Annotated in this window: 53 protein-coding genes, 2 tRNA genes and 1 pseudogene (2 of these 56 only partly in view); 18 read left to right on the forward strand and 38 right to left on the reverse strand. The window is 60.0% G+C overall.

What is annotated here, in order from left to right; translation table 11 throughout:
- The 4 genes in view from ACR0EF_RS03555 to ACR0EF_RS03570 are tightly spaced (each overlapping or abutting the next) and all read left to right on the forward strand, a layout consistent with a single transcriptional unit that may run on beyond the window.
- Positions 1-753 carry the 3' portion of an ABC transporter permease gene (locus ACR0EF_RS03555; RefSeq protein WP_170357453.1) on the forward strand. 246 nt of this gene lie to the left of the window's left edge, so only the last 753 of its 999 coding nucleotides appear in the window; its start codon lies beyond the left edge, outside the window; its stop codon occupies positions 751-753.
- Positions 750-1,850 (forward strand): mandelate racemase/muconate lactonizing enzyme family protein, encoded by a 1,101-nt coding sequence (locus tag ACR0EF_RS03560; protein WP_170371358.1) that lies wholly within the window; start codon positions 750-752, stop codon positions 1,848-1,850. Before ACR0EF_RS03555 ends, ACR0EF_RS03560 begins: the two co-directional genes overlap by 4 nt.
- Positions 1,847-2,887 carry a zinc-dependent alcohol dehydrogenase gene (locus ACR0EF_RS03565; protein WP_170371356.1) on the forward strand — a complete coding sequence of 347 codons (1,041 nt, stop codon included), beginning with the start codon at positions 1,847-1,849 and terminating at the stop codon, positions 2,885-2,887. The genes ACR0EF_RS03560 and ACR0EF_RS03565 overlap by 4 nt, the downstream gene beginning before the upstream one ends.
- Entirely contained in the window at positions 2,884-3,654 is a 771-nt protein-coding gene (locus ACR0EF_RS03570) for an SDR family oxidoreductase (RefSeq protein WP_170371354.1), read from the forward strand. The genes ACR0EF_RS03565 and ACR0EF_RS03570 overlap by 4 nt, the downstream gene beginning before the upstream one ends.
- Positions 3,655-3,684: 30 nt before the next feature.
- Here the strand turns inward: ACR0EF_RS03570 and ACR0EF_RS03575 are convergent, their stop codons facing one another.
- The 7 genes from ACR0EF_RS03575 to ACR0EF_RS03605 all read right to left on the reverse strand — a co-directional run bounded on the left by ACR0EF_RS03575 (position 3,685) and on the right by ACR0EF_RS03605 (position 10,447).
- Entirely contained in the window at positions 3,685-4,104 is a 420-nt protein-coding gene (locus ACR0EF_RS03575; RefSeq protein ID WP_170339837.1) for a secondary thiamine-phosphate synthase enzyme YjbQ, read from the reverse strand.
- Between the two features lie 111 nt (positions 4,105-4,215).
- Positions 4,216-5,079 (reverse strand): sugar phosphate isomerase/epimerase family protein, encoded by an 864-nt coding sequence (locus ACR0EF_RS03580; RefSeq protein ID WP_170339835.1) that lies wholly within the window; start codon positions 5,077-5,079, stop codon positions 4,216-4,218.
- Between the two features lie 11 nt (positions 5,080-5,090).
- Positions 5,091-5,981, reverse strand: a complete 891-nt coding sequence (locus ACR0EF_RS03585; RefSeq protein WP_170371352.1) for an NAD(P)-dependent oxidoreductase — start codon at positions 5,979-5,981, stop codon at positions 5,091-5,093.
- A 224-nt stretch (positions 5,982-6,205) separates the two neighbouring features.
- Positions 6,206-7,387: a mannonate dehydratase gene (uxuA, locus tag ACR0EF_RS03590; protein WP_170371350.1), complete on the reverse strand. Its 1,182-nt coding sequence runs from the start codon at positions 7,385-7,387 to the stop codon at positions 6,206-6,208.
- Entirely contained in the window at positions 7,384-8,436 is a 1,053-nt protein-coding gene (locus tag ACR0EF_RS03595) for a Gfo/Idh/MocA family protein (RefSeq protein ID WP_170371348.1), read from the reverse strand. The genes uxuA and ACR0EF_RS03595 overlap by 4 nt, the downstream gene beginning before the upstream one ends.
- Positions 8,433-9,434: a Gfo/Idh/MocA family protein gene (locus ACR0EF_RS03600; protein WP_170371346.1), complete on the reverse strand. Its 1,002-nt coding sequence runs from the start codon at positions 9,432-9,434 to the stop codon at positions 8,433-8,435. Before ACR0EF_RS03600 ends, ACR0EF_RS03595 begins: the two co-directional genes overlap by 4 nt.
- Positions 9,431-10,447, reverse strand: coding sequence for a Gfo/Idh/MocA family protein (locus ACR0EF_RS03605; protein ID WP_170371344.1), 1,017 nt, complete (start codon positions 10,445-10,447; stop codon positions 9,431-9,433). Before ACR0EF_RS03605 ends, ACR0EF_RS03600 begins: the two co-directional genes overlap by 4 nt.
- Before the next feature lie 123 nt (positions 10,448-10,570).
- On the opposite strand from ACR0EF_RS03605, the gene uxaC reads away from it, so the two are divergent.
- Both uxaC and ACR0EF_RS03615 read left to right on the forward strand, forming a co-directional pair.
- Positions 10,571-11,914 (forward strand): glucuronate isomerase, encoded by a 1,344-nt coding sequence (gene uxaC / locus ACR0EF_RS03610; RefSeq protein ID WP_170371342.1) that lies wholly within the window; start codon positions 10,571-10,573, stop codon positions 11,912-11,914.
- On the forward strand, positions 11,915-13,111 hold the full coding sequence (locus ACR0EF_RS03615; protein ID WP_170371341.1) for a mannitol dehydrogenase family protein: 1,197 nt from the start codon (positions 11,915-11,917) through the stop codon (positions 13,109-13,111).
- Here ACR0EF_RS03615 and ACR0EF_RS03620 read toward each other — a convergent pair.
- From ACR0EF_RS03620 to ACR0EF_RS03665, 10 genes and pseudogenes are all read right to left on the reverse strand, one after another.
- Positions 13,098-13,961 (reverse strand): sugar kinase, encoded by an 864-nt coding sequence (locus ACR0EF_RS03620; protein WP_170371339.1) that lies wholly within the window; start codon positions 13,959-13,961, stop codon positions 13,098-13,100. The genes ACR0EF_RS03615 and ACR0EF_RS03620 overlap by 14 nt on opposite strands.
- Entirely contained in the window at positions 13,958-14,839 is an 882-nt protein-coding gene (locus tag ACR0EF_RS03625; RefSeq protein WP_170339814.1) for a DMT family transporter, read from the reverse strand. Before ACR0EF_RS03625 ends, ACR0EF_RS03620 begins: the two co-directional genes overlap by 4 nt.
- A gap of 3 nt (positions 14,840-14,842) precedes the next feature.
- A pseudogene (locus ACR0EF_RS03630) lies at positions 14,843-15,745 on the reverse strand (NAD(P)-dependent oxidoreductase); the annotation flags it as partial.
- A gap of 125 nt (positions 15,746-15,870) precedes the next feature.
- Positions 15,871-16,875, reverse strand: coding sequence for a Gfo/Idh/MocA family protein (locus tag ACR0EF_RS03635; RefSeq protein WP_170339810.1), 1,005 nt, complete (start codon positions 16,873-16,875; stop codon positions 15,871-15,873).
- Positions 16,872-18,374, reverse strand: a complete 1,503-nt coding sequence (locus tag ACR0EF_RS03640) for a UxaA family hydrolase (protein ID WP_170371335.1) — start codon at positions 18,372-18,374, stop codon at positions 16,872-16,874. Before ACR0EF_RS03640 ends, ACR0EF_RS03635 begins: the two co-directional genes overlap by 4 nt.
- A gap of 24 nt (positions 18,375-18,398) precedes the next feature.
- Positions 18,399-19,349, reverse strand: coding sequence for a phytanoyl-CoA dioxygenase family protein (locus tag ACR0EF_RS03645; protein ID WP_170371333.1), 951 nt, complete (start codon positions 19,347-19,349; stop codon positions 18,399-18,401).
- Between the two features lie 10 nt (positions 19,350-19,359).
- Positions 19,360-20,982 carry a TRAP transporter large permease gene (locus ACR0EF_RS03650; protein ID WP_170371331.1) on the reverse strand — a complete coding sequence of 541 codons (1,623 nt, stop codon included), beginning with the start codon at positions 20,980-20,982 and terminating at the stop codon, positions 19,360-19,362.
- Positions 20,982-21,824 carry a TRAP transporter small permease subunit gene (locus ACR0EF_RS03655; RefSeq protein WP_174819626.1) on the reverse strand — a complete coding sequence of 281 codons (843 nt, stop codon included), beginning with the start codon at positions 21,822-21,824 and terminating at the stop codon, positions 20,982-20,984. The genes ACR0EF_RS03650 and ACR0EF_RS03655 overlap by 1 nt, the downstream gene beginning before the upstream one ends.
- 16 nt (positions 21,825-21,840) lie before the next feature.
- Complete coding sequence (locus tag ACR0EF_RS03660) at positions 21,841-23,010, reverse strand: mandelate racemase/muconate lactonizing enzyme family protein (RefSeq protein ID WP_170371329.1); 1,170 nt, start codon at positions 23,008-23,010, stop codon at positions 21,841-21,843.
- A 78-nt stretch (positions 23,011-23,088) separates the two neighbouring features.
- Entirely contained in the window at positions 23,089-24,102 is a 1,014-nt protein-coding gene (locus ACR0EF_RS03665) for a TRAP transporter substrate-binding protein (RefSeq protein ID WP_093961716.1), read from the reverse strand.
- A 198-nt stretch (positions 24,103-24,300) separates the two neighbouring features.
- Between ACR0EF_RS03665 and ACR0EF_RS03670 the strand changes: the two genes are divergently transcribed.
- Entirely contained in the window at positions 24,301-24,951 is a 651-nt protein-coding gene (locus tag ACR0EF_RS03670; RefSeq protein ID WP_170371327.1) for a GntR family transcriptional regulator, read from the forward strand.
- Here ACR0EF_RS03670 and denD read toward each other — a convergent pair.
- The gene (gene denD / locus ACR0EF_RS03675) at positions 24,948-25,916 is read right to left on the reverse strand and encodes a D-erythronate dehydrogenase (RefSeq protein WP_170371326.1); all 969 of its coding nucleotides are present in this window, start codon (positions 25,914-25,916) and stop codon (positions 24,948-24,950) included. The genes ACR0EF_RS03670 and denD overlap by 4 nt on opposite strands.
- Complete coding sequence (locus ACR0EF_RS03680; RefSeq protein WP_170371324.1) at positions 25,913-26,797, reverse strand: NAD(P)-dependent oxidoreductase; 885 nt, start codon at positions 26,795-26,797, stop codon at positions 25,913-25,915. The genes denD and ACR0EF_RS03680 overlap by 4 nt, the downstream gene beginning before the upstream one ends.
- 194 nt (positions 26,798-26,991) lie before the next feature.
- On the opposite strand from ACR0EF_RS03680, the gene ACR0EF_RS03685 reads away from it, so the two are divergent.
- From ACR0EF_RS03685 to ACR0EF_RS03700, 4 genes are read left to right on the forward strand one after another with little or no spacing between them, the layout of a single operon-like run.
- Positions 26,992-27,750, forward strand: coding sequence for an SDR family oxidoreductase (locus ACR0EF_RS03685; protein WP_170371322.1), 759 nt, complete (start codon positions 26,992-26,994; stop codon positions 27,748-27,750).
- On the forward strand, positions 27,747-29,543 hold the full coding sequence (locus ACR0EF_RS03690; RefSeq protein WP_170371320.1) for an IlvD/Edd family dehydratase: 1,797 nt from the start codon (positions 27,747-27,749) through the stop codon (positions 29,541-29,543). The genes ACR0EF_RS03685 and ACR0EF_RS03690 overlap by 4 nt, the downstream gene beginning before the upstream one ends.
- An 11-nt stretch (positions 29,544-29,554) precedes the next feature.
- A complete protein-coding gene (locus ACR0EF_RS03695) occupies positions 29,555-30,403 on the forward strand; it encodes a fumarylacetoacetate hydrolase family protein (protein ID WP_170371318.1) in 849 nt (282 codons plus the stop codon).
- Complete coding sequence (locus ACR0EF_RS03700; RefSeq protein WP_170371317.1) at positions 30,396-31,319, forward strand: 2-hydroxyacid dehydrogenase; 924 nt, start codon at positions 30,396-30,398, stop codon at positions 31,317-31,319. The genes ACR0EF_RS03695 and ACR0EF_RS03700 overlap by 8 nt, the downstream gene beginning before the upstream one ends.
- A 17-nt stretch (positions 31,320-31,336) precedes the next feature.
- On the opposite strand, the gene ACR0EF_RS03705 is transcribed toward ACR0EF_RS03700, so the two are convergent.
- The 4 genes from ACR0EF_RS03705 to ACR0EF_RS03720 form a co-directional block, all read right to left on the reverse strand.
- Positions 31,337-32,338 carry a HupE/UreJ family protein gene (locus tag ACR0EF_RS03705; protein ID WP_260065618.1) on the reverse strand — a complete coding sequence of 334 codons (1,002 nt, stop codon included), beginning with the start codon at positions 32,336-32,338 and terminating at the stop codon, positions 31,337-31,339.
- Positions 32,335-33,165, reverse strand: coding sequence for a peptidyl-prolyl cis-trans isomerase (locus ACR0EF_RS03710; RefSeq protein WP_170371315.1), 831 nt, complete (start codon positions 33,163-33,165; stop codon positions 32,335-32,337). The genes ACR0EF_RS03705 and ACR0EF_RS03710 overlap by 4 nt, the downstream gene beginning before the upstream one ends.
- Positions 33,166-33,315: 150 nt before the next feature.
- Entirely contained in the window at positions 33,316-35,241 is a 1,926-nt protein-coding gene (locus tag ACR0EF_RS03715; RefSeq protein WP_254430015.1) for a DUF3604 domain-containing protein, read from the reverse strand.
- A gap of 195 nt (positions 35,242-35,436) precedes the next feature.
- Complete coding sequence (locus ACR0EF_RS03720) at positions 35,437-37,098, reverse strand: Na/Pi cotransporter family protein (RefSeq protein ID WP_170371313.1); 1,662 nt, start codon at positions 37,096-37,098, stop codon at positions 35,437-35,439.
- A 169-nt stretch (positions 37,099-37,267) separates the two neighbouring features.
- Between ACR0EF_RS03720 and ACR0EF_RS03725 the strand changes: the two genes are divergently transcribed.
- On the forward strand, positions 37,268-38,101 hold the full coding sequence (locus ACR0EF_RS03725) for a DeoR/GlpR family DNA-binding transcription regulator (protein WP_170371311.1): 834 nt from the start codon (positions 37,268-37,270) through the stop codon (positions 38,099-38,101).
- Between the two features lie 137 nt (positions 38,102-38,238).
- Here ACR0EF_RS03725 and ACR0EF_RS03730 read toward each other — a convergent pair whose 3' ends face one another.
- The 3 genes from ACR0EF_RS03730 to ACR0EF_RS03740 form a co-directional block, all read right to left on the reverse strand.
- Positions 38,239-39,216 (reverse strand): oxidoreductase, encoded by a 978-nt coding sequence (locus tag ACR0EF_RS03730; RefSeq protein WP_170371309.1) that lies wholly within the window; start codon positions 39,214-39,216, stop codon positions 38,239-38,241.
- A gap of 139 nt (positions 39,217-39,355) precedes the next feature.
- Positions 39,356-40,237, reverse strand: coding sequence for an AraC family transcriptional regulator (locus ACR0EF_RS03735; protein ID WP_170371307.1), 882 nt, complete (start codon positions 40,235-40,237; stop codon positions 39,356-39,358).
- A gap of 255 nt (positions 40,238-40,492) precedes the next feature.
- Positions 40,493-40,921, reverse strand: coding sequence for an RrF2 family transcriptional regulator (locus tag ACR0EF_RS03740; protein WP_170339775.1), 429 nt, complete (start codon positions 40,919-40,921; stop codon positions 40,493-40,495).
- A gap of 105 nt (positions 40,922-41,026) precedes the next feature.
- Between ACR0EF_RS03740 and ACR0EF_RS03745 the strand changes: the two genes are divergently transcribed.
- Genes ACR0EF_RS03745 through ACR0EF_RS03770 form a run of 6 tightly spaced genes read left to right on the forward strand, consistent with a single transcriptional unit; the run spans position 41,027 to position 45,709 of the window.
- Positions 41,027-41,506, forward strand: coding sequence for a hemerythrin domain-containing protein (locus tag ACR0EF_RS03745; RefSeq protein ID WP_254428897.1), 480 nt, complete (start codon positions 41,027-41,029; stop codon positions 41,504-41,506).
- Positions 41,507-41,518: 12 nt separating this feature from the next.
- Entirely contained in the window at positions 41,519-42,052 is a 534-nt protein-coding gene (locus tag ACR0EF_RS03750) for a DUF2478 domain-containing protein (RefSeq protein WP_170371305.1), read from the forward strand.
- Between the two features lie 48 nt (positions 42,053-42,100).
- Positions 42,101-42,628, forward strand: a complete 528-nt coding sequence (gene ubiT / locus ACR0EF_RS03755) for a ubiquinone anaerobic biosynthesis accessory factor UbiT (RefSeq protein WP_170371605.1) — start codon at positions 42,101-42,103, stop codon at positions 42,626-42,628.
- Complete coding sequence (gene ubiU, locus ACR0EF_RS03760; protein WP_170371303.1) at positions 42,625-43,623, forward strand: ubiquinone anaerobic biosynthesis protein UbiU; 999 nt, start codon at positions 42,625-42,627, stop codon at positions 43,621-43,623. The genes ubiT and ubiU overlap by 4 nt, the downstream gene beginning before the upstream one ends.
- Positions 43,624-43,627: 4 nt before the next feature.
- Complete coding sequence (ubiV, locus tag ACR0EF_RS03765) at positions 43,628-44,539, forward strand: ubiquinone anaerobic biosynthesis protein UbiV (RefSeq protein ID WP_170371301.1); 912 nt, start codon at positions 43,628-43,630, stop codon at positions 44,537-44,539.
- Between the two features lie 9 nt (positions 44,540-44,548).
- Positions 44,549-45,709 (forward strand): NnrS family protein, encoded by a 1,161-nt coding sequence (locus ACR0EF_RS03770; RefSeq protein ID WP_170371299.1) that lies wholly within the window; start codon positions 44,549-44,551, stop codon positions 45,707-45,709.
- Here ACR0EF_RS03770 and ACR0EF_RS03775 read toward each other — a convergent pair.
- The 12 genes from ACR0EF_RS03775 to glpX all read right to left on the reverse strand — a co-directional run.
- Positions 45,697-46,794 (reverse strand): M56 family metallopeptidase, encoded by a 1,098-nt coding sequence (locus ACR0EF_RS03775; RefSeq protein WP_170363725.1) that lies wholly within the window; start codon positions 46,792-46,794, stop codon positions 45,697-45,699. The genes ACR0EF_RS03770 and ACR0EF_RS03775 overlap by 13 nt on opposite strands.
- Complete coding sequence (locus tag ACR0EF_RS03780; RefSeq protein WP_005983946.1) at positions 46,781-47,176, reverse strand: BlaI/MecI/CopY family transcriptional regulator; 396 nt, start codon at positions 47,174-47,176, stop codon at positions 46,781-46,783. Before ACR0EF_RS03780 ends, ACR0EF_RS03775 begins: the two co-directional genes overlap by 14 nt.
- A 68-nt stretch (positions 47,177-47,244) precedes the next feature.
- Positions 47,245-47,514: a DUF2160 domain-containing protein gene (locus ACR0EF_RS03785; RefSeq protein ID WP_370797609.1), complete on the reverse strand. Its 270-nt coding sequence runs from the start codon at positions 47,512-47,514 to the stop codon at positions 47,245-47,247.
- Positions 47,515-47,660: 146 nt separating this feature from the next.
- Positions 47,661-48,458, reverse strand: a complete 798-nt coding sequence (locus ACR0EF_RS03790) for a carbohydrate ABC transporter permease (protein ID WP_170339760.1) — start codon at positions 48,456-48,458, stop codon at positions 47,661-47,663.
- On the reverse strand, positions 48,455-49,318 hold the full coding sequence (locus tag ACR0EF_RS03795; RefSeq protein ID WP_005983941.1) for a carbohydrate ABC transporter permease: 864 nt from the start codon (positions 49,316-49,318) through the stop codon (positions 48,455-48,457). Before ACR0EF_RS03795 ends, ACR0EF_RS03790 begins: the two co-directional genes overlap by 4 nt.
- Positions 49,315-50,391 (reverse strand): ABC transporter ATP-binding protein, encoded by a 1,077-nt coding sequence (locus ACR0EF_RS03800; protein WP_170371297.1) that lies wholly within the window; start codon positions 50,389-50,391, stop codon positions 49,315-49,317. The genes ACR0EF_RS03795 and ACR0EF_RS03800 overlap by 4 nt, the downstream gene beginning before the upstream one ends.
- Position 50,392: 1 nt before the next feature.
- Positions 50,393-51,451, reverse strand: a complete 1,059-nt coding sequence (locus tag ACR0EF_RS03805; protein ID WP_170371295.1) for an ABC transporter ATP-binding protein — start codon at positions 51,449-51,451, stop codon at positions 50,393-50,395.
- A 93-nt stretch (positions 51,452-51,544) separates the two neighbouring features.
- Positions 51,545-53,284, reverse strand: coding sequence for an ABC transporter substrate-binding protein (locus tag ACR0EF_RS03810; protein WP_170339174.1), 1,740 nt, complete (start codon positions 53,282-53,284; stop codon positions 51,545-51,547).
- A gap of 319 nt (positions 53,285-53,603) precedes the next feature.
- A tRNA-Glu gene (locus tag ACR0EF_RS03815) sits at positions 53,604-53,678 on the reverse strand.
- A gap of 24 nt (positions 53,679-53,702) precedes the next feature.
- Positions 53,703-53,777 (reverse strand) — tRNA-Glu (locus ACR0EF_RS03820).
- A gap of 109 nt (positions 53,778-53,886) precedes the next feature.
- Complete coding sequence (gene recJ, locus ACR0EF_RS03825) at positions 53,887-55,629, reverse strand: single-stranded-DNA-specific exonuclease RecJ (protein ID WP_170371293.1); 1,743 nt, start codon at positions 55,627-55,629, stop codon at positions 53,887-53,889.
- A gap of 69 nt (positions 55,630-55,698) precedes the next feature.
- Positions 55,699-56,519 carry the 3' portion of a class II fructose-bisphosphatase gene (gene glpX, locus ACR0EF_RS03830; RefSeq protein ID WP_093961740.1) on the reverse strand. The gene runs 163 nt beyond the window's last position, so 821 of the gene's 984 nt are visible here — the last part of the coding sequence; the start codon falls outside the window, past its right edge; its stop codon occupies positions 55,699-55,701.

Here is a 56,519-nt window from a genome sequence, read left to right on the forward strand (position 1 = left end):
ACGTCGGTCGTTGCGGCTTATCTCAGCCCATACGGGATTCAGGTTGCCCTGCCGGGGGCCGTGCTTGCCGGGATTGGTTTCGGAGCGATCAACGCCTTTTGCATCATCGTCCTTCGCATCCCGCCTTTCATCGCCACGCTGGCCACCATGCTGGCCGCAAAAGGCGGCGCATTGGTGATTTCGGGCGCCCAGACAATTTCGGTCGATTGGGGGTCGAACTTCACCAAGCTTGGTATGGGGCAGGCGTTCGGCCTGTTTCCATGGGCAATCGTCATCGTGGCCGGACTGACGCTGGCACTTTGGCTGGTGCTGGAAAGAACAACCATCGGGCGGACCGTCTTGGCGATCGGTGGCAGCGAGGATGCCTCGAACCTCATGGGTCTGAAGGTGAACCGCGCCAAGGCTTTCGTCTACCTGCTTTCGGGTGGCTGTGCCGGGCTGGCTGGCGTCTTTCTGGCCTCGGGATTTGGAGCAGGACAACCCCTTGAGGGCATCGGATGGGAATTGTCGGCCATCGCGTCCGTCGTTGTGGGCGGCACCTTGTTGACAGGTGGGATGGGGTCGATCCCTGCAACCGTGGCCGGAGCGCTTTTGCTGGGTCTGGTGTTCAACGTTCTGAACTTTGAAAACGGTCAGGGCACCATCAGTTTCAGCGCCTATTGGCAGATGGTCATACGTGGAGGCTTTCTTTTTGCGGTCATCCTTTTACAGTCTCGGGTTATTGCCAGGCAGCAGAAGGTCTTGGGTTCGTGAATCGCATAGAAAGTGTTTCAGCGCGGCTGTTCAACGTCCCGCTCGCCGAAGTCCTGGTCGATGCCAAACACGGGGATCACACGTTCTTTCAATTGATCACCGTCACCATTCAAACGACGGATGGGGTCGAGGGGGTTGGGTATACCTATACGGGCGGCAAGGGCGGTCATGCCATCTTGGCGATGATCCAGCATGATCTGGCACCGTTCCTTGTAGGACAAGACGCGGAACAGATCGAAAGCCTTTACGATGCCATGCAGTGGCACGTGCACTACGTCGCACGGGGTGGGATAGCCTCGTTCGCCATCTCGGCCGTGGATATTGCCCTTTGGGACATTCGTGGCAGAGCGCAGAATGCACCGCTGTGGCAAATGGCGGGCGGAGCGTCCAGACGGTGCAAGGCCTACGCCGGCGGGATCGACCTGAATTTCTCGTTGGAGAAACTGCTGCGCCAGACCGAAGGCTACCTTGCGCGTGGGTTCAACGCGGTCAAGATCAAGGTTGGGCAACCGGATCTTGCCGATGATCTGGCGCGAGCTCGGGCAGTGCGCGAGATGCTGGGGTCGGACCGGTTCTTCATGGTCGACGCGAATTACTCCATGAGCGTCGAGCAGGCCATCGTGGCAGCCCGAGGGTTCGCCGACTGCAATATCCTGTGGTTCGAGGAGCCGACAATTCCAGACGACTACAAAGGCTATGGCCGAATTGCCGAAGCCACGGGCGTTCCCCTTGCCATGGGCGAAAACCTGCACACGATTCACGAATTCGAGTATGCCTTCGATGACGCCAAGCTGAGTTTCATCCAGCCCGATGCCTCAAACTGTGGCGGCATTACCGGCTGGTTGCGCGTGGCCGCGCTAAGCGCCCAGCACGGCATTCCGGTTTGTAGCCATGGTATGCAGGAGCTGCACGTCAGCCTTGTTTCGGCGCAACCCAATTCGGGTTGGCTGGAAGTACACTCATTCCCGATAGACCAGTACACGACCCGTCCGCTTGTCGTGGAAGACTGCCTGGCCGTGGCCCCGGATACGCCGGGGACCGGAGTGGAATTCGACTGGGACAAACTGAAAGCGGAACACAGGGAGATGCATACATGACGACCCAGACGATCTCTGCGGCGTACTACAGGGGCAACAAGAGCTTTGCCGTGGAACAGGCCCAGGCGACGGCTCCGGGCGCTGGCGAGGCCGCCATTCGCGTTGCGTATTGCGGGATATGCGGGACGGATATGCATGTCTACCACGGCAACATGGATGCCCGTGTCGGCCTGAACCGGGTAATCGGGCACGAGATGTCCGGTGTCGTCGAAGCGGTGGGCGCGGGCGTCGATACTGTAAAACCCGGCCAGAAGGTCGTGGTCCGACCGCTTGATCACTGCGGCGAATGCCCGGCCTGCAAACGGGGGCATCAGCATATCTGCCAGAACCTCAAGTTTCTCGGCCTCGATACCGATGGTGCCATGCAAGAGATCTGGACCGTTCCGGCCCACACCTTGCACGTTCTACCGGATGACTTGCGCATGGATCACGCGGCGCTGATCGAGCCGGTCGCCGTTGCTTGCCACGATGTGCGGCTGTCTGGACTGCAGCCTGGCGAGGACGTCGTCGTCATCGGCGGTGGCCCGATCGGCATCCTGGTTGCCATGGTTGCGCGGGACGCGGGCGGAAACGTCGTGATTTCCGAAGTGAATCCGAACCGTCTGGCGATCGCAGAAAAACTTGGCTTTGATACGATCAACCCAACCGAGACTGATCTGGTGTCCACAATCAACGCGCGCACGGGCGACAAAGGGGCGGATGTGGTTTTCGAGGTGTCAGGAACGCAGCCCGGTGTTGATGCGATGACCGCCGTTGCCGCGACGCGGGCCCGGATCGTGATGGTCGCGATCCATGCTCAAAAGCCCCAGATCGACCTGTTCCAATTCTTCTGGCGAGAGCTGCAACTGATCGGTGCTCGGGTCTATGAGCCGGAGGACTACGAGAAGGCGATTGCAGTTGTCGCCTCGGGCGGAGTGGACGCGGATGTCGTGATCACTGATGTCAGCCCTCTGGCAGACATTCAGGCCGCGTTCGAAGCACTGGATCGCAGCCCAACCGCAATGAAAAGCCTGATTGAAGTAGGACCGCGTTCATGAGTGTTTTGCAAAGTTTCGACCTGACGGGAAAAACGGCACTTGTGACCGGGTGCAAACGCGGGATCGGGCGCGGCATGGCCGAGGCATTGGCATCGGCCGGAGCCGATATCATCGGAGTGTCGGCCTCGCTCGAGCTGTCCGGCTCGGAGGTCGAAAAAGCCGTCACGGCGATGGGGCGCAGTTTCCGGGCTTACCAATGCGACTTCTCGGACCGCTCCGCGCTGCACGGGTTCATTGATCAGTTGAGGGCCGACGGACAAACCCCTGATATCCTTGTCAACAATGCCGGTACGATCAAACGCAAGCCAGCCGCCGAACACCCGGACGACTGGTGGGACGAAGTGATTGAGGTCAACCTGTCCTCGCAGTTCGTTCTGTCCCGTGAGATCGGCAAGGACATGCTGGCGCGCGGCTCGGGCAAGATCATCTTCACCGCATCGCTGCTGACGTTTCAGGGCGGCATCACCGTTCCCGGATATTCGGCCTCGAAAGGTGGTATCGGACAGCTGACGAAGGCCCTTTCCAATGAGTGGGCCGGGCAGGGTGTGAACGTGAATGCAATCGCCCCCGGCTACATCGCAACCGACAACACCCAAGCCCTGCAGGACGATCCGGTTCGGTCGAAGTCGATCCTGGAACGAACACCCCAGGGCCGTTGGGGTACGCCAGGTGATTTTGCCGGACCTGTGGTCTTTCTGGCTTCTGCAGCGTCGGACTACGTCAACGGTGAAATCCTTGTTGTCGACGGGGGTTGGATGGGGCGGTAGCGCCGTCAACTCTCCATGTGAGCCAACGCCTCAAGTCCCGATGTAGTGAACCTTCAATCGCCGCGTCTTTGGTGCCTCGCGATGTTCGAACAGGTACAGGCTTTGAACGCGGCCCAGCGGAAGCTGTCCCTGTTCGACCGGTATCGACACCTGCGTTTGCGTCAACAGCGCCCGCAGGTGCGATGGCGCGTTGTCGTCTTCGCTCGGGCGGTGGTGATACTTGCCTGGTGACTTGGGGACCAGTTCTTCGAAGAACCTCTCGATATCCTTAACCACCTCGGGATCGGCATTGGCCTGCACCAACAGCGCGGCACCGGTGTGGACGCACCAAAGGGTAAGCAGGCCCGAGACAAACTCATGTTCGGAAACCGCACGCTGAACAATCCCGCTGATGTCGGTCAGGGATTTGCCGGGCGTTTCAATGGACAACTCAAAAAACTCTTGCTTCATCCATCAGATCCTTTCCTTGATCTTGCGGGAATGCGCCCAGCTTTCCGCACCCCATTCGGCATTCAACTTACAGGCTTAAGTATCTGATTTGTAAAACTCTAGAGCTTTCATTCATGCAAACAGGTTTTTGAACCGGTCTATGCACAGACGAAACCCATCTTCGAAATTTCCGTTGCCGGGATGATAAACGCTTTCGAAGGAAATCACGCCATCATAGCCGTCGGATCTGAGCGCGTCGGCGATGGGTTGGAACAGAGGCGCAAGCTGGCCTTCCCCCATGCGGCGCACTTCCAGCGTTGCCCTCGGCGTGTCGACCTTTACGTCCTTGATGTGAATGTGCCCCAGATAGCCGCCGCGCAGTTCTTCGTAACCGTCCGGGTATGCCAGTTCATGGCACCAGCAGTTGTTTCCGGGGTCCCAAAGAACTTTCAACGTATCCTTTGCATCCAACTCGTTAATCAGCTTGCGGGCGGTATAGTTGGAATTGACCAGCGTGCCGTTTCCGGTTTCCACGACAAGCGTCACGCCCTCAGCCCTGGCCAGTTCAACCGCCGGCGCGATCAGCGGCGGCATCGAGTCCCATACCCCATGCGCCACGTTCCACTTCTCGGCGCCGTTTTTTCCCCAGAGTATCTGCTCTTTTCGTTGGGTCATGATCCGAACCAGCGGAGACCCCACGACATGCGCCATGTCGATCACGCGTTTCAGCGCGTCCATGTGTCGGGTGTGCAGGTCGTCACCGGGCCTGTTGGCAGCTGTCATCCCCGCGAAGATATGGCGCGACAGACAGGACACAGGCTTGCCCCGGTCGCGCAAGAGCGCGTCGATTTCGGCAATTTCCTGCGGGGAATGGTCCCCGACCTCGGTGTCGCCTACGAACTGAAGCTCTGCATAGTCCAGACCGAATTCGTCCATCACGTCCACGGCATGCCGCAAATCGCGGGAAATGCCGTCGCAAATCACACCTAGTTTCATGTCCGGTCCCCTCAGCGATGCAATTCTGCGCCAACGATCTCTTCGATGACGCGGGTACACACCCAGTTGTCGCCGTTTGGGTATTTGGTTTTTCCGGCGTGAAAGATCTGCATTGCGGACGAGGCGGTATGCATTGGAACGCCCAACGCACCGGCCAGTGCCAGCGAGATCGTCAGGTCCTTGTGCATGGTTGCGATATGGCTGCCAGTGGCTTCGAACTTGCGATCAATGATGTTTTCAAGGGCGGTGTTCACGACACCGCACCCAGCACTGGAGGATGAGAACACATCCAGCAATGCCTGACCGCTGACACCGGCTTTGGCCGCGAGGGCCGCAGCCTCGAATGTGGCAGAAAAGACAGATCCGATAAGGGATTGCAGGCAGGCTTTCACGGTTTGCCCGTCGCCAGCGTTTTCGCCAACCCGGTGAATGGTTGCCGACACTGCCTGCATGACTTCGGCGTTTTGGTCCAGCACATCCGCAGCACCGGCAGCCATCATCGTCAATGTGCCGTTCTGCGCGCCGGGAAACCCACCCGAGACCGGAGTGTCGATCAGGTGGATGCCCGAACCCTCCATGTCTTGTCCGATAGCGCGGGCTTCGGCCGGAGTAATGGTCGCCGACAGGATGACCGTTCCGCCTTCGGCCATGTTCGCAACCAGTCCGTCTTCACCCAGAATGACATCGCGGGCCTGATCTCCGTTCATCACCATGACGAACACGCTGGCGGCATGACTGCCGACCTGTCCCACGCTGTCCTTGGCCAGGCCGCCCATGTCGGAAAATGTCGTCATGCGCGTCTCGCTCAGGTCGAAACCGGAGGTTTCAAAGCCATTCTTGATCAGGTTCTTGGCAAGGCCGCTGCCCATGTCGCCAAGACCGATTACGCCTGCGGTTTTCATTTGGAGTCCTCCCGTTCTTTCGTCTTTGCCGTCTGGCAGACTTTTCGAAAATTGATGCCTCAAGGCATCGGTTTTCGCGGGAGTTTCACGCGTCGTGAACAGACGTCGGGCGAGTCCGGAAGACACCCCGCTGCCCGATTACGTACCGTAAGTAAACGAAGAATGCGGCGTTCAGGCAAGCAAAGAAGTGATACGGGTGGAAAGAAACTGCCTGATCCGACGTGTCAGGAAAACGCCGCCATGATGCCGCGCAATTCCGCCAACCCGCGCATTCGTCCGATCAGCGGATAGCCGGGAGTGCTGTGTCCGCCCAGATCGCTCAGCAGCTCTTGTCCGTGGTCGGGTCGCATCGGAATTTGCCAGTCGTCTCGCCCTTGGGATTTGCGGCGGCGTTGTTCGTCCATCAGCTCGCGAATGGTTCCGACCATGTCGGTGTCGCCCTCCAGATGCGCAGCCTCATAGAAATCCGGCTTCTGTCTGTCCGACCCCGCGATGCGTCGGGTATTCCGAAGATGGGCAAAGTGAATCCGGTCGCCATGCCGGCGCACGAACTCCGGCCCATCGAATTCAGGGGAAACACCCAGCGATCCGGTACACAAGGTTGCGCCGTTCGCGGGCATATCAACCGCATCCAGTACGGCGCCGTAGTCCTCGGTACTGGACATGATCCTTGGAAGACCGAGCAACGAGAAGGGCGGATCATCGGGATGACAGCACAAGCGCAGCCCCAATTGTTGGGCGACCGGGGCGACCTCAGACAGGAAGTCGATGAGGTTTGCGCGCAGTCGGTCACGGTCTATCTCGGCATATGTCTGCAGCAAGGCGCGTACGTCCTCTACGCTCCACTGATCGTTGGCGCCGGGCAGCCCCGCGGTGACATTGTGCTGCAACTGGGCCTTGGAGACATCCGACATGCCTATGAAGCGATCCTTGGCCGCTTGCTGAACGGCGTTGGAGTAGTCTTCGGACGCGCCGGGACGTTCAAGAATATGTATGTCGAAAACTGCAAAATCGGTCAGGTCGAACAGCATGGCCGTTCCGCCATGCGGCTGCAGGGCGCGAAGGGCGGTGCGCGTCCAATCCAGGATCGGCATGAAGTTGTAGCAAACAACTTTGATGCCACGGGCGGACAGGGCCCTGAGGCTGGACTTGTACGCCTGCAGATGCTCGGCCATGTCCGCCGACTGGGTCTTGATCGCCTCTGAGACGGGCAGGCTTTCGACAACGTCCCAACTGTACCCGGCAGCAGCCAGAACTGCCTGCCGATCGGCGATGCTCGGTTCGTCCCAGGGCAATCCCGGCGGGATGTGATGCAGCGCGGTGACGATACCCTGAACCCCGACCTGATGGAGATCGGCCAGAGCGATCGGATCCTCGGGTCCGAACCAACGCCAACATTGTTTCATGGCAGCCATCCTTCATACAGCGGGTGATCGGGCCTGATGGGAAGGGCAACGCGCTGCCCGGTGCGCGCCGCGTGATAAATCGCCGTCACAAGGCCGATGGACGCAGCGCCATCCTTCAGGGTAACGGCTGAATTTGCCTCGGACCGTAGCGCCTTGCCGACTTCGGTAAAGAACCCTTCGAACCCCGTTGGCTCGGCGGCGGAGGCTGCAAGAGCCTCCTCGATATCGGCTTGATCCGCCGGGTCCCGCGCGACGAATGCCCAGGGGGTTTGACCAGGGGCATAAGGTTCCGTGCCGGAGGTGGCGGTCAGTTTTTCAAAGATGAACCGCAGGCGGGTTTCGTCCGTGGCTGCGCCCAAGGTGATATTGCTTGTGCACAAGGCTCCGGACGTCATGCCAAAGCAGATCGCGGCGCAGTCTTCGGTCTCGATCGGGTTGACCCGCGTTGTGGCCATTGCAGACACCCAGGCGATATCACCCGCAATATGAGTCAGCAGATCATGGTTGTGGATGGCATGGCCCAGCACTGCGCCGCCGCGTTCACCGGCCCATGTTCCCCGCCACGGTACTGCGTAATAGTCAGCCCCGCGGGACCAATGGGTCTCAAGCGCGGCAGTTTGGACCGCTCCGGTCAGGCCTGCGCGTTGCAGGTGGCGCAGTTGGGCCAGTGACGGCCCCCACCGGTATTGAAACACCGGAAACACCTGCTTGCCCGCGCTGCGTGTGGCTGCCGTGATCCGATCCACATCTTGCATCGAGGTCGCAAGAGGCTTTTCGCAGACAACGTGTTTTCCTGCGGCCAGTGCCGCAAGCGCGGTTGGTACATGCAGATGCGGCGGCAGGCAGATGTCGATGACATCAATCGCCGGGTCATCCAGAGCGTCCTGAATGTTGGTCAGTGCTCTAAAATCCGAGTTCTGCCGTATCTGTTCGATCCGGTCCGTATTCTGGTCGACCACGGCGGCTACGCGGAAGGTGCGGTCAAGCCGTTCCAGAGCGTCCAGATGTTGCGCACCGATACCAGCGCCAAGGATCGCAACGTTGATCATCTGCGTTCCGCCATTTCCTGCGCGCGCAGTGCCAGTTCCATGACTGTAAAGCAGTGCGTCTGCGTCATTGCGGTTTCAGTCCGGTTGTGAATGTCATCGGCAAGGCGCGCAAAGTAGGGAAGGCCGGCGTCGGATGCGTCGATCTTTTGGCAGGTTTCACCATTGACGAGGATCAGATGATCTGTTCCCGGGGCTCCCCCCACGTCGACGTATTTCCGCAACTCGATGTATCCTTCGGTGCCCAGGATCGTCAGACGACCATCCCCCCAGTTTGGCAGGGCATCCGGGGTGAACCAGTCAACCCTGATGTACCCGGTTCCATTCTCGCTGCGCAGATTGATCTCGCCGAAATCCTGCAATCCGGGATCGCTCGGGTTTGCGTAGTTTGTCACATAAGCGTTTGTGATTTCAGCGGTTTCCGAACCTGTGTAATGCAGGAACTGATCAATCTGATGCGAGGCTATGTCGGTCAGAATGCCGCCATAGCGGTCGCGCTGAAAAAACCATTCCGGCCGGGTCACCCGGTTCAATCGGTGCGGGCCAAGTCCGACCGTCTGGACCACGCGCCCGATGGCACCGGCCTCGACCAACTCGGTGGCCCGGGTGCTGACGGGCGTTTCGAACCGCTCCGAAAAATTCACCGACCAGATCCGACCGGTGTCCGCAACCGTTCGCTTGATCTGGTCGAGTTGCTCGAACGTCGTGCAGCCCGGCTTGTCGCTCATGACATCCATGCCGTTCTGCATCGCGCAGACCGCCAACGCGGCCCTATCTGCCGGTATCGCTGAAATCAGCGCCAGATCCGCCCCGCAGGTCAGGGCGTCTTCCAGTCGGGCCAGCCGCGGAATATCGGGAAACCTTTTGACGTAGCCCGCCAGCGTCTCCGGATCGCCCTGTGTCCAATAGCCAACGCAGTCTACGCCGATTTTGCGCATGTTTTCTGTCATGCCATAGATATGGCGGTGGTCCAGGCCAAGGGCGACGCAGGTCAGGCTCATGAGATGACTCGTGTTTTCTGGCCGGTTCGATTGGCGATCTGCATCGCGTCGATGACGGCGTGGGTCAAAAGGGCACTGCGTCCTGTGGCCATAGGTTGCGTTCCACTGGAAACTGCCTTGGCGAAGTCCTCGATGACCGCTTGGTGCCACGCATGCGTGAACGCCATGGGATCGGCCCCTCCGCCTGTGGCGGCGGTTTCGCCGACCGTGGATTCCCGGCCGTCGAAAGTGGTCACGGTCAGGACACCTGACTCCAGATGCGCTTTGGCTAGGGTGCCTTGGATCGTGATGGACTCAGCAGACCCGGGATATTCGGCGGTAGTTGCCATCAACGTTCCCACCGCTCCGTTGTCCATTTCAAAGACTGCACCCGCCCAATCCTCAGCCTCGAGATCGTGTAGAGGAGTTTTTCTCATCACGGCCTGAATGTTCGAGATCGGCCCCAGCAGCCACATCGCAAGGTCAAGCGTGTGGATCGCCTGCGAGATCATGGCGCCGCCTCCGTCACGTGCGTAAGTGCCGCGCCCTGGCTCGTCATAGTAACTCTGATCACGCCACCAGGGGACACGGATCTCGACCGTGGCGATCGCGCCCAGCTCACCCTGTTCAATGGCGGATTTCAGCGCCTGCGAGGCGGCGCGTGCGCGGTGCTGAAAAACGATGCCCAGCGGTACGCCCGACACCTCGCACTGCTCGACAATGGCTTTCGCGGCGCCCAGCGTTCTTTCGATAGGCTTTTCCATCAGGATCGGTTTCGACGCGCTCGAAAGAGTCCGAACCAACTCTGTGCGCTGATCGGGTGGGGTTGCGATGATCGCAAAGTCGACCTGCGGGTCGTTTGCGATTTCCTCGACCGAGACGAATGCGCGGGTCTCGTTTCGCCGCGCGAACGCAGCTGCCTTGTCGGGATTGCGCCCAAGGACTCCGGCAAGACCGAGGCCTTGATCCGATGCCCGAATGGCGGCGACATGCGTGCCGGAAACCATCCCCAAACCAATCAGCGCAATATTCATTCAATCCCCCGGGTCACCCGGTCAGTCTGCGGGTTCGAACGGGAAAGATGCAACCATTAAAAACTGTGTTAACAATTGCGGGCAGCAGTATCGGAGGCAGAATTGACTGGCAATTTGAATGGGATGGCAGAAGACCTGTACCTGGGCATCAAGGACCTGCCGATCGTATCTCCGCATGGACACTGCGATCCGGGGTGGTTTGCAACCGATGCGCCGTTTCCCAACCCGGCAGAGCTGTTGGTGGTTCCCGACCATTACGTGTTCCGTATGCTCTATTCGCAGGGCGTTCCCTTGTCGGAACTCGGCGTTGGGGAAGAGGGGCGAAAGAAGGATCCTCGCGCCGTTTTCCGCACATTTGCCGAACATTGGCATCTGTTTCTGGGAACGCCTTCCCGGATCTGGATGAACTACGTGCTGCATGAAACGCTGGGCGTGTCTGAAGAGTTGTCTTCGCGCACCGCAGATCTGATCTACGACAAGATCGCGGAAAAGCTGGCGCAACCCGATTTTCGCCCGAGGGCTTTGTTCGACAGGTTCGGGATCGAGGTGCTGGCCACCACGGATTCGGCTCTCGACACTCTCACACAGCATCAGGAGATCCGTGCAAGCGGTTGGGGCGGGCGGGTTGTTCCGACGTTCCGCCCGGACGGGGTCTTGGATGGGGCGGACCCGGAGTTCGTGCAGAACCTGAACAAGTTGGCCGAGCTGACAGGCTGCGATCTGGACAGCTATGATGGCTATCTCAACGCACTGCGGATGCGGCGAGCTTATTTCATCCAACTGGGCTGTACCGCCACCGACCACGGTATCGAACGCGTACAGACCGAGTGGCTGGAGGACCCGGATGCGCTGTACCAGCGGCTGAGACGGCGGGAAGGGACCGAACAGGACGCCCGCCGTTTCTACGGGCATATGCTGATCGAAATGGCGCAGATGTCTGTCGATGATGGTCTGACCATGCAGATACATGCAGGCAGCAAGCGCAACACGAACCACGCGTTATTGCGGGATTTCGGAAGGGACAAGGGGGCCGACATTCCAATCGCGATGGATTGGGTCACGGGCCTTGAGGCGCTGTTGAACCGGGTCGGAAACTCGCACGAACTGCGCATCATTCTGTTTACATTGGACGAAGGCACCTATGCCCGTGAACTGGCCCCTATGGCGGGACATTGGCCGTGCCTTCGGATCGGGCCGCCCTGGTGGTTCCATGACAGTCCAGCCGGGATTGCGCGGTATTTTGATCAGGTCGTTGAAACGGCCGGATATTACAATCTGGCCGGATTCAATGACGACACGCGGGCTTTCCTGTCCATTCCTGCACGACACGACCTCTGGAGGCGGGGCGTGGCGATTCATTTGGCCGAGCAGGTTGCGCGCGGTTACTTCGGTCGGGACAGTGCCGAGCATCTTGCACGGTTGCTGGCGGTCGATCTGGCGAAACAGGTTTATGGATTGCAAAGCTAGATGGGTACAATTCTTCACTTCGGCCTCGGAAACTTTGCCCGGGCGCATTTGCTGAACTACACCGATCAAGCGGGCGGATGGGACGTTGTCGGCGTCAGCCTGCGTTCATCCTCGGTTCGGGATGGATTGGCCCGGCAGGGTTTCGAGTACGATCTGTGCGTGCAGGGGCAGGGCGTCCGGCGCATTAAAGCTCTTCGCGACGTTCTGGTCGCGCCCGAGGGTCGTGCAGCGATTTTCGATGCGATGACGGATGCCGAGATCATCTCGGCGACCGTGACCGAGAAAGGTTATCATCTTGATGCCGCGGGCAAGCTGAACCTCCAGGACCCGGCGATTGCCGCCGATCTGGCAGGGCAGGGGCCCGCGACTCTGATCGGGTTTTTGGCTTTTGGCCTTGCGGAACGGCGCAAACCTGTGACGGTGCTAAGCTGCGACAATCGTATGGAAAATGGCAAAACGCTCGAGACGGCCGTTTCCGATTTCGCGAAAGCAGCCGGTCTGGACGTCAATTGGGACGCCGTTCGCTTTCCCAACGCGATGGTCGACCGGATCACCCCGGCCACAACGGACGCTGTACGCGCAATCTGCGGCGATCCCATGGCCGTTCCGACCGAGGCGTTCTCTGAGTGGGTGATCGAAGACAATTTTGCCGGACCGCATCCGGATTGGCCGGGCGTGCAATTGGTCGATGACGTGGCCCCGCACGAGATTCGAAAGCTGCGCATGTTGAACGGGGCCCATTCCCTGTTGGCTTATGCCGGGTTGGAGCGGGACCTGACCTACGTCCACGAAGCGGTCCGAGACCCGGTTCTGCGCCCGCTGGTTTCCGAGTTGATGAAGGATGCGGGCGCAACGCTGCCCGCTGCGGTGCAAGCACAGGTTCCGGACTATGCCGAGGCTCTGTTGCGCCGCTTTGAAAACCCCGAGTTGGCGCACCGTCTGGACCAAATCGCGATGGATGGAAGCCAGAAGCTGCCTTATCGATTTGTTTCCACACTTCGTGAGACCGGCTCTCAGGCGGTGATCGCGGGGATGCGGGCCTGGGTCTCCTATTGCATGTCCGAGACCGCCAAAGGTCGGGCGCTGAACGATCCTTGCGCGTCGGAAATCGCTTTGGCTGCCAAGCAGCCAGATCCGCTAAAGCCGCTTTTGCGTCTTGTCGGAGCCGAGGATCTCGCGCCGCTTATCCGGGAATGATCGCGCCGCGGAACTGAACAACGGTGGATGCCAGATTGTGTCCAGCCATCAGGGCTTCGGCCTGTGATTTCCCAGTCAGCAACGCCGCGAGGTACCCACCGTTGAAACTGTCGCCTGCCGCGGTCGTATCCAGCACGTTTTTGGCAGGCTCATAGGTTTGGTCAATGCTCTGACCAATGGACAGGGGGCCATTCTCTCCGCGCTTCAACGCGCCGATTCCGTGATGACCCGCAAAGCGCGCCGCCACCTGTTCGGCGCTTTCCCCGAACAGTGCCATCTCGTCGTCGATGGATGGCAGGGCGATGTCCGCACGCCGCCAAAGGCGTTGGTTGATCTGCCGGGCGTGTTCAACGCTATCCCAAAGACGTGGACGAAAGTTGCTGTCATAGACCAACCGGACTGAAGCGCCGTCGAGCCAGTCCAGAAGCGCAAGCCTTACCGAATGCGGAAGAATGGCCACGGAAATCCCCGACAAGTACAGCACGTCATAGCCGTTCAACGAGCTGAAATCGCGATTGGCAAAAAGCTGGCGGGCGGCCGCTTCACTGCGCCAATAGGTAAAGCTGCGTTCCCCATCCGCAGAGGTCGTGATCGCGTACAGGCCCGGAGAGGTGTTCGGAATGATGCGGATGCCGGATGTCCCGATGCCATGACTGGCGATGAAGTCCGCGATGCGCCCCGAGAACGGGTCGTCGCCCAAACATGTCACATACTCCACCTGCAGATCAGGCGCTGCGCGGTGCATGTAGATGGCCGTGTTCAGCGTATCCCCCGCGACGCCCACCTTTGCGCCGGTTTCCAGCATGGACAATTCAATCATTGCTTCGCCGATGCAGGCAATTCGCGTCATTTCTTTTCTCTTTTCCAGATGATTAGACCGGCAGCCATGATCAGCGCAGCCCCTGCCAACGTGAATGCGTCCGGTACCGTGTCAAAGAACAGATAACCCCAGATCGCAACATAGATCAGGAACGAATAGGTAAATGGCATCAGCTGGTTCGCCGTTCCGAACCGATGCGCGTTCGTCAGCAGTTGATGCCCGCACCACCCAAAGACGCCAAGACTGATCAGGACGATCATGCTCCACGTGTTTTCCGGTTGGATCCAAAACCAGATGGCGAACGGCAGCAGGACCACCGTACCGGTAAGCCCGAGGTAGAATTGCATGGTGTCTACGGCAACAACCCCCGACAGCCTGCGCGTCATGATCGAGTACAAGGCCAACGCGGTGGCATTGTAGACGATCAACAGCATGGTCGGATGAAAGGCCGAACCAAACGGCCGCACGACAACCAACACCCCCAGAAAACCGAGGATGATGGCCGCCCAACGCCATGGGCCCACGCTTTCTTTCAACACAAAGACGGACAGAAAACACACAATGACCGGGCTGGAAAACATGATTGCCGACACGACGGTCAGGGGCAAAAACCGCAGGGCATAAAAGTTGAAAACAGTCGCCGAGATCAGCAGCAAGGCCCGGCTAATGACCTGCCATGGATGGTCGGTCTTGAACCGGTTGGCCTCAATCCCGCCCTTGGCGATCACGCCCACAGAGATCACGAAGTGCCCTGCATAACGCATGAACGCCAACTGAAATGCCGGCACGCCGGCCAACGCCAACCATTTGGCCCCTAGGTCCACCAGCGAAAAGAACAGCCACGCCGTCAGCATCAGCACGATGCCAAGGCGCGGCAGGTCCGCGTTGGGGTTGGCGGTGACGGCCATAGATCAGGTGTTGAAACGTTTGACGTAGTAGTCAACCATCTGGCTGACCATGTCATCCGCCTGACCGTGGTCGCGCGCGTCGTTCAGCGCGGAAAGTGCGCCCTGTGACATCACGCTGGCAACGCCGGCCTCGCGTGCCATTCGATCATAATACCCAAGGTCTTTCGCGGCGTTCTTGATGGCAAAGGCCAGCTGGTTTGGATCATTCTCGACACCGTAGGCTTTGACGAAATCCATCATTCCGGAATGCAGCGGCCCTGCGGCCATAACGTCGTACAGCTGCTTGCGGTCAACGCCGGTGATGTCAGCCATGGCAAAGGCTTCGGCCATCGCGTTCGCGACCGTCATGCCGAAGAAATTGTTGATCAGCTTGATCGTATGTCCCGATCCGACAGGGCCCAGGTAAAAGACGTTTTCACCCAGATCCTTCAGTGTCGGCTCGGCCTTGTTGAAGGCAGCCTTGTCGCCGGACGTCATGATGTTGAGCTTGCCTTCCAGCGCATGCGACGGCGTCCGGCCAAGTGGCGCGTCAATGTAGCTTCCGCCGGCTGCGGCAACCTCCTCGGCCAGGGCGCGTGTACTGCCCGGAAGCGAGGTGCCAAAGTCGATGACGATCGCCCCGGGCTTCAGTCCCGCGATCACTCCATCAGCACCGCGCATACGGCCCTCGACCTGCTCGGACGTTCCCATGCACAGCATCACGATGTCGCTGGCCTGAGCCAACTCCCGCGCGTTTTGCGCCTCGCGGGCGCCCCGGTCAATCGCGGCGTCCAGATGTGTGCGGTCGCGGTTTCCCAACACTGTGACCGAGTATCCCTGGTCCAACAGCCGGCTCACCATGGCTCCGCCCATGAGTCCCAGGCCGATAAACCCGATTGATGGTTTGCTCATTGGTTTCCCTTTCCGTGAATATGTCTGGTTTTCATTCTTGTGTCTGTCGCGGGCGAATTTGCAGTCTGATTGCTCATATTGCCCGGGGAATAGTCATTGGCCTTTTGAATGGTCCGAAATTTTGCCCTGCCGCGTCTCAGTCAGGCCGGGGCCCGCGCTCGGGCCGTTCGCGCCTTCAGCTCCTGTTCGATGCGTGATGTGACTTCGAGCGTCCGGGCTGCATCCTCGACGTCGATCAAAGGTGGGGCGCCATCGATAACGTCCAGGAAGTGATCCAGTTGCGCCTCCAGCGGTGTGCGTGTCTGGTCCGGCCTTGGAAGTTGGTCTTTTTGGGCCGCAGTGCCCCAATCCTGTCCGCGCCACTGGGTCATGGATGGAAAACTGACGGCGCCCCTGGTTCCTGTGATCCACATCATGTCCTGATGGGTCGTGCCGATGTTCGGGTTTTCGCCGGTTCCGGCTTCAAACCCCCAAGGGCTGGGCGCGGTGTCGGCAAAGCTGATGGTACCTGTTGCGCCGTTTTCGAATGCGATCGCGACAGCGCCGCTTTCGATCCGATCCGATCCGCGGATCGACGCGCCGGGCAGGGCGACAACCTCCGAGATTTCTCCGATCACAAAGCGCAAGACATCGATATCATGCACGAGATTGATCATCACCGGGCTGCCATCGGAAGTCCGCCAGTTCTGTTCAAAATAGCTCTCGGGTTTACGCACGGCCCACAGCAACGAGACGTTGATGACTTGTCCGATCGTACCTTGCGCGATCACCTCCTTCAGGTGCTGCAAGGTTGTGTGGTACCGCCGATGGTGGCCGACCAGGCTGCGGACATTGGCCTCGCTAACGGCCGTCTTAAGGCGCAGGGCATCATCGACCGACGCGGCAACCGGCTTTTCGATCAGCATGTGCCAACCGCGTGATGCGGCCAGAATGCCATGTTCGGCATGCAGGCGGGTCGGCGTCGCGATGATGACACCATCCACTGTGTCCTGCACCTCGTCCATACTGGCAAAACGCGGCGCGTCGATCTGGATTGAGCCATCCGGATCGGCCAACCCGACCAACGTGCAGCCGGGATGCTCAATGACGGCGCGGACGTGGCGGATACCGATCAATCCGCCGCCGGCTACGAGGATCCGTTTCACATCACCGCTCCGATTTGCCAGGGAACGAATTCGTAATCACCCAAGCCATGCGCCTCGGACTTGGTTCGCGCGCCCGAGGCGACTTGGAGCAGCCGTCGGTATATCTCCTTTCCTTTTTCTTCGACGCTGACGCCTTTGGTCAGAATGTCGCCCGTGTCCACGTCCATGTCTTCGGGCATGCGCGCCGCCAATTCGGAATTGGTGGCGATTTTCAGCGTCGGCGCCGGTTTGGATCCAAAGGCCGACCCGCGCCCCGTTGTGAAACACACAAGGTTGCACCCGGCCGCGATCTGCCCGGTCACCGAGGCCGGGTCATATCCGGGGCTGTCCATGAAGGTGAAGCCTTTGGCGGTGATGGGTTCTGCGTATTTAAATACGCCGGTCAAAGGGGTGGTTCCGCCCTTCGCCGCAGCCCCCAGCGATTTCTCGAGGATGGTCGTCAGACCCCCTTGCTTGTTGCCGGGGCTAGGGTTGTTGTCCATCGAACCGTGATTGCGGGCGGTGTAGTCCTGCCACCAATCGATCAGTCCGATCAGTTTTTCCCCAGTTGCGCGGTCAAGGGCACGGCGGGTCAAAAGATGTTCGGCTCCGTAGATTTCGGGCGTCTCCGCGAGGACACCCGTGCCATCTTGAGCGACCAACAGGTCGCAGGCATGTCCGAGCGCCGGGTTCGCCGTCACACCGGACCAAGCGTCCGATCCACCACATTGCAGCGCGACCATCAGTTCAGACGCCGGGGCTTCTCTGCGCTTTGCCTCATTGGCAACGGGCAGCATCTGGTTGATTTTGCTGATGCCCATTTCCACGGTCCGGCGCAATCCCGCGACGTTCTGGATGTTCATCGTCTGGAAGGTTGGACTCTGCTTCAGCCCATAAGCGTCCAACAGCCAGTCGATCTGGTTCATCTCGCAGCCCAGACCGACCATCAGAACGGCAGCGTGGTTGGGATGTTTTGCAAACCCCCACATGACCCGCTGAAGAGCTTCGAAACCGTCGCCGGAATCTGCCATTCCGCAGCCCGTTCCGTGGACAAAGGCCACCACGCCGTCGACGTTCGGATACGCGGCCAGCTTGTCCGGCGTAAAGTGGTTGGCGATCATGCGGGCCGCCGTAGCAGAACAGTTCACGGTGGTCAGAACCGCGATGTAATTGCGCGTGCCGACCCGACCGCTGTCCCGATGGTAGCCCATGAATGTATCGACCGAGGTGGCGGGTCTCATAGGCCTGTGATCCGTCGCAAACTCGTAGTCCACGCTGGTGTTTCGGAACTCGACATTGTGGGTGTGTACATGATCGCCGGGTTCGATCGGTTGGGTGGCGTAACCAATGATCTGGGCGTATTTTCTGACCGGATCGCCGGGTGCAAGGGTCGCCGTGGCGACCTTGTGGCCCGATGGGATGCGCGCATTGGTCGTGACGCCTTCAACCACGCTGCCGGCCTCCAGCAGCCGAGTTGCAACCACCACACTATCCGTTCGATCTAAACGTACAAAAGTCATAATCAGCTTTCCTGGCGGCTGCAGCTAGGCGCAGAACGGCGAGTCCGATGTCCACCGGTGAATATCTATATGCGGCTGTCCGGACAGCCTTGCTCGCGCCGCCTCCCAATTGGATTTGCAGACACGCCAATCCCGCAGCTCGGTTTCGGGGCGCGATCTGGATCTTGCGATGAAGCTGGGGAAATGGTCTCGACCGGTGGGTTGGCCTGCCGCACTGAAGCGGATGTCGAACGACCAGCGGAACCGGTCCGTTTCGTTGACCAGCGACGCATGTGGCGTCAGCGGGTGAAACAGGATGACCCCGCCCGCCTTGACGGGCAAGGGCACGGCTCGGTCTTCGTCAATAAACCCGTCGGCAATGCCTGTCTGCGTGCGCGCGCAATGCGGCAGGATGGATTGGTCCTGTGCCTTTGGCAGCACTTGCAGGCAGCCGTTCTCGATCGTTGCATCGTTGACGGCAATCCAGACCGTGACCATGTCGGTCTGGTCCGCATCCTCCAACGCAACTGCCCGGTCCTGATGCCAGTCCGTTGCGGTTATATGCGCCCGCACCTCGTCCTTGGACAGCTTGAGGGCAGGGGGCTTCAGCCGAACGTGCTGGATCGGATTGCTGACCAACTCTGGCCCGATCAACTGCTCGACGATGTCAAGCATGGGCTGGGCCGTCAGCAAGTCGAACACTGCGGGTCCTATATGGAACGGTGTGTCAGCCATGATCCGGTCGCCGGGCAAAGAGATGTCCAGCGGCTGGAAATAGTCGCAACCGGCCTGATAAGCGGACAGAAGTTTGTCCCAGAATGACATCCCGGATGGTTCGTCCTTGACCAGCCCTTTTTCGTACCAACCGTCAAAGAGCCGGTTCAGGACATCCGAGTATTCGGCTTGCACCCGATCAAGGACGTCACCGGGAATTACATCCTCGACCACGAGGTATCCGTCCGTCTGGAACTTGCCAATCTGATCTTGTGTCAGCATGGGTGCAACCTCACAAAAGCAGCGCGATGATGCCCGGCCAGATCAGAAGAACGGAAAGCGCCAGCAGCTGGATCCCGATGAATGGCAGGAAGCCGCGGAAGATATCCGTCAGGCTGATATGCGGCGGGGCCACCGATTTCAGGTAGAACGCCGCCGGGCCGAACGGGGGCGACAGGAAGCTGACCTGCATGTTCATACAGAACACGACGCCGAACCAGATCGCGACATGGCTGGGCTGCAACTGGCCGATGAGTCCGATTTCCTCGATGGGAAGGCGCAGAACGATCGGTAGAAAGACCGGAATGATCAAAAGCACGATGCCGACCCAATCCATAAACGCGCCCATGAACAGCAGGATCAGCATCATAACCAGAATGACCAGCATCGTCGGCAGGTCCTGCCCAACGATCAGATCGGCCACGTATTGGGGCCCGCCGGCAATGGTGTAGGCACCCGCCAGCGCGGCGGCGCCGATGGTGACCCAGATGATGGTGCCTGTGGATTTGAGCGTTCGCATCAAGCTGTCCCAAACCAGCTCGAACGATCCTTCGCCCCGCAGGATGGCGATGATCAGAACGGCGAAGGCGCCCATGCCTGCTGCCTCGGTGATGCCTGTGATCCCGCCATAGATCGAGCCGAGAACGACGCCGATGACGACCAGCGGCGCGACGAGGCCTTTGCCCATTTCCCACCCGATTTTGGCGCGCTCTCTGCCAAAGACGAAGAAGATCAGCAGAAGGGCGACGATCGTAATACCGGCAAACCAGGGCAGGTAGTCAGCTGTCCCCAATCGCGCGGGCTCGCCTTGGCTGGCAGCGTTCGAGCCGGAAAGCTCGAAAAACGCGGCCCGGATAAACAGAACGGTGGAAAATCCGGCGACGACGATGCTCATGAAGGCGGCAAACAGTTTGCGCTTTTCAGCCGGTTCGGGGTCGCTCGGGTCCGGTTCCGGAAGCGGCGCGTGGTGAGGATTCAGCCGCGTGCGAATGATGATGTACAGGATGATCATCGAGGCCAGCATGAAGCCCGGAATAAAAGACGCGGTGAACAGCGACTTGATCGAGGTTTCGGTGATCAGCCCATAGATGATCAGAACGATCGAGGGCGGGATCATGGTCCCCAGCGACCCCGAGGCGCAGATGACGCCGATCGCGAGGTTCTGATCGTAGCCGAGGCGCAGCATCTGGGGCAGGGCGATCAGGCCCAGCAGGACCACCTCACCGCCGATGATGCCGGACATGGCTGCCATGATCACCGCCATGATCGAGGTCACGATCGCGATGCCGCCACGTGTTCTGGACAGCCAGACATTCAGCGACGAATACATGTCGCGCGCGATCCCGGATCGCTCCAGCAGCGATGCCATGAAGATGAACAATGGCACGGATATGAGCACGTAGTCCGTTAAGAGCCCATATATCTTCTGCGCCAGAATATAGAGTGGCCCAGTCCCGGGGCGTCCGGTCAGAATGCCATCGCCGAATGAAAACGGGTTCAAAAAAAGTGTCGGCTCGAACTTCAGAACAAGAACCAGAACCGCAAGCGAGGCCGAGGCCAGACCCAGGGGCATCCCGATCGCCAGAAGCACGATCAGGGCGACCATCAGGATGAGTGAGATCGTTCCAATATCCATCAGTCTTGTCCCACCGCTCGTTTGATCATTTCAATTTCGTCTTCGTCCGGTTCATCCGTGTGGATTTCCGGTTCTTTGTTCCAATCTGCGATCAGGTTCAGAACGGCCTGCATGGCGACCAGGGTGATCACGATCAGGACCATGGGCTGCAACGTCGCCGGGATCGGCGGGTTGAAGGCCGAGCCATAAAGCTCCCATTTGTAGAGTTTGTTGACGAAAACCTGCTGATAGCTGCCGTAGACCAGAAAGAACGCGAACATCACGATCAGGATGGTCGAGATCGTGTCGAACACCCGCTGCAACCAGCGAGGAACCGCATCATACAGCAGAAAGATCCGGATATGGCTGCGTTGCTGCATGGCATAGTAGCCGGACATCAGGAACACGAAGCTGGCGAACCACAGGGTCATCTCGTTGGCCCATTCGGTCGGCTTTTCGAGGATGTAGCGCATGAAGACTTCGTACAGCATCACCACCGTCATGATGGCGATCATCATCATCGTGACCCGGCCGATGAAAAGGGCGAAGCGGTCCATCGCAGTCGTGCCCTCGTATTCCATCGCGGCCGGCTGGACGGTCTTGGTTCCGATCACCGCAAGGATCGGCAGCAGTATCAGCGCGCCGATATCGACAATGTCGACAAATCCGCCGAAAACCCCGGTCATTTCGGGCGTCACGTCGCTGCGCAGATAGATTTCCGTTACCTGGCTTTTCAGAGATTCGGACGTGTAGGGCAGCCAGTCCAACAGGAAGGCCGGCAGATGCCAGACGAGCCAACTGGCCGTTGCGACGAAGGCGAGCGGGATGAGCCACTCCAGTATTCCGCCTGAGTTTTTTTGCATCACGTAGCCCTCGTCCTTATCCGTCGATCCGGTGGTGATCGATAAATTCCAGGTCCGGCTCGACACCCAGTCCGGGGCCGGTCGGGATCGTCACGCGGCCTTTGTTGGCCTTGACTTGTTTCTGTATCTCCAGCGGAACGGTCAGCAGATCGTCGCGAAACTTGTTGTCCGTGGTGTCGAATTCCAACATCGGTTCCCAAGGGTGCAGACCGCCCGGAATTGCCGGCATTGCCGCGAGCAGATGCAGGTTGGTGGCCACAGCAACCGCACTTCCCCAGACGTGATTGACGACCGGGGTGAAGTGTGCGTGGCACAGCGCAAGTACCCGCAGATACTCAGAGATTCCGCCCAACGCGCATACTTCGGGCTGAGCGATATCGACACTGCGGTTTTCGAGAAGCGCGCGCCATGCCCAGCGATTGAACACAGCCTCGCCGCCGGAGATATTGACCTTCAGCCCCGCGCGCAGTTCGCGATAGCCATCAAGATCCTCAGGGGCCACCGGTTCTTCAAACCAATAGGCGTCAAGCTCTTCCAAGGCACGGCCCACATGAAACGCGTCCGAGGTCGTGTAGGCATGATTTGCGTCGACCATGAAGGGGAAGTCTTCGCCAACCCCGCGACGCACCGCCTCGCAGAGCTGTACGTCCGGTTTGGGTCCGAACCCGGTCTTCATCTTGGTGGCGACAAACCCCATGTCCTTGATCGTTGCGGCTTCGTCCTTGAACCGGGCGGCAAGGTCGGCGATCGGCTCATCCCGCAGCATCATCCCGTAGCCGTAGCAGGGAACGCTTGTCCGATGCGCGCCGCCGATGAGTTTGTGCAGCGGCAAACCGGCCACCTTGCCGACGATGTCCCACAGGGCGATGTCCACGCCGGACAGCGCCTGTATCGGCATTCCGCCTTGCCCATGATCTCGCAGAAGGTTGTACACCTTGTGCCAGATCACGTCCTTGTCCAAAGGGTCCAGCCCCAGCACCATCGGCTGGATAACCTGTTCAACGATGGATTTGTTGGCTCTTGCTACATTGCCGGGGCCAAAACACTCTCCCCAGCCGGTCACGCCTTCGTCGGTTTGAACCTCGACCAGATGGGTTGTGCGCTTGTCATAATACTGCTGCGAATACCCCAGGACTTCGGGCATCTCGTACTGCAGTACATGGCTGGTGATCTTGGTGATTTTCATGAAATGCAGGGTCCCGGGCACATTCGGAGAGGCCGTCAGCACGGCCTTTCCGATTGTCGTTGAATGGCCGAAGCCCGATTATTGCATTGCGCCCAGATCGCGCAGGAAGTTGATGTGGCTTTCCAACAGCGCCTTGGCCTCTGGGGTCGTGGCGAACTCGGTCCACCCGACCTGAACGGCTGCGCGGTAGGCGGCCAGATCTTCCGGCGACCATTCATACAGCTGAACGCCTTTGGCCTTCAGGTCCTTGGCGGTCTGAGCGTTCTGCACTTCGTTGATCGTCGCATTGTGCAGCGCCAGGCTGTCCATCGCGACTTCCATGATCTTTTTGTGATGTGCAGGCATCGCGTCCCAAACGTCCTTGCGGCAGGCCAGGTGGTCTGCGGGCATCGAGTGGAAGCCGGGATAGTTCGTGTGACCGGCGATTTCGTACAGACCCAGACCCACGTTGTTGGTCAGGTTCGCAGCATCCGCGCCGTCGATGATGCCGGTTTCCAGAGCGGTGAAGATTTCGTTGAAGTCCATCACGATCGGCGATGCGCCCAACTCGGCAAAGACCTTGGTGGCCAGGCCCGGGGGCGAACGGAATTTCCAGTCTTTGAAGTCATCGACCTTGGCGATCGGCTTGGTCGAAGCCAGAGATTCCGGTCCCGGGATCCACCAGCCGATGAATTCCATGTCGTAGCCGTTGTACAGGTCATTGACGGCATCTCTGCCGCCACCGTGCAGCAGCCATGCCATTTGCTGATAGGGGTTCTGGTAACCGCCCAGCAGATCGCCCGCGAACTGGAAGGCCGGGTTCTTACCGGTCTGATAGCCGCCGCCGGTCATGTCGCAGTCGAGGATACCTGTCGCCGCGGCATCGAATGTTTCGACCGATTTGACCACCGAGGACGAGTAGAACATCTCGACTTCGATCTCGCCGTTCGACATTTCCTGGATGTCTTCGACGTATTTTGCCGCCATCTGCCCGGACAGCGTCTCGGGCGAGAAATGGGTTTGAATTCTCAGCTTGGTCGTTTCAGCCACCGCGAAACCGGCCGCCATCGTCGTTGCTACGGCCGCAACAGCCGCTGTCTTGACTATTTTCATATTGTCCTCCCAGACGTTGAGCAGTGCGCCGGGTAGGAGATCTTGCCGCCTCCCTTGTCGACACGCTGCTAGACGTTAAGCGGTCGAATCGAATGCAACAAGTAAAATATGAAATTTTCCAGAAATTCGAGATTCTTGCAATAAATCGAAAATATGATTAGGACACTAAGTGGCCAGAACTGAAAGGTGCAAACCGGAATGAATGAAGAAGTAGATATTTATCAGCACCTTAAAATGCGTCTGATCTCGAACGGATTCGAGCATGGTGCCAAGGTTCGGGCCGAAGAGTTGCGCAAGGACTATGGGTGCTCGGCCAGCACGGTTCGCGAAGTTCTTTTTCGTTTGTCATCGGTGGGTTTGGTGGACTTTCAGGAGCAGAAGGGCTTTCGCGTCCCGAAGCGTTCGCCGAAAAAACTGATCGAGCTGACCCACATCCGCGTTTTGCTGGAGGGAGAAGGCACCGCAATGTCGATCCGCAACGGCGGGGTGGATTGGGAAGCCAGGCTGACCGCGGCGCATCACAAGCTGAGCCATATCGAAAAGCGCATTCATGCCACCGACGACCCCAGCGAGCTGATCGATATCTGGTTTGCCTCGGAAAAGGAATTCCATCAAACGCTGATCTCGGCCTGCGGATCGGAAACGTTGAAGCAGATGCACGGCCGAATTTACGCGCAATTCCGGCAGCAGCTGATGGTGGCGGACCGGCGGTTCGAGTTCATCTCAGAGAACATCCGGCATCACGCCGACATCCTCGAGGCCGCATTGTCCGGCGATGAGCAACTGACCAAGCAGAAGATTCATGACCACCTCAAGCGCCACCTTACAGGCAAGACGATGGGCGACTAAGCGCGGAAGTCATCCTCAAGATAAACGCGGATGATGTCTTCAAAGCTCGACTCTGCGCGGAAGCCCAGCTCATGCGCGCGGTCGGTTTGAAAGTCGCGTGGCCAGCCTTTGACAATGCGCTCTATGTCGGGGTCGGGAACATGCTTGATCAGGTTGACCGCGTCTTGACCGGCGACAGTGCGCAGAGCTTCGATCTGTTCAGCGACCTTACAACTGATGCCGGGCATGTTCAGGGCGCGCCGGTCGTTTAGCAGCTTCGTATCGAGATCGGCCGCGTGGGTCAGAAATCTTGCCGCTGCCCGAGGGCTGGCGTGCCAGTGGCGAACGGTGTCGTCGACCGGCAGAACCGCCTCAAGCCCGTTCAGGGGCTCTCGAATGATACCCGAAAAGAAGGAGGAAGCGGCGGCATTTGCCTTGCCGGGCCGCACGCACAGCGTCGGCAGCCGCAGGGAGATGCCGTCGATGTATCCTTTTCGACTGAAGTCGGAAATCATCAACTCGGACGCAGCCTTCTGCGCCCCGTAGCTGGTCAGAGGGGCGCACAGGAATTCATCGTCGATCCTTGCGGGGAAAGGGGCGCCAAAGACGGCTATGGACGAAGCGAAGACCAGCCGCGGGCGGTAGGCGCCGCTGGTGGCGTCATGCTCGTCCTTCAATGCGTTCAACAGTGCCCAGGTCGTCATCAGGTTGACGTCCCAACCAAGGCCAAAATCAGCTTCTGCCTGACCCGAGACAATCGCGGCCAGATGAAAGATCACGTCAGGGCGCTGAGCGGCCAGAAGCTTGGCCGAGTTTGGGACCGCGATGTCGCCAACGGTTTTTTCTCCCGGTGCACCCTCGGCCGAAAATGAAAGGTCGAACAATGATACACGGGCGTCCGGGCCAAAGGTCTGTTCGGCCGAAATGTGATGCGCCAGTTTCTGCCCCAGCATTCCACCGCCGCCGATGATGAGGATATGCGTCACGACATGCCATTCCGTTTTCTGAGTTCGAGGTAGAGCGCAGAATGATCCAGCTCGGCCCCATCCATTTCGTTTATCAGGTATTCGAACCGGTCGCGTACGGCTTGCGTATTGGGCAGTTCCAGGCCCAGACCGCGCGCCTCAGCCAAGGTGTTGTCCAGATCCTTCAGCTGAAACTTCGAGAGTCCGCCGGGAACGAAGTCCCGGTTGGACATGCGTTCCCCGTGCTGCTGCAGGATCACGCTGTCGGCAAACCCACCGCGAAGCGCGGCGCGCAAAGCAGCCGGGTCTGCGCCACCTTGTTCGGCCAGCAGGGTTGCCTCGGCAACGGCGGAAATCGTGACGGCCACGATTGTCTGATTGGCCAGTTTGCACAACTGTCCGGCGCCGCTGGGGCCGACATGCACGGGGCGCCCCATGGCGGAGAGGATTGGCAGGACCTCCCGCATGACCTTCTCATCGCCGCCCACCATGATCGCCAGCGAGCCCGCCTCGGCCCCCTTGGTGCCACCGGAGACTGGGGCATCCAGATGCCGCAGGCCGAGGGTTTCGAGTTGGGCCGACTGCGCGCGGGCATGTTCAGGCTTGGCGCTGGACATGTCGATCCAGACGGCACCAGGTTTCAAATGGTCGCAAAAGGAAGGGTCTTCAAGCAGCGCGCCGGTTGCGTATCCGTCGGCCAGCATGGTCACGATCACATCGGCTTGGGCAACGGCATGGGCCGGGGTGTCCGCAACCGTGGCACCTTGGTCCGCCAATGGCCGTGCCTTTTCGGCGCTACGGTTCCAAACGGTCAGGGGGAAGCCTGCCGCAAGCAGGTTTCGTGCCATCGGCGCCCCCATTAGGCCGGTGCCCAAAAGGGTCACTTTGCGCTGTTCGCTCATGTTTGCTTGTCCTCCTTCGGGCCGCACCACGCATGGTTATAGCCAAACCAAAATCTCTGTCATACGCTAACGGCATCAAGTTCCTGCGCCAAAGCCTGTCGCGTTTCCATGCAGAATTTTTTGGTGCTGCCCGGTCGCACTCGGGCCCGGGGTCCTGGTGTTTGATCGCAAGTAGTGAAAGGTAAATTTTACATATGTCAGAAAGACTTGTGGGGAAGCGCGTCCTTGTAACGGCCGCCGGACAGGGTATCGGTCGTGCCAGCGCAATTGCAATGGCGCGCGAAGGGGCGCAGGTGTTTGCGACGGATATCAACCTCGAAAACCTTTCTTCGATTCGGTCCGAGAATCTCGAAAATATCGAAATTTTCGAGATGGACGTCACCGATGACGCCAGCGTCGCTCAGGGGGCTGAGCGGGCAAATCCGGACGTGTTGTTCAACTGTGCGGGCTTCGTGCATCACGGGACCATCCTGGACGCCACCGATGAAGAGTGGGATTTTGCGATGGACCTCAATGTGCGGTCCATGATGCGCACAACGAAGGCTGTGCTGCCGAGGATGGTCGAACGGGGCGGCGGCTCGATCATCAACATGTCTTCCGCTCTGGGGTCGATCATCGGCGCGCCCAACCGCTTTGTCTATGGCGTGACCAAAGCTGCGGTTGTGGGGCTGACGAAATCGGTTGCGGTTGATTTCATCACGAAGGGCATCCGCTGCAACTGCATCTGCCCCGGAACGGTCGACAGCCCCAGTTGGCGCGATCGGGTCGAGGCTTTGGCCCAAGAACTGGGCAGCAGGGAAGAAGCCATGGCGCAGTTCGTGGCCCGCCAGCCCATGGGCCGCGTCGCCAAGGCGGAAGAAATAGCGGCACTGGTCGTCTACCTGGCAAGCGATGAGAGTGCTTTCACCACAGGACATACACACATAATCGATGGGGGGTGGTCAGGCCAATGACGAAGATAACAAAGGACGATCTGCGGTCGCGGAAATGGTTCATGAACTCGGACAACCTCGAGATGACCGCGCTGTATCTGGAACGGTATCTCAATTACGGCCTGACCCGCGCCGAGCTTCAATCCGGCAAGCCAATCATCGGCATTGCGCAAACGGGTAGCGATCTCAGCCCGTGCAACCGCCACCACCTGGAATTGTCCAAACGTGTGCGCGACGGGATCATCGCGGCTGGTGGCACGTGCATCGAAATTCCGGTGCACCCGATTCAGGAAACGGGTAAGCGGCCCACTGCCTCGCTGGATCGCAATCTGGCCTATCTTTCGCTGGTCGAGAGCTTGTTTGGTTACCCGATCGACGGCGTGGTGCTAAACATCGGTTGCGACAAGACCACGCCGGCGCTGTTGATGGCGGCCGCCACCGTCAATATCCCCGCAATCGCTCTGTCGGTCGGCCCGATGCTGAACGGCTGGTGGAAGGGTGAACGCGCGGGGTCGGGAACCGTGATCTGGAAGGCTCGGGAAGACCTTGCTGCCGGTGAGATCGACACTGATGAGTTCATGGAAATCGCGGCGGCTTCGGCGCCTTCGGTTGGCTATTGCAACACGATGGGAACGGCGACCACGATGAATTCCCTGGCCGAAGCCTTGGGAATGCAACTGCCCGGGTCCGCCGCGATACCAGCCCCGTACCGGGAACGCGGACAGATCAGCTATGAAACCGGAAAGCGCATCGTCGAGATGGTGTGGGAGGATCTGCGCCCAAGCGATGTCATGACGCGGGCGGCATTTGAAAATGCGATCGTCATCAACTCGGCGATCGGTGGATCGACGAACGCGCCGATCCATTTGAATGCGATCGCCCGGCATCTTGGCGTTCCTCTCAACAACGATGACTGGCAAAGCCTGGGTCACGACGTACCGCTGCTGGTCAACATGCAGCCGGCCGGAAAATACCTTGGAGAAGATTACCAGCGCGCCGGCGGTGTCCCTGCCGTGGTCGGTGAGTTGATTGATGCCGGATTGCTGCCCAACCCCGATGCGCTGACGGTCAACGGCCGGTCGATGGGCGAGAACTGCCGGACACGCCGGTCGCTGAACGACGACGTGATTAAGCCGGTGAGAAATCCGGTCAAGCATCAGGCCGGGTTCATCAACCTCTCGGGCAACCTGTTCGAAAGCGCGATCATGAAGACATCGGTGATCTCGTCCGCTTTCCGCGAGGCCTACCTGTCGAACCCGGATGACCCCAATGCATTCGAGGGCCGGGCGGTCGTTTTTGACGGGCCTGAGGACTTTCATCACCGCATCGATGATCCGGCAGAAAACATCGATGCAGACTGTATCCTGATCATGCGCGGGGCCGGACCCAAAGGTTACCCGGGCGCGGCCGAGGTGGTGAACATGCGGCCGCCCTCATACCTGTTGAAACAAGGGGTCGAGGCGCTGCCCTGCATCGGTGATGGGCGCCAGTCCGGCACGTCCGGAAGCCCGTCGATCCTGAACGCCTCGCCCGAGGCGGCCGAAGGCGGCGGGCTGGCGCTGGTGCGAAATGGCGACCGGTTGCGCATCGATCTGGGCAAAGGGACGGCGGATATGCTTGTTCCGCTGGAGGAGCTGCATGAACGCGCCCGCGAACTGGAAGCTGCAGGTGGCTATTCGGTCCCGTCCGACCAGTCACCCTGGCAGGAGATCTTCCGCGAGAAGGTCGATCGTCTGGATCGCGGCATGACGCTGAAGGGCGCCGACAAATTCAGGGACATCGCGCGGCAATTCCTGCCGCGGGACAATCACTAAAAGGAACCGAAATGAAACTTGTTCGCTACGGAGCCGCAGGGTCGGAAAAGCCTGCGTTGGTCGACTCTGCGGGTCAATTGCGGGATTTGTCCGCCCATGTCACCGATATCACCGGTGAAACGCTGGGCGACGCCGTGCTGGACAGGCTGCGCGCAATTGATCCCGAAAGCCTGCCGATTGTTGAAGGGGATCCGCGGATCGGAGCTTGCGTGGGCAAGATCGGCAAGTTTCTGTGCATCGGACTGAACTACTCGGACCATGCTGCCGAAACGGGCGCGGATATTCCCAAGCATCCGATCCTGTTCTTCAAGGCAAATTCCGCCATCGTGGGGCCTTATGATGACGTTGTGATGCCGCGCGGGTCCACCCATACCGATTGGGAATGCGAGTTGGGTGTGGTGATTGGGAAAACGGCGAAATACGTCTTCAAGGCCGATGCTTTGGACTATGTCGCCGGTTATTGCATCGTCAATGACGTGTCCGAGCGGCATTTCCAGACGCAACTGACCGGACAATGGACCAAGGGCAAGTCCTGCGACACGTTCGGTCCGACCGGTCCGTGGCTGGTCACCCGCGATGAGGTTCCCGATCCTCAGGCGCTGGGCATGTCCCTGGACGTGAACGGTCAGCGGATGCAGACCGGAAACACGGCCACCATGATCTTTACCGTTGCCGAGATCATCGAGCATCTGAGCCAGTTGTTCACCCTTCATCCCGGTGACGTGATTTCGACCGGCACACCGCCCGGGGTCGGCATGGGGATCAAGCCCGATCCGGTCTATTTGAAGAAGGGCGACGTGATGGACCTGAGGATCGACGGGCTGGGTTTGCAGCGGCAGAAGGTCAGTCAGGATGACTGAGCTGTTGCAGATTGGCGGGATTACCGACCGGATGAAAGATCGGCTGTCCGCCGCATTTGATATTCGCCGGCTGGACGATTTTGATGCCGCGCGCATCACGCATGTGGTCACGAACGGACATGACGGCGTGCCGCCCGACCTGATGGCCCAACTGACAAACCTGAAGATGATCAGCGTCTATGGGGTTGGATATGATGCGGTCGATGCAACGGCTGCTGCAGCCCGCGGAGTTGTCGTCACGCACACCCCGAATGTGCTTAACAACGAGGTCGCAACCACCGCCGTTCTGCTGATGCTGGCCTGCTACCGAGAGCTTGTTCGCGACCATGAATACGTCCGATCGGGACGGTGGGAGACAGAAGGCAATGCCCCTTTGACCCGATCAGCCGACAATCAAAAGGTTGGAATTCTGGGGCTTGGCCGTATCGGCCAGGCGATTGCCGACAAACTGGCGCCGTGGTCGCCCGAAATCTCTTATCACACCCGCAGTCCCAAGGATGTGCCATACCGATATTTCGACAATCTGGTCGATATGGCAAACCACGTGGATGTGCTGATTTGCATAACACCGGGCGGGCCGTCGACCAACAAGCTGGTCAACGCCGAGGTGATGCGGGCGTTGGGGGGCAGGGGCACGCTGATCAATGTCAGCCGCGGGTCCGTCGTTGACGAGGCGGCTTTGATTGAAGCGCTGCAAAGCGGTGTGCTTGGCTGGGCAGGGCTGGATGTTTTTGAGGATGAACCTCGCGTTCCACAAGCGTTGCGCGAGTTGCCAAACGTGGTTCTGTTGCCGCATGCGGGCAGTGCTACTGTCGAAACGCGTGCCGCGATGGGTGATCTGACGGTCGACAATCTGTTGCAACATCTCAAGGACGGATCGGTTCTGACCGCCGTGCCAGAATGCAAAGATCTGTGAATTGACCGCTTGGGCGCTCAGAACCCGTTGACCCGCTCGATCAGCCAATAGAGCGATATGCAGCCGATGGCATAGCCTGTTACGGGGGTGGCCAAGTGGGTCACCCAACCGGCGTTCCGTGGCGCGATAAGGCGCCACATCGCAATCAGAAGCGCGAGCACTGCGATAAAGGCAAGCTGACCGGCCTCGACGCCGATGTTGAAAGCCAGCAGCGCTGCAGGGATCTCTTGCGAAGGCAGGCCGATTTCAGCCAGAGCACCGGCAAAGCCAAGCCCATGCAGCAGGCCGAAACTGAAGCAGACGATCCACGGGTATTGCTCGGATAACCGCAGTTCGCCCTCTTTGTGCCTCAGGATTTCCAGAGCAAGGAATACGATGGACAAGGCAATAACGGCTTCGACGGGGCCGGCGGGCACGTTGAGAAACCCAAGCGTCGCCATCGCCAGCGTCAGCGAATGCGCGACTGTGAACGCGGTTATCGCACCGACCAACCGCCATGGGTTCCGCACCAGAACAAAAAGCGCAAAAACGAACAACAGGTGGTCCCAGCCGCCCAAAATGTGTTCGAACCCAAGCAGAAAGTAGCTGCTGAAAACCGACCAGATCGTAGGCTCCGCCGGAACCATCAATTCGGCCTCATCAGGCGTAAATCTGAGCGTCACGGGTTCAGTGTTCAGCGGTCGAACGCGCAGCAAGACATCGTTCTGCTGGCGCTCCAACCCGTCTATGGCCACAACATGGCCCGCGATTTCGGCATCACATTCTGCAATCCAAGAAGACACCCAAGCCTGGTTTTCCGCTGTTGGCTCCGGGCCATTTGCCGGCGCGCAATGGTCGGGCAGAACCGCATCGATCTCCATGGGTTGTCCGTTCACGTCGGGAATACGCCAAAGGATTCTCCAGGTGCCCGGCGCCAGTTCGTTCAGGTCCAGATAGCCGGGGTCAAGCGCGTGTGCTCGGCCGAATTGCGGAACCATGCCCAGCCAGAAACTCAGCAGAACAAAGAAGACCGTCTTCACGAGCCGCCCTCTGCGGATTCGGGTGTCTCGACACGGTACTGGGCGGCGAGGCTTTCGTATTGAGCCTGCGCCAGGTCCTGAGCCGTCGCCCTGCGCCAATCGTTCAGAACGGAGTCGTAGATCTCGGCGAGCGGCGGAAGATAACCGGGCTTTGCTTCGGTCACGCGGACAAGATGTTGCCCGTATCCCGAGTTGATCGGACCGATCCAAATCATCGGCTCGCTCCCGTCAAGCTGTGACGCAAACCCGCGACCAAAGGTTGTGTCGATTGCACCCGCGGCTGTCAGTGGCATCGACCGCGCCAGCAAGGACGAAACGCCAAGGCTGGACCAATCCGCGCCACCGTTCAGCGCCTGCAGAGTATCGTCGACGACGTCCGGGTCTGGGGCATCACCCAGATAGATCTGATCAAACGCGATCAGGGTAGGGGTCGTGAAGCGGTCTGCGTTCTGGGCCAGATGCTCTTCTAAAACAGCCTCCTCGGGGGCGACCGAGGACGCAATTGCGGTAGTCAGAAACTCCATTTTTCGGGCAAGGCGGGCCCGGATCACCTGATCACCACGGTCCAAGCCCAGCTTTCGGGCCTCGCGCACAAGAATTTCTTCGCGGGTCCAGGAATCGATCAGCGCCTGCAACTCGGCGTCGGTGGGTTGGCGTTTCCAGCTGGCCTCGAACCGTGTTCTCAAAAGCGCGATGTCGTCGCTGTCAATTGTGATCGTTTCGGCCTCTACCGGGGGCTCGGCCTCGTCGGATACAAGATAGAACCAGCCGAAAATGGCCAGCCCGATCAGAATGAAGTGGAACAGCGGTTCTTTGTAAAAGCGCATGAAAAATCTGACCTGCTGGCAATTCGATACCCGATCGTTGATCCCAACGGCCCGTCATGTCAAATCGCCGATTTCAACTTGGGGTGAAGATGTTGCTGCAACGACCCCGGCCCAAGGGCGCGATCCCGCGCCCCCGGTTTCGGTCTTGGTTCATTCGCTGGCAGGCGTGTACCAGATCGGTGAAGAATACGCCCGTTCCTGATGGACCAGCTGGGCCTCGGCCGGCAGATCGATTCCAAAACGAAGCTTGTCGTACAGCACCCAGCGCGGGGTCGGGATTTCGAGAACCCGCACGTAGTAGAATGCCCGCGCGTCGGGATCGAAGTCGGGATCCGTCCAAACGGTCACCAATTCCGATGCGCCGATCGAGTTGCTCCAGCTGGCGGTATCCAGATCGACGGTATTGCCGACTTCGGGAAGGTTGCCATTGGCATCCAGCGCACGATCGTCGGACCAGGCCACGTTGTAGACCTTTTCCTGAAGCGCGCCGTCTGCATCCAACCAGCCCTTGACGACCTGAACTCGATCAAGGTTCGCACCGACGGGGTCACGCAGCGCGCCGATCAGGAAAGTCGGTGCGCCTTCACCCTCGGGCGGACGCAGGTCACCGCCCATCGGCACGCCTTTGGTATATCCCACATCAGCCACAAGACGCGTCAGCAGGTCGGACTCATCGAAATCCCATCCGCCGAAGAAACGAAGCCCGATGCGAGGCCCGGTCGTGGCGTATGTCTCGCGTCGCTTGAACGCGTCGAAAATGGCCGAGCGCGTATTCTCGGACGCCCAGACGGCGGTATAGCCCGATGCGACCAGCGTATGCCCCTCAAAGGCGCCCAGATCGCTTTCGACAAACGGGTGCAGAACGCGTGTGGCCGACGGCTCGGCGCTTACGGATTTGCCGAAATAGTTGTCTTCCTCGGCCGTTGCCAGCGACGTATGGCTGTCCGTCGCGCCGCCCATCCCGAACTTGTAGGGGTTCACGCCGAATTTCTCTTCAAGCATCAGCCCGCGCTTCAGCGCCTCACGCGCATATTCGCCGGCCAGCATGTCATCGGTTTTCAGCTCGGAGATATCGAGGTTCCCGACATCCCAGTTTTCATAGTCGGCAAATGGGTCGTCAGGGCTGAGATAGGGATGGGCTTCGCCGTCACCCTTGATCTGGGTGACCTCGTAATGCGGTTCCCACTTGGCGCGGTTCTGTACGTATTCCTCATCCACCTTGCCGCCGTGATAGGTGTCTTCCGTCGGGAACATCCAGCCGTTCGACAGATTGCCGTTATGCGCGAAGGCAACGGCACGGCCCCCGGTCTTGGCCTGGTACTCCTCGAGCCACTCATAAAGTGCCTTCGGATCCGTATTCCCATAGGGCGGCTGCGTGACCGGCGGCACCATCTGCAGCGCACGGATCGGGCCATCGCGCAGCATGACGTTTCGATGCAGGTTGAATCCCTTGGGCACCGAGGTCCATTCGAAACCGATGAACGCTGTGAAATTGCCCGGGTCGTTGTGCCGTTCCGCGGCCATCACGATATGTTCCCAGGTAAACGCAAAGGCGTCCGCTCCGGGGCTGTATGATTCAAGCAGGTCTTCCGGCAGGGTCATCTGCGAGAAATTGGAAATGATGTCGAACGCCGCTTTGGCAGCTTCGTCCCCGCCCGCAGAGTATCCTTCGTACCATTCCAGACCCTTGGGATGTGCCAAGACCCCCGGCTTTCCGGCCTGCAGGTCCGGGGCAAACCCCATCAGGTCGGTGTGATCCGTGAGAACCATCCAATCCAGTGGGCGCGCAAGCCGAACCGGTTGTCCGGTCGACGAGATGACCTGTTGGCCTTTCGCAAATCGCCAGGCGTCATCCGGCAGCAGCGTGTTCCCGAACGTTCCGGCGTCCAGTGACAACCCGGTGTGCAGGTGCGTGTCCCCCCAAAGAGGGCGCTCCGGGAATGTCCGGTTGGCATAGGGCGAGAACGGACGCTCGGCAAAGGTTCCCTCTGCAGCTTCCTTGGTCGGCACAGCGTCGGCGAGAACGCCTGCCGGGCCGAGTGTCAGCAGCATTGAACAGACGTAGAGTCGCAGCATGAGAACCTCCCAATTCAACAGCCTCGAATTCAAAGAAACAGTTTTATGTCATAACATTCTGATATGACGATAGCATGTGAGTGGGGCCAACTGTCAATTCTGCCGGGTTCAGGAAGCCAGAAAAGCCTTTTAATCACGGAAGGGCGGGAGCCTTAGCTGCCGGTCTAAAAAAGTACAACCCGAAGAATGCTGTGACTAAGGTGCGTCCGAGATTATCCGCGGTTTGGCCAGGCGGCTTTCCAATAGATCGCCCGTCTCCTCGGCGATCGGGTAGGCCACAAAGGCCAGCGCCGCGTTGATTTGCTTCAATAGGCGCAGCGTCTCCTGGTGGATATTGGTTGTTTCGATGCTGGCTGGACCCCGACTTTGCAGGCGCTTCAGGTGTCGCTCCTGCAGGTATTGTTCTTCGATCCGGATCCGATCCTTTTCGGCCACCAATTGACGGGCCGCCTCAGCATCGCCGGTGGTCAGAATGCTCAGAGCCAACTGGCCGTTCGTTGTGATCTGATCGTGGAATTGTTCAATGTCGGTCAGACCTTCCTTTGAAAAGGTGATGCCCTCGTCAGCCATTTTCTTCGCCAACGCCACAAGGTTGACCGCGATCCGGTCGGCGGCCTCTTCAAGGTTGTTGGCCATCGACACCAGCTCAAGTGTCTTTTTCTCCTGCTGAGGTGTCAGATCGCCTTCCCGCAGACGCGAGACGTAGATTTTGATGTCAAAATGCATGCGGTCAACATCGTTCTCCCGCAGTTCGATGGTGCGGGCCAGTTCGGGGTCCCAGTTCCGGAACAGGTGAATGGTCGGCACCAGCATCGCCTGAACCGTTTCAGCCATGCGCAGCAGTTCGCGCTGTGCGCAGGCCAGCGCCAGAGGCACGTGGTCCAGTGCGCTGGGGTCCAATGCGGTCACGTTGTCGGCGGTGATGCTGGAATGGCGGGGAACGAACGTGTCGGCCAACCGGATCAGCAGGTTGGTAAATGGCAGCGCAACGACCAGAAGGGCGACATTAATTGCAATGTGCAGCATCACCACCTGTTGACCGGCCGCTGTGCCAAACACGGAAATGTTCAGTACGCCGGTCAGCAGCAGGGCCAGCGCTACCAAAGTGACACAGGTCCGGGCCACCAGGTTGGCCAGGACGACCAACTTGGCCGGGCGCTCCTGCGACCAGAGCAGGGCGAATGAGATCACGGCGCCACCGAGATTGGCACCGATGACAAGCGCGGCGGCCACCGTGCCGCCAACCAGTGCTGACGCCGCGAATGTGGCAAAGGTCAGCACCGCGGCAAGGCTGGAATGCATGAGCCACGCCAGAATTGCGCCGACCACATAGGCGCTGATCAAGTCGCTTTGAAAATATGCGGCAATGCTTTGAACGATTGGGCTGGCCCCGATTGGCACTGTGGCTTCGCGGATCATTCCAAGCGACAACAGCACCAGGGCAAAACCGATGGTGATGCGCCCGATTTGTTTCGTCCGCCGTCGACCGGCTTTCAAAAACACCACGACGCCGACCAGCAATGCGAATGGCATCACCGCCTGGACGGGCAGGGTCAGCACCTTTGCCATCAGGGCGGATCCCACCTCTGCCCCCAGCAGCAGCGCAAGGGCCGAGGGTGGGGCCAGCATGCCCGATACCGCGAATCCGGCTCCGATCAATGCAACTGCAGTCGAGCTTTGCATCAGCATCGCTGCCATACCGCCACCCAATGCAGCGGAGATTCGGTTTTCAGACAGGATTTTCAGGCCGCGTTTCAACTCGGGCAGGAACGCTCGTTCCACTCCGGTCCGGATCAACCGGACAGACCACAAAAGCAGGGCGACGCCGGCCGCCAGATGGGTGGCCAGCACGATCATGCGTTCAATACCTTGTTTGCGCTGCGCCGTTGCATGGCCAACATTTTGCCTTCCACAATGGGGTGAGTCCGACGATTTTCATCACCAGTTTGAGGGTAATGCAACAAAATATTTGCAAATATGAGGTAAACGCCACAGAAATTGAATGTCGTCTAGCCGGGGCAATAGGATGTCAAAGGCCAAAACACGTCAGAAACACAGCAAGAAAGGGCGGGATCGGCTGAAAAAGTCCGATCGTCGCCAACGTATCCTGCTTGAGCTCAAGCTGCGCCCGCACGTGCGCATCAGTGATCTGGCCCGCAGTTTCGACGTATCCACCGAGACCGTCCGCAGGGATTTTGACGCGCTGGCCGAAGACGGCCTGATTGCGCGTGCGCACGGTGGCGCGTCGGCGCCGGTGCAAGGGCATTATCTCAGCCTGGACGAGCGCAATGCGGCCCGGGTTGCCGAACGCGAGCGGATAGGAAACGCCGCCGCTGGCCTTGTGCGTGAAGGTGAGACGGTCATGATCGACTCGGGCTCGACAACCGCTCAACTGGCGCGCTCATTGGCATATCGCGACATACGTTGCACTGTCATCACGAATTCTATTCCGGTGGCCGTGACACTGGGCGGCAGCGCGGCCGAGGTGATTGTTTGCCCCGGTGCTTACCTTGCCGCCGAGGCTGCCGTCGTTGGTTACGAAACGCTGGAGTTTCTGGGCCGGTTCAACGTCGATCGCTGCATGATCGGCGCGTCGGGATTGTCCGATGATGGCCCCAGCGAGCCGATCGGTGATATCGCCGCCGTCAAACGCGCGATGCTGGGCCGTTCTGCGGAACGTCATCTTCTGCTGGATGCCCAGAAGTTCAATCAGAAGCAGTTGCACAAAGTGTGCGAACTGTCGGATTTGGACACGTTGATCGTCGACACGGTCCCGCCAAGCCAGTTGGCTGTGGCGCTGAGCGTGGCAGATGTCGAACTGTTGATCGCCGTTCCTGCGCCCGAGCAGGCTTTGGCCTGAACCGTTGAGGTCCAGCCCGGGCCGGGATCGGCAGCGCAGAGGGCCAGGGGGCGAAATTGCGGTCCAAAACCTTGGCGCTGCCTTATCCCTAAGAAGCGTAGTCCGGCCGGGATCATCCCGACCGGATTGCGTGGGTATCAGGCCTCTTGCAGTAGCCGTTCGCTTATGTCCCACAGCTTTTCGGCTGATGCGTCATCGCAGGCATGTGCGTTGACCCCAAAATATCGGGCCGTCGGGCTGTTGGGGTCGGTCGGGGCAGCAATGTCAGCGTCCTCGCAATAAACCCCGGGTTTGCCAACCAGCTTTGGCGACGTCGCCGCCCAAACCGTTGTTGACGCGCCCTGTTCGGGCGTCTTGAAACCCTCCTTGGCCAATTCGGACGGCTCGCCATCCTCGTTCAGCCAACCCAGTGCGATCATCTCTTCCTCCGGCAGGTGCCGTTGCAGAGGGGTGAAGATCCCACCGGGATGTACCGAAAACGCCAACCCTTCGGTCTCTGCCAAACGGCGGGACAGGGCGTTGGCAAACAACGCATTTGCGGTCTTTGCTTGCCCATAGGCCTGCCATTTGTCGTAGTCCGTCTTTTCGAACTGGATATCATCCCAATGCACGTCACAAATCTTGTGCGCGGTTGAGGAGAGAGCCACGACCCGCGCGCCCGGTGTTTGCTCCAAAAGCGGCAGCAGTAACTTGGTCAGGGCAAAGTGGCCCATGTGGCAGATACCGAATTGGGATTCCCAACCGGGTCCAACACGGGCCTCGGGGCACGCCATGATCCCGGCGTTGTTGATCAGCAGATCCAGGTTTTGCAAGTCGCTGGATACCGTCTTGGCAAACCGTCGGACTGATCCCAGATCCGCCAGGTCCATCGGTGCAGTCCTGACATGACCTTCCACGCTTGCCAGGCTCTCCCGAGCTTTGATTTCCGAGCGTACGGGAACGATCACCGCGGCCCCCTTGTCGGCAAGGGCGCGGACGGTTTCGAGGCCAATACCGCTGTAGCCACCGGTTACGATTGCGGTCTTTCCGGTCAGGTCGATATCGGCCAGCACTTCGGCCGCCGTGCTTTTTGCGTGAAATCCTGAATTTGTAGGAACTTGGTCGGGAACTGCCATCAGGTATCCTTGCGATTTCGGGGGCAACATCGCCCGGTTGCATCATGGATGAACCTAACCTGTCCGCCTCGGGTGGGACACAGAGCTTCCTCCTCAACTCTTGCTCGATTCTCCGAAACCCAAGAGCAAAGCGTGCAGCTCAGGTCACGTGATCCCGGGTCAGTTCTCGGGGCGGAAAGCCAAATTTCTTGGCGAACTCACGGCTGAATTGGGCCGGGCTTTCATACCCAACTGCATGCGCAACACTCGATACAGGCGTTCCCGTCTGCTGAAGCAGTTGGAAGGCCTCGGTCAGGCGTAGGTCTTTCTGGAACTGCAGCGGACTGTTGGCCGTCACCCGTTTGAAAGCGTCATAGAATACCGACGCGCTCATGCCCGAGATCGCGGCCAAGTCCGAGGCTTTGATCGTCGAGCGGTACTCTTTGCGGATATGCGCGATTGCCTTGGCGACCTGGTTGGCCTTGCTGTCCGCGCGGATGATACGGCGCAGCGCGCGCCCTTTGTCGCTGCGCAGAACCCGGAAATATACCTCGCGGACGGCGGCGGCCCCCAGCGTTTGATCTGCGATCGGATCTCGGCGCAGACGGAAAAGACGTGTAAATGAATCAATAACTTCCGCGTCGGCCTGACCGCTTTCCAAGGCCGGACCCGCATCGTCCAGCGAGGTGCCGCCCATGTCGGTGTAGACGCCCCGCAATACGCGCATGTCGATGCCGATATACAGGGCGATGTAGGGGTTTTCGGGCGAGGCATCCACAAGGCCCGAGACCATTGGCAGGGCGCTTCCCACGACAATGACGTCCCCTGCGTCATAACGGACATGCTCGGTTCCGTACTGCACCGACTTGCTGCCCTGAAGCACCAGCCCGATCATGGGCTCAACGACCGAGCATGACGGGCGTTTGGATTGGCGCGTCTGGGCCAATACCATGTCCCGCACACCACAGGGCCAAAAGCCGTCATCCAGCTGGGCCTCGGTAATCAGCGCCTTGGCGTCGTCAAGGAGTCTCTGCAGTTCCAATGGGGTCTCTCCGGCCAGTCTGCCAAGACTACAACCTGCATTTTTCCGCACAAGAGTTTTGGTCTGACATTCGGAGGATCAGGCAAGTCCGCCGGAGAAACAGCTGACTGAATTTCCAGAGGCGTGCGGTTGACCGTCGCTGCCGAGATTGGGGGGCATCTGATCTGACCGGTCTAAGCACAAAGGTAACAGTGTTCGCAGCCTGATTGGTTCTGAGAGAACCCAGGCGAATTGTCCGAAGGGGCAGACCGGCTGCTATTCCGCCGCCGAAATCTCCCACGGTGGACGATAGATGCAATCAGCCAGTGTTGCCCGGTTCAGGTCGTCAAAAAACGCTTGCTCGGCTTGCTTCAGTCGATCCTTCAAAAGGCAGCTTGGAGTCAGAGTGCACGCACTGCCATCGGCCGAGAAACACTCAACGATTGGTTGCCCAGTCTCCAGAGTGCGCACTACGTCGCCCAAGCGGATGTCCGACGCCGGGCGAGACAGGACAGCCCCGCCGCCACCGCCCCGCCGCGTTTTGAGGTATCCGGCATTGGCCAGCGCCGAAATGACCTTGGCGAGATGGGCGCGTGACACCTTGAATTCATCCGCCAGTTCGCCGGTTGAAAACGGGCGGTCCGGGCTGCCAGCCAGCCGCATCAGAATGCGGAGACCATAGTCAGTGAATGAGGTGAGGCGCATGGTCGCGTTTTCCAATCGGTATTTTCTATGCGTATTAGCAGAACAGAATGCGCAAATCAAATTCCGATTCGAGATGCTCGGGTCGTGAACCTGAAAGCACGGACCATGACGAACTTCGATATGCACGAAGCTGATCTTGAGACAGGCGCCCTGATCGATCACATCCTCACACGGTATCACGAAACACACCGGACCGAGCTTGAACAGCTTCAACATCTTGCTGAACGCGTGGCCTTGGTTCACCGAGACGATCCCCAAGCCCCCCGAGGGTTGGTCCGCGCGCTGGCCGAACTGGCGGCCGAAATGGAAACGCACATGGCAAAAGAGGAGATCGTCCTGTTCCCCGCCATGCGCATGGGCGGCATGGAAGGGATCGAAAACCCGATCCGGGTTATGCGCGCCGATCACGATGGCCACGCCGAGAGTATCGCTCTGATCCGGCATATCACCCATGACCTGACACCGCCCGCACATGCCTGCGGGTCTTGGCGACGGCTTTACGATGGGCTGCGGAACCTTTTGGCGGATCTTGACCGGCACATGATGCTTGAAAACCAGGTCCTGTTTCCACGGTTCGAACGGTAGAGGGGATCAATCATGCTTCTTGCAGGTGTCGACGCCAGTGAGGCAGGCGGAACGGATCATTTGCTGGCGACAGTGGCCGCGCGATTGCAGGAAGAAGGTCTGCGCTTGCTCGGAGCGTTGCGTGTGAACATTCCGGGTATTGGCGCCCAGTTTTGTGAGACAACGCTTGGACTGCTGCCGCATGGTCCCGACATCCGGATCACGCAGGATCTGGGTTCGGGCTCAGGCGCGTGCCGCATGGACGCGGGTGCGATCGAAGACGTGGTCGGCATCGCGACCGCTCGGTTGCGAGATGACGGTTGCGATATTGTTCTGCTGAACAAGTTCGGACTCAGCGAGGCCGAGGGTCGCGGATTTCGCACCCTCATTGCCGAGGCCTTGGCGCGGGATATTCCGGTCCTGATCGGCGTGAGCAAAACCCATCGCGCCGCTTTCGATCAGTTTGCCGGTGGAACCGCCAAACTCCTGCCGCCCATTGAGGACGTTGTGGGCGAATGGTGCCGATCGTCCATCGCGCAAGGCCGAAACACGGCGGCACCGGGTTGAACCCGCACAAATACAACAGCCAAACGGATGAGGCAGTACATGCAGCATATGGTGAGCCCAACACAGACATCGAACAGGCCAAGGCCGCCGGGACAGGCAGTCGTCTCGCGTTTGGCCTGCTTGGCGGTTCAGCCCATTCTCGCGCGTGTGGTCCGTAGGGTCGCGCAGGAACATCCTGCGCTGTTTGCCCGACTTGGCCCGTATCAAAGCGCCGATTTCCTGATCGACCCGATCGAGCTGCCGTTCGCGCTGCATCTGCGTCCAGATCCTCAGAACCTGAGCTTTCGTGCCGTACCGCGGTCGATGCTGCCTGACGCAACAGCAATTATCCGAGGGCGGTTCCTGCTGCTGTTGGAGCTGGTTGATGCGGAACAGGACGGCGACGCGGCCTTTTTCTCACGCGATCTGGAGATCACTGGAGATACCGAGGCCGTCGTCCGTTTGCGCAATGCATTGGACGACATGGATGGATCCATCGCTCAGGAGGCTGCGGACATGTTCGGCCCGCCTGGCCGCGCGATCCTGTCCCGGTTGCGCCGAAATTACCAAGAAGTAGAAGGAGCGACTGCTTCATGAGCCTCGCCGAATTGATATGCCCCGCCGGAACTCCCGCTGCCCTGCGCACAGCGGTCGATGCCGGGGCCGACGCCGTCTATTGCGGCTTTCAGGACGCCACCAACGCCCGGAATTTTCCGGGGCTGAATTTCACGCCGCAGGAATTGGAGGAGGCGGTCGCTTATGCCCATGCCAAGGGTGCCAAGGTCCTTCTGGCACTCAACACTTATCCCCCGGCGGGCAAGGTCGACCTTTGGCGGCACGCTGCCGACACCGGTGCGCGGATCGGCGTTGATGCCTTCATCGTGGCTGATATGGGCGTGGCCGACTACATCGCCCGAACCCATCCACAGATGCGCTTGCACCTGTCGGTACAGGCTGCAGCGTCGTCACCCGAGGCGATCCGCTACTATTGCGAGAATTTCGGTGTCAAACGCGTGGTCCTGCCCCGTATTTTGACCATTCCCGAGATCCGGCAGATCCGAAAAGAAATCCCCTGTGAGATCGAAACCTTCATCTTCGGAAATCACGGTCTGATGGTCGAAGGGCGCTGCAGCCTGACGAACTATCTGACCGGGCAGTCCACGAACCTCGATGGCGTCTGTTCGCCGGCGTCCGACGTGGAGTATGTGCGCGATGCCGATGGTTCGATGTCATCGAAGTTGGCTGGATTTACCATCGACCGGTTCGGGCCAGATGAGAAGGCCGGTTATCCGACGATTTGCAAGGGCCGCTATCAGGTCGCTCATCGCCCGGACGGGTACTATGCGTTCGAGGAACCGATCAGCCTGAACCTGGCCCGACTTCTGCCCGAGTTGATCGATGCCGGTGTCCATGCGTTCAAGATCGAAGGGCGGCAAAGGTCCAAGAGTTATGTCCGGTCCGTGGTGTCTGCATTTCGGAACGCTGTCGACGATATCCGGGCGGGTCGCGATGCGGATATCGGGAACCTCGTCGCACTGACCGAGGGTCAGAAACAGACGCAAGGCGCTTTTGCCACGAAGAAATGGCGGTGAAACGATGACGAAACTTACATTGGGTCCGATCGCCTATCACTGGTCGGCCGACCAACGCCGGGATTTCTATGCGCGTGTCGCCGACGAAGCTTCGGTGGATGAGGTCTATCTGGGCGAGGTCATCTGTTCAAAACGCGCCCCGTTTCAAGAGGCTGACCTGCCGTCCATGATCGAAAGGCTCGAACGGGCGGGTAAAAAGGTGATTTTGTCCTCCTTGGCCGAAGTGATGCTGAAACGAGAACGCCAGGCCACCGAAGATCTGGCCGAAATGGAGTCGCCCGAGATCGAAATCAACAACGCTGCGGGACTGTATGCACGCGGTACGCGACCGCATCGCATCGGCCCGTTCATGAATGCCTATAACGAGGCCACAATCCGCTGGATGGCGTCCAAGGGGGCGACGCATGTCTGCCTGCCAACCGAGTTGCCAGCGCCCTCGATCGCCGTCGCGGCGCGAATGGCGCGCGACATGGGCCTTGGGGTTGAAGTGCAGGTCTTTGGCCGGGCGTCGCTGGCCGTTTCGGCGCGGTGCTATCATGCGCGCTCGCACGGGCGGACAAAGGACAATTGCCAATTCGTCTGCGAAGAAGACCCCGACGGGATGCCACTGCGTACGAGGGATGAGCAGCCGATCCTGCGCATCAACGGGATCCAGACCCAATCCGAAGGGTATCTGATCCTGCTGCAGGAGCTGCCGCAACTGGTTGCCGATGGTGTGAGCCATTTGCGGTTGATGCCGCAGGCCGTCGACATGGTCACCGTCGCCGAGGTTTACCGGGCGGTGCTGGATCAAAGCATGCCGACCGAGGCGGCCGAGGCCCGGTTGCGGCAGGTTTGTGCGGATACGCCGTTCAGCAACGGGTTCTACCACGGTCAGGCCGGCTACCGCAGGATAGCCCAGGCGTCCCTTGCATGATCGGAAAGCATGCTGTCCTCGCCTCATCGGATCATGTTTCCTGCGGCGGGGGCGGCTGCCCTTTTGGGGGTTAGCGGCCTGTTTCTGGGGCAGGATTTCATCACCCATTGGTCGCCGTTGCCGGGGCTGTACGCCTGGCATGCGCATGAGATGCTGTTTGGCTTCGTCGGCGCGGCATTTGCGGGCTATTCGCTGACAGCGATGCGCAGCTGGTCGGGGGGCGGTTCTGTCTCGCCGCCCGGCAGTTTGTTGCTGTTCGCGCTTTGGGCGATGTCCCGATTGGCCGCGATCGGTGCGCTTGGGGGCAAACCCATGTTCATCGTCCCAATGGGCACGGCGTTCTTGCTCATTCTCGCCGGTCGTCTCGCTTGGGCTGCACTGCGCGCGCAGGCGGTTGCCGGAGGGCTGCAGGCGCTTTTTGCCCTTTTCCTGGCCATCTGCCAGCTTGCCTTTCTAACTGGGTCTGCGCCGTCCTTCTTCACAGTTTTGCTTGTGGCACTTTTGGTGTCGGTTGTCGGCGGGCGCATGATCGCTGCATTTACATGGAATTGGACGCACCAAAGCCCAACCGCCGCGCATCGGTTTCGGTGCGCGAGGGCATTGGGGGACGCTTCGGCGGCAGCTCTGGCTTTGACTGCAGCGCTTCTTGGGCTTGTTTCCGTCGCTGATGGTCCGCTTATCGGCGTCCTTCTTGTGATCTGCGCGGGGTGCGAGGGCGGGCGTCTGTGGCTCTGGCATTCAGCGGCAGTTCTTCAGGATGGATTGCTGGCGATGCTTCATATGGCCTTTGCGTGGGTGCCCGCTGGTCTGTCCCTGTTGGCGGCTTCGCTGTACTTCCCCGATTTGCTGGCGGCGCATGATGCGTTGCACGTTCTGACGGTCGGAGCGGTCAGCTGCGCGATCTATGCCGTAGCTGCCCGTGCGGTCGCGCGACGTCGCGACCGACTGAGCCCAAGCGCGATCGATGGTATCGGATTTGCCTTTTTGTGCCTTGCCGCTGTTTTGCGGACAGCCTCTGCAGACGTGCCCGCGGCCCTGGCTTGGGGAGCATGTTGGGCCGTGTTCCTCTGCCGGCACGTCCAAGCGTTGGGCCGCCCGCTCGAGCGACCCGTTTTCAGCGGTCGGGCCAGCAACAGGATGGATCCGAGCGTCGCCGATCAGTTGCCCTGATTGCGTGCTTCGAGCCGTTCAAGGTTCACGACGGTCGACAGCATCAGCCGGTCATGGCTCCAATCCTGAGTCTGGCGGATCGTGGCGGCACCCAAGGCCAGCAGAACAGCGAACAGCAGGGCCGAACCCATGAAGATTGCCGGCAACGGTGCCGAGAACGAGGGCGCATCGGCCAGCGCGATCACACGCTGTTTCAGAACCCGTTTGGCCTTGCCACCCGAGACCAGCGCCACGTTCAAAACCAGTGGCCGGCCTTGTGCGACGGTGCGGGCGCAATAGTCCAGCAGGCAGTCGGTATAGTCGCGCGCGTCGATCCCACGCCGGGTGACGACGGACTGGTCGCAGGCCAGTTCGCGCAATCGGCTGAACTGGTATTTCAAAACCCAGTAGGCAGGGTTCCAGAACAGCAGCGGTCGCACGGCCTCAAACGCAATCTCCCATTCGACATCCCGGGCGCGAACGTGCTGCAATTCATGCGCCAGGGCAAATCGAAGCTCACGGGGGGTGTCCAACAGATGGCTGGGCAGAACAACGTGGCGACGACGCGCCCCGCGCACGGCAAATGGAACCGTGATCCGATCGGACAAGCGAATGTCCACGTTGGCCGAACGCCGCCACAGGAAGCTTGAAACCACCGTGTCGCGGATTGCCAGCGCATCCCGGACGGTGCGGACCAGCATCCGGAGGGCGGCCAAGGCCAGCAGCACGAGCACGGCCGTCACAAGGGCGCTTTGTCCGGACAGAACCGTGTCGACCCAACGTTCGCGCGTGTTTAGCAGAGCTTCGAATTGTGTAGCCGGCATCGCGATTTCACCGCGCAAATAGGCCGCTACTGCAATATCTCCGATGGAAACGGCCTGACCCGGCCAGAAAAAACCGGCGGCTGCCGTGACCCCAAGGGCCAGAACAGGGCTGAGCATGACGCAGACGCAAAGAACCTTCAGCACGCGCAGCTGTGTCATGTAGTCGTGCCGCAGGCGCGTTCGGGCTACGGCCATGCGGGCGCCCAACCAGATGAGTGCCGAAAGAACCAGCACCACGTTCAGGTCGAGAAATACATCGAGAACCGGTTTAACCGCTGTCATTTTGCAGTCTCCTCTCTACCAGTGCTCGAATTTCCTCCAGATCAGCTTCGGTCAGGCCGGCGTCATCGACAAGACGTGCCACCAGCGAGGCCGGGGTGTCATCGAACAACGTGCGGGACAGGTTCTGCAGCGACCGCGCCTGATAGGTGTCCTTTTCAAGCAGCGGGCGGTAGATCAGGGTTTTGCCGTCCTTGCGGCTTTGGACAAATCCCTTTTCATCCAGGATACGCAGGATCGTCGCGCCCGAGGTGTAGGCCAGGTTCCGCTCGGGCGGCAGCCGGTCCAGCACGTCGCGTACCGAGCCTTCGCCAAGTGCCCAGAGCTCGTTCATGAACTCCAGTTCAACCTCGGTCAGCAGATTTCCTGTCTTTCTCTTTCGCATCGGTCTCGGTGTCACCATTTTGCCTGTTATGCTTGCCAGACAAGCATCCTTTCGCGGTTACGCAAAGCCTAAACTTTCCAGAAAACGAAAATGCCCCAGCCGATCGACAGGAAAAGCGGGGTCCAGACCGGTTGGCCGACCAGCCCCAGCCAGGCCAGAAAGATGTAGGCTGAGCCCAGCAGGGTGATGAACAGCCGGTCGCCCAACGTGGTGGTCAGGCCCAGAACGCCCCGGCGTTCGATCCCGTCACGGAACTTGACCACCTCGAGCACGCCGATCAGGGCGATGGCCGAGAAGATGCCCACGAAAACCGCCAGCGTTGCCGGGGTCCAGGCCATCCAGAAGTCGGGCCACAGCGGGTCGGTCCAGGAAAAGCCCTTGGGTTCTTCCTGACCGACATTGCCCCAGCCGGCCTTGGCTTGCGCCAGCGCCGATGACGGGGCGAGCAGGGAGAGGGAGAGAAGGAGTTTGCGCATGTCGAACCTCATACACGTCCCATCGCGAAGCCGCGCGCGATGTAGTTGCGGACAAACCAGATGACGATGGCGCCGGGGATGATGGTCAGGGTGCCGGCGGCGGCCAGCAGGCCCAGCTCGTAGCCGGCGCTGGACGCGGTGCGGGTCATCACGGCGGCGATGGGTTTGGCCTCGACCGCTGTCAGGGTCTTGGCCAGCAGCATTTCCACCCACGAGAACATGAAGCAGAAGAACGCCGCCACGCCCACGCCCGCCTTGATGTTGGGCAGGAAGATCGTGACGAAGAACCGCGGGAAGGAATAGCCGTCGACATAGGCGGTTTCATCCAGCTCTTTCGGGATGCCGCGCATGAAACCTTCCAGGATCCACACCGCCAGCGGCACGTTGAACAGCGTGTGCGCAAGTGCCACCGCCAGGTAGGTGTCGAACAGATGGATCGACGAATACAGCTGGAAGAAGGGCAGGGCGAACACCGCAGCCGGGGCCATGCGGTTGGTCAGCAGCCAGAAGAACAGCTGCTTGTCGCCCAGGAACCGATAGCGCGAGAACGCGTAGGCCGCAGGCAAGGCTACGCAGACCGAAAGCACCGTGTTGATCGTCACATAGGTGATCGAGTTGATATAGCCCCAATACCACGTCGGATCTGTGAAGATGGTGATGTAATTCTCCAGCGTAAAGGTCTGGGGAAACAGGGAAAAGCCTGAAAGGATCTCGTTCGTGGTCTTGAAGGACATCGCCACCAGCCAATAGATCGGCAGCATCAGGAACGCGATATACAGGATCGGGATGAGGGACCGCTTCTTCATTGCGCGTCATCCTTTGTCATGAGGGTGTAGAAGACCCAAGAAACCAGCAGCGTGATGGCGAAATAGATCAGGCTCATCGCGGCCGCGGGGCCAAGGTCGAACTGTCCCAGCGCGATCTTCACCAGGTCGATCGACAGCAGGGTGGTCGAGTTGCCGGGGCCGCCCCCGGTCAGAACGAAGGGTTCGGTGTAGATGTTGAAACTGTCCATGAACCGCAGCAGCACCGCGATGGTCAGAACCGTCTTCATCTTGGGCAGCTGGATATAGCGGAACACCGACCAGGGGCTTGCCCCGTCGATCTTGGCTGCCTGGTAATAGGCGTCGGGGATCGACACCAGACCGGCATAACACAGCAGCACCACCAACGAAGTCCAGTGCCAGACATCCATCACCACGATGGTGATCCAGGCTGATAGCGGCTGTTGGGTCATGTCATAGTTGATGCCCAGCACGTCGTTCAGGAAATACCCCAGCAGGCCGATCTTGGGCAGGGTGAAGATGTTCCACATCGAGCCGACCACGTTCCACGGGATCAGCATCGGCAGGGCCATCAGCACCAGGCAGACCGGCACCCAAAAGCCCTTGCGCGGCATCGACAGAGCCACGATGATACCCAGCGGCACCTCGATCATCAGGATCAGCGCGGTGAACAGGAACTGCCGCCCCAGCGCCGCCTGGAACCGGTCAGACCGCAGGATCTGTTCGAACCAACCCAGTCCTTCCCAGAAGAACTGGTTGTTGCCAAAGGTTTCCTGCACCGAATAGTTGACCACCGTCATCATCGGCACCAGCGCGTTGAATGCCACCAGCGCCAGCACCGGCAGGACAAAGAACCACGCTTTCTGGTTTTCCGTTCTCATCGGGCGCGCTCCTCGGTTGCGATCCAGCCGTCGCGGTAGACGCGCGTCTGTTCAGGTTTGAATTGCAGAAAGACTTGCGATCCGGGCTCGGGGGCCGGGTGTTCGGTCACCGCCTTCAACGCGGTGTTGCCGACCATGGCACTGACCACAAAATGCCGGCCGATATCGGCCACCTTGGTGACATGGGCCGGAATGCCCTCGGGGCCGAAACCCACATATTCGGGCCGGATGCCCAGATCGGTGCGGCCGCCGCTGCCCGCGACCGGACCTTCCAGCGCCACCTCGTGCCCTTCGAACAGGGCGCGGTCGCCGCGGGCCTCGCAGGGCAGTACGTTCATGCCGGGCGAGCCGATGAAATGGCCCACGAACGTGTGCTGCGGGCGTTCGAACAGCTCGACCGGGGTGCCGATCTGGACCACTTCGCCTTCCTGCATCACCACGACCTCGTCGGCGAAGGTCAGCGCTTCGGTCTGGTCGTGGGTGACATAGATCATCGTCGCCTTGACGCGCTGGTGCAGCTCTTTCAGCTTGGACCGCAGCTTCCATTTCAGATGCGGGTCGATCACGGTCAATGGCTCGTCGAACATCACCGCGTTCACGTCGTCGCGGACCAGACCGCGCCCCATCGAGATCTTCTGCTTGTTGTCCGGGCTGAGGCCGCTCGCGCGGGTGTTCAGCATGTCGGTGACATCCAGCATCTCGGCGATCTCGTCGACGCGGCGCTTGATCGTCGCGGGATCGACGCCGCGGTTCTTGAGCGGAAAGGCCAGGTTTTCGCCCACGGTCATCGTGTCGTAGATCACCGGGAACTGGAACACCTGCGCGATGTTGCGCTGATCGGGGGGCAGGGCGGTCACGTCGCGGTCGTCGAACAGGATCTGCCCCTCGGATGGGGTCAGCAGCCCCGAGATGATGTTCAGCAGCGTGGACTTGCCGCAGCCCGATGGCCCCAGCAGAGCATAGGCCCCGCCATCACGCCAGGTCACGTCGATCTCCTTCAGCGCATAGTCCTGCGGGCCTTGCGGCGACGGCATGTAGCTGTGTTTGAGGTTTGCAAGCTTGATCTGTGCCATGTCAGGCCACCCTTTTGCCGTCTTGGCCGAAATACCGGCAATGGGCCGGGTTCATGTAGAATGTGTGGTCCTCGCCCACCTGATAGGGGTGGACCCCTGCGGCCAGAGACACCCAGGCGTCCTCGCCATGCTGGAAATGCGCGCTGGAGTCGGACCCGGACAGCTCGGTCACGATCACGCGCCCGGTCAGTTCGACATCATCGGCCGATGCGCGCACGGGGGTGACGCGGTGCGGGCGCACGGCGACCTTGTATTCCCCGTCGGACAGGCTGATGCCTTCGCTCAGCCGCCATGTGCCGCCACCGGCCAACTGAACCTGGCCACCGGTGATCGTGACGCGGGCCACGTTGATGGGCGGGTCGGAGAACACCCGCGCGGCCGCGAGGTTTTCCGGGTTGCGATAGATGTCCGCGGTCGGGCCGAACTGGGTCACGCGGCCGTCTTCCATCAAGGCGGTGTAGCCGCCCAGCAGCAGCGCCTCTTCGGGTTCGGAGGTGGCATAGACCACCACGGCGCCGCGCCCGGCGAACAGCTCGGGCAGTTGCTCGCGCAGTTCCTCGCGCAGCTTGTAGTCCAGATTGGCCAGCGGCTCGTCCAGGAACACGGCGCGGCTGTCCTTGGCGATGGCGCGGGCCAGTGCGGTGCGTTGCTGTTGACCGCCCGACAGTTCATGCGGACGACGGTGCAGCATCGGGCGCAGTTGCAGCAGGTCAGCGGCTTCTTCCACGCGGCCTTCGATCTCGGATTGCGCCATTCCGGCCACGCGCAGGGGCGAGGCGATGTTGTCGAATACAGTCATATGCGGGTAGTTCACGAAGAACTGGTGCACGAGGCTGATCTTGCGTTTTTGTGTGCTCAGCCGGGTCACGTCCTGCCCATCCATCAGGACCTTGCCCGAGGCAATCGGATCCAGGCCGGCCATCATCTTGATCAGAGAGGTCTTGCCCGACCCGGTCGCGCCCAGCAGCACGTTGAAATGGCCGGTCTGCAGCGTCAGGGACGTGGGTTTGATATGGGTAACGGTGCCGACCCGCTTGGTTGCGTTTTGTAGTTCGATCATGTCCGTGGGTTCCGATCCCGCAGCGCGTGGCAACGCTGTTTGGTCTTGGTTGGTAAGGGGCGCCGGTACCGGCGCCCCCCGGGGAGTAGTGGCTTACTGGGACTGCCAGCGTGCCACCAGTTCGTCGTAGTTGACGGTCTGGCCTTGCGGCTTCTCGTTCTCCAGCTTGGCTTTCGGCGCGCCCGGCTTCTCCAGCCAGAAGGCCGGATCCTGCGGTTCGTTCAGGCGCGGACCACAGCCGCCATAGACGCCGGCGCTTTCATCCGCGGCCTGCATGCGGGCCATGGTGATGTCCATCTCTTCAGCCAGACGGTCCATCGCCTCTTGCGGGGTGAAGGCGCCCGAGTTCACGTCACCGATCTGCTGCCACCAGATTTGGGCCAGCTTCGGATAGTCGGGAACGTTGATGCCGGTCGGCGACCACGCCACACGGTCGGGCGAGCGGTAGAACTCGACCAGGCCGCCCAGCTTGGGTGCGCGTTCGGTGAACGATTCATGGTTGACCGAGCTGTCGCGGATGAAGGTCAGACCCACATGGGACTTCTTCACATCGACAGTCTTGGACGTCACGAACTGAGCGTACAGCCACGCGGCCTGCGCCCGATCCGACGGGGTGGACTTCAGGAAAGTCCACGATCCCACATCCTGATAGCCAACCTTCTGGCCTTCTTCCCAATAGGGGCCATGCGGGCTGGGCGCCATCCGCCACAGCGGGTTGCCCTCATCATCGACAGTGTTGTTGCCTTCGGACTTGGGCTTGACCATGTCGGCGGTAAAGGCTGTGTACCAGAAGATCTGCTGGGCCACGTTGCCTTGCGACAGGGCGGGCAGCGACTGGTAGAAGTCATAGGACGCCGCACCCGGAGGCGCATAGGCCCGCAGCCACTCGTCCCATTTGCGGATCGCGTAAACGGCCGCTGGGCCGTTTGCGGCACCACCCCGCGACACCGAGGCGCCGACCGGGTTACAGGTGCCCGCTTCCATGCGGATGCCCCATTCGTCTACCGGCACACCGTTCGGCTCGCCCTTGTCGCCGGCACCGGCCATCGACAGCCATGCGTCGGTCATCCGCCAGCCAAGGTCAGGCGCGCGCTTGCCGTAGTCCATGTGGCCATAGATCGCGACACCGTCCACTTCCTTCACGTCATTGGTGAAGAATTCGGCGATATCCTCGTAGGCAGACCAGTTGACCGGTACGCCCAGATCATAGCCGTATTTTTCCTTGAATGCGGCCTTGTTGGCTTCGTCATCGAACCAGTCCTTGCGGAACCAGTACAGGTTGGCGAATTGCTGGTCGGGCAGCTGGTACAGCTTGCCGTCGGGACCGGTGGTGAACTGGATGCCCATGAAGTCATCCAGGTCCAGCGTCGGCGAGGTTGTCGCCGCCCAATCACCCGCCATCATGTCCGACAGGGGATAGGCCAACTGCAGGCGCGAGTGCGTACCGATCAAGTCACTGTCGTTGACATAGCCGTCATACAGGTTCCGTCCGGTCTGCATCTGCGTCTGAACGGCCTGAACGACCTCACCTTCACCCAGGATCTGGTGGTTGACCTTGATGCCGGTGATTTCCTCGAACGCCTTCGTCAGAACTTCGGATTCATACGAGTGGGTCGGGATACCTTCGGACAGAACGTTGATCTCCATCCCGGCATACGGTTCGGCAGCCTTGATGAACCACTGCATTTCCGCCATCTGCTCGTCTTTCGACAAGGTGGATGGCTGGAATTCATCGTCGACCCAGCGCTGTGCTGCGGCTTCGTCGGCCCAAACAGGACCGTGCCCCGCAATGACGGCAGCCGCCGCCACTGCGGACAAAAGATGTTTCCGCATCTTTCTCCTCCCAAAATTTATGGTTCTCCGGCGCGAACCGGATGACGAACAGCATCAGCGATTTTTCGCGAGTCTGTCAAACTAAAAAATTAGTAAATGGCGAAAATGGCCTGTTCGACCCAACGCATACAGTGACTATAGAATTGAAAATATATGGTTTTTAACCCACTCGACGTGGTGTCATATGCCAGGCGAAAAGAGCATGCCAATGACCCTTCACTATGGGTTTTTCAGCGACACCGCTCCGTCGATTTGCAAATTTCGATGCAGAAAGTCGCGGCAGTGGTAGCGCGCGATTTGCGTTTCTCGAGGGTGAAAATGGCAGCCCGTAGGGGAATCGAACCCCTCTTTCCAGGTTGAAAACCTGGCGTCCTAACCGATAGACGAACGGGCCACGTCAGCATTGCCCAAGCACAAGTGGCAGCCCGTAGGGGAATCGAACCCCTCTTTCCAGGTTGAAAACCTGGCGTCCTAACCGATAGACGAACGGGCCACGCTGGCTTGTGGAGGGCCTTTTACGGATTACGCCCCCCACCCGCAAGACGAAAAACGCACGGCCAGGAAACTTTTTTGCGGGTCAAAAAAGGCAGTGGCGTCAGCGGTCAATTTGCTTCGGCCGCGTCTTCCAGGCGCAACTGCACGCTTTGCCTGCCACCCCATGTGTTGACCTCGAGCCGACCGGCAAAATGGAACCGCGCACCACCGTGATTTGACAGCCTTTCGCCCATCGGTCCGTCAAAGGCACCAAATGCAATCGCGTCCAGCCCACCACCCATTCCGTCCGAGAGCGACAGCTTCAAATGGGTTTCTCCGACCCGCTTTGCAAAGCGGACCTGCAGGTCAGGCATTGCAAATCGAGGGGCAGGGGCCCCGGCACCAAATGGGCCAGCCTGCTCGATCTTTTCGATCAGATCAACCGAGGCCGCCCCGGGCATCAGCGCGCCATCCAGCTTGAGGTCGGCCGGACCGGCTTGGCCCGCACCCTGTTTCGCCAGCAACTCCGAGAGCCGCTCCATCGCCGGTTCCAACTGGTCGCGCATCACGGTCAGACCTGCGGCCATCTTGTGACCGCCGCCCTTGACCAACAAACCCTCGGCGGCCAACCGGTGGATTGATGCGCCAAGATCGACACCCGAGACCGAACGGCCCGAGCCTTTGCCTTCGTCACCGTCGAAACCAATCACGACGGCGGGACGGTTCGACGCCTCTTTCAGGCGGGCCGCCACGATCCCAACGACGCCGGGGTGCCAGCCGTCACCTGCAGCCCACACCAGCGGCGCATCCAATCCACGTTCTTCGGCCTGCGCCAGCGCTGCGGCGCGGACCGCATTCTCGATGTCGCGCCTTTCGGTATTCAGGTCATCAAGGCGCCGGGACAAGGCCTCGGCCTGGGTCACCGAGTCGGTGCTGAGCAGCCGCGCGCCGAGGTCTGCCTGCCCAACCCGGCCGCCGGCATTGATGCGCGGCCCAAGCAGAAAACCCAGGTGGTAACTGTTGGGCGCCGAATCCATGCGCGCCACTTCGGACAGCGCAACCAGTCCGGGGCGTTGCCGCTGCCCCATCACTTTCAAACCCTGCTGAACCAGCGCCCTGTTGACCCCGATCAGAGGTGCCACGTCTGCCACGGTCGCCAGCGCGACCAAGTCCAGCATCGCCATCAGGTTAGGGCCTTGGGCGTTGGCCTCGCGCAGTTGGCGCCCGGCCTCAACCAGCATCAGAAAGACCACGGTTGCAGCACACAGATGGGCCAGGTCACCGCGTTCATCCTGGCGGTTGGGGTTCACCACGGCCACGCAATCCGGCAGCGTTTCGGCGCCCAGGTGGTGATCGAGAACGATCACATCGGCCCCCTTGGCGGCGGCAATTGCTTCGTGGCTGAGCGTGCCGCAGTCAACGCAGATGATCAGATCATGCGTTTCAGCAAGCTGGCTCATGGCGGGGGCGTTGGGGCCATAGCCCTCGTCGATACGATCAGGCACATACAAGGTCGCCTGACGCCCCATCTGCCTGAGCCAAACCAGCAACAGGGCTGCCGAGCTTCCACCGTCGACGTCATAATCGGCGAAAACGGCGATGCGCTGGTTGTCCCGCACCGCTTTCAGGAACCGCGTTGCGGCGATCTCCATGTCGCGCAGGCTGCGAGGATCGGGAAGAAGGTCGCGCAGTTTTGGAGACAGAAAGCTCTCGGCCTCCATCGGCGGGACACCGCGCCGTGCCAGCACCTGGCACAGGGGGCGGGGCAGGTCGGTCTGCTGAGCCAGCATCTCGGCGGCCCGGTCCAATTCAGGCGATGGACCAATCCACCGGCGGCCCGTCAACGACTGTTCAACACCCAGAAAGCTCAATGCACTTCTCCTGAAAAGGGCCGAATCCTGTCGGACCCGGCCCTTGAACGGTTGTGTCTGCGGGGCCCCTCAGCCTTCGACATGCGGCCAAATGGGGGTGCGGTAGGACATGCGCCGCACCGATCCGGTTTTCGAGCGCATCAGCAGGGTCGTCGTCTCGACCCAACCCGGTTCCCGCTTGATCCGCGGCAGCAGCGACCCGCCGGTGACACCGGTCGCCGCAAAGATCACATCGGCGGTGACCATCTCGTCGCGGGCATAGACACGATCAAGATCGGTAATACCGGCTTTGGCCGCCCGACCGCGTTCATCATCATTGCGGAACATCAGACGGCCAAAGATCTGGCCACCCATGCATTTCAGCGCGGCGGCCGCCAGAACGCCTTCGGGCGCGCCACCCTGGCCCATGTACATGTCGATGCCGGTCGTCTCGGACTCGGCACAGTGCATGACGCCTGCAACGTCACCGTCGGTGATCAGGCGGATCGCAGCGCCGGTTTCGCGCACCTCGGCGATCATCGCCTCATGGCGCGGACGTTCCAGTATGCAAACGGTAATGTCCTCGGGGGTGCATCCTTTGGCCTTGGCCAGCGCCTCAACCCTTTCCCGCGGGGACATGTCCAGTGTCACCACGTTCTCGGGGAAGCCCGGCCCGATCGCCAGCTTGTCCATGTAGACGTCTGGCGCGTGCAGCATCGAACCGCGCGGACCCATCGCGATGACGGTCAAGGCGTTGGGCATATCTTTTGCGGTCAGCGTCGTACCCTCGAGCGGGTCCAGAGCGATGTCCACGCCCGGGCCGTTGCCGGTGCCGACCTCTTCGCCGATATACAGCATCGGCGCTTCGTCGCGTTCGCCTTCACCGATGACTACCACGCCAGCGATATCCA

The sequence above is a fragment of the Ruegeria sp. CG8 genome (assembly GCF_056537165.1).

What these genes read in the sequence shown, in the direction of transcription:
- ACR0EF_RS03695 (WP_170371318.1), top strand. Translation starts at nt 29,555, where the DNA reads ATGAAACTTGTTCGCTACGGAGCCGCAGGGTCGGAAAAGCCTGCGTTG.
- ubiV (WP_170371301.1), top strand. Translation starts at nt 43,628, where the DNA reads ATGACGAAACTTACATTGGGTCCGATCGCCTATCACTGGTCGGCCGAC.
- ACR0EF_RS03615 (WP_170371341.1), top strand. Translation starts at nt 11,915, where the DNA reads ATGGGTACAATTCTTCACTTCGGCCTCGGAAACTTTGCCCGGGCGCAT.
- ACR0EF_RS03680 (WP_170371324.1), bottom strand. Translation starts at nt 26,797, where the DNA reads ATGAGCGAACAGCGCAAAGTGACCCTTTTGGGCACCGGCCTAATGGGG.
- ACR0EF_RS03640 (WP_170371335.1), bottom strand. Translation starts at nt 18,374, where the DNA reads ATGACTTTTGTACGTTTAGATCGAACGGATAGTGTGGTGGTTGCAACT.
- uxuA (WP_170371350.1), bottom strand. Translation starts at nt 7,387, where the DNA reads ATGAAACAATGTTGGCGTTGGTTCGGACCCGAGGATCCGATCGCTCTG.
- ACR0EF_RS03785 (WP_370797609.1), bottom strand. Translation starts at nt 47,514, where the DNA reads ATGGCCTGGACCCCGGCAACGCTGGCGGTTTTCGTGGGCATCTTCTCG.
- ACR0EF_RS03700 (WP_170371317.1), top strand. Translation starts at nt 30,396, where the DNA reads ATGACTGAGCTGTTGCAGATTGGCGGGATTACCGACCGGATGAAAGAT.
- ACR0EF_RS03745 (WP_254428897.1), top strand. Translation starts at nt 41,027, where the DNA reads ATGACGAACTTCGATATGCACGAAGCTGATCTTGAGACAGGCGCCCTG.
- ACR0EF_RS03655 (WP_174819626.1), bottom strand. Translation starts at nt 21,824, where the DNA reads ATGCAAAAAAACTCAGGCGGAATACTGGAGTGGCTCATCCCGCTCGCC.
- ACR0EF_RS03670 (WP_170371327.1), top strand. Translation starts at nt 24,301, where the DNA reads ATGAATGAAGAAGTAGATATTTATCAGCACCTTAAAATGCGTCTGATC.
- ACR0EF_RS03595 (WP_170371348.1), bottom strand. Translation starts at nt 8,436, where the DNA reads ATGATCAACGTTGCGATCCTTGGCGCTGGTATCGGTGCGCAACATCTG.
- ACR0EF_RS03770 (WP_170371299.1), top strand. Translation starts at nt 44,549, where the DNA reads ATGCTGTCCTCGCCTCATCGGATCATGTTTCCTGCGGCGGGGGCGGCT.
- ACR0EF_RS03740 (WP_170339775.1), bottom strand. Translation starts at nt 40,921, where the DNA reads ATGCGCCTCACCTCATTCACTGACTATGGTCTCCGCATTCTGATGCGG.
- uxaC (WP_170371342.1), top strand. Translation starts at nt 10,571, where the DNA reads ATGGCAGAAGACCTGTACCTGGGCATCAAGGACCTGCCGATCGTATCT.
- ACR0EF_RS03715 (WP_254430015.1), bottom strand. Translation starts at nt 35,241, where the DNA reads ATGCTGCGACTCTACGTCTGTTCAATGCTGCTGACACTCGGCCCGGCA.
- ACR0EF_RS03685 (WP_170371322.1), top strand. Translation starts at nt 26,992, where the DNA reads ATGTCAGAAAGACTTGTGGGGAAGCGCGTCCTTGTAACGGCCGCCGGA.
- ACR0EF_RS03690 (WP_170371320.1), top strand. Translation starts at nt 27,747, where the DNA reads ATGACGAAGATAACAAAGGACGATCTGCGGTCGCGGAAATGGTTCATG.
- ACR0EF_RS03650 (WP_170371331.1), bottom strand. Translation starts at nt 20,982, where the DNA reads ATGGATATTGGAACGATCTCACTCATCCTGATGGTCGCCCTGATCGTG.
- ACR0EF_RS03710 (WP_170371315.1), bottom strand. Translation starts at nt 33,165, where the DNA reads ATGCGCTTTTACAAAGAACCGCTGTTCCACTTCATTCTGATCGGGCTG.
- ubiT (WP_170371605.1), top strand. Translation starts at nt 42,101, where the DNA reads ATGGTGAGCCCAACACAGACATCGAACAGGCCAAGGCCGCCGGGACAG.
- ACR0EF_RS03605 (WP_170371344.1), bottom strand. Translation starts at nt 10,447, where the DNA reads ATGAATATTGCGCTGATTGGTTTGGGGATGGTTTCCGGCACGCATGTC.
- ACR0EF_RS03600 (WP_170371346.1), bottom strand. Translation starts at nt 9,434, where the DNA reads ATGAGCCTGACCTGCGTCGCCCTTGGCCTGGACCACCGCCATATCTAT.
- ACR0EF_RS03580 (WP_170339835.1), bottom strand. Translation starts at nt 5,079, where the DNA reads ATGAAACTAGGTGTGATTTGCGACGGCATTTCCCGCGATTTGCGGCAT.
- ACR0EF_RS03800 (WP_170371297.1), bottom strand. Translation starts at nt 50,391, where the DNA reads ATGGCACAGATCAAGCTTGCAAACCTCAAACACAGCTACATGCCGTCG.
- ubiU (WP_170371303.1), top strand. Translation starts at nt 42,625, where the DNA reads ATGAGCCTCGCCGAATTGATATGCCCCGCCGGAACTCCCGCTGCCCTG.
- ACR0EF_RS03565 (WP_170371356.1), top strand. Translation starts at nt 1,847, where the DNA reads ATGACGACCCAGACGATCTCTGCGGCGTACTACAGGGGCAACAAGAGC.
- ACR0EF_RS03790 (WP_170339760.1), bottom strand. Translation starts at nt 48,458, where the DNA reads ATGAAGAAGCGGTCCCTCATCCCGATCCTGTATATCGCGTTCCTGATG.
- ACR0EF_RS03625 (WP_170339814.1), bottom strand. Translation starts at nt 14,839, where the DNA reads ATGGCCGTCACCGCCAACCCCAACGCGGACCTGCCGCGCCTTGGCATC.
- ACR0EF_RS03570 (WP_170371354.1), top strand. Translation starts at nt 2,884, where the DNA reads ATGAGTGTTTTGCAAAGTTTCGACCTGACGGGAAAAACGGCACTTGTG.
- ACR0EF_RS03665 (WP_093961716.1), bottom strand. Translation starts at nt 24,102, where the DNA reads ATGAAAATAGTCAAGACAGCGGCTGTTGCGGCCGTAGCAACGACGATG.
- ACR0EF_RS03585 (WP_170371352.1), bottom strand. Translation starts at nt 5,981, where the DNA reads ATGAAAACCGCAGGCGTAATCGGTCTTGGCGACATGGGCAGCGGCCTT.
- ACR0EF_RS03795 (WP_005983941.1), bottom strand. Translation starts at nt 49,318, where the DNA reads ATGAGAACGGAAAACCAGAAAGCGTGGTTCTTTGTCCTGCCGGTGCTG.
- ACR0EF_RS03730 (WP_170371309.1), bottom strand. Translation starts at nt 39,216, where the DNA reads ATGGCAGTTCCCGACCAAGTTCCTACAAATTCAGGATTTCACGCAAAA.
- ACR0EF_RS03810 (WP_170339174.1), bottom strand. Translation starts at nt 53,284, where the DNA reads ATGCGGAAACATCTTTTGTCCGCAGTGGCGGCGGCTGCCGTCATTGCG.
- ACR0EF_RS03725 (WP_170371311.1), top strand. Translation starts at nt 37,268, where the DNA reads ATGTCAAAGGCCAAAACACGTCAGAAACACAGCAAGAAAGGGCGGGAT.
- ACR0EF_RS03775 (WP_170363725.1), bottom strand. Translation starts at nt 46,794, where the DNA reads ATGACAGCGGTTAAACCGGTTCTCGATGTATTTCTCGACCTGAACGTG.
- ACR0EF_RS03660 (WP_170371329.1), bottom strand. Translation starts at nt 23,010, where the DNA reads ATGAAAATCACCAAGATCACCAGCCATGTACTGCAGTACGAGATGCCC.
- ACR0EF_RS03805 (WP_170371295.1), bottom strand. Translation starts at nt 51,451, where the DNA reads ATGATCGAACTACAAAACGCAACCAAGCGGGTCGGCACCGTTACCCAT.
- ACR0EF_RS03620 (WP_170371339.1), bottom strand. Translation starts at nt 13,961, where the DNA reads ATGACGCGAATTGCCTGCATCGGCGAAGCAATGATTGAATTGTCCATG.
- ACR0EF_RS03780 (WP_005983946.1), bottom strand. Translation starts at nt 47,176, where the DNA reads ATGCGAAAGAGAAAGACAGGAAATCTGCTGACCGAGGTTGAACTGGAG.
- ACR0EF_RS03720 (WP_170371313.1), bottom strand. Translation starts at nt 37,098, where the DNA reads ATGATCGTGCTGGCCACCCATCTGGCGGCCGGCGTCGCCCTGCTTTTG.
- ACR0EF_RS03575 (WP_170339837.1), bottom strand. Translation starts at nt 4,104, where the DNA reads ATGAAGCAAGAGTTTTTTGAGTTGTCCATTGAAACGCCCGGCAAATCC.
- ACR0EF_RS03750 (WP_170371305.1), top strand. Translation starts at nt 41,519, where the DNA reads ATGCTTCTTGCAGGTGTCGACGCCAGTGAGGCAGGCGGAACGGATCAT.
- ACR0EF_RS03645 (WP_170371333.1), bottom strand. Translation starts at nt 19,349, where the DNA reads ATGCTGACACAAGATCAGATTGGCAAGTTCCAGACGGACGGATACCTC.